At 49.4% G+C, this 57,671-nt stretch carries 55 protein-coding genes and 1 CRISPR repeat array (2 of these 56 cut by a window edge); of the genes, 18 read left to right on the top strand and 37 right to left on the bottom strand.

What is annotated here, in order from left to right:
• The 3 genes in view from JOD24_RS03975 to JOD24_RS03965 are tightly spaced (at most 59 nt apart) and all read right to left on the bottom strand, a layout consistent with a single transcriptional unit that may run on beyond the window.
• Positions 1-482 carry the 5' portion of a nitrilase-related carbon-nitrogen hydrolase gene (locus JOD24_RS03975; RefSeq protein ID WP_380163635.1) on the bottom strand. 355 nt of this gene lie to the left of the window's left edge, so the window shows 482 of its 837 coding nt (coding positions 1-482); it begins with the start codon at positions 480-482; its stop codon lies off the left edge, out of view.
• 59 nt (positions 483-541) lie between these two features.
• Positions 542-1,489: a phosphotransferase gene (locus tag JOD24_RS03970; RefSeq protein WP_380163633.1), complete on the bottom strand. Its 948-nt coding sequence runs from the start codon at positions 1,487-1,489 to the stop codon at positions 542-544.
• A 22-nt stretch (positions 1,490-1,511) separates the two neighbouring features.
• Positions 1,512-2,732 carry a LysM peptidoglycan-binding domain-containing protein gene (locus tag JOD24_RS03965; protein ID WP_429246380.1) on the bottom strand — a complete coding sequence of 407 codons (1,221 nt, stop codon included), beginning with the start codon at positions 2,730-2,732 and terminating at the stop codon, positions 1,512-1,514.
• 208 nt (positions 2,733-2,940) lie between these two features.
• On the opposite strand from JOD24_RS03965, the gene JOD24_RS03960 reads away from it, so the two are divergent.
• From JOD24_RS03960 to JOD24_RS03950, 3 genes are read left to right on the top strand one after another with little or no spacing between them, the layout of a single operon-like run.
• Positions 2,941-3,753 (top strand): GDSL-type esterase/lipase family protein, encoded by an 813-nt coding sequence (locus JOD24_RS03960; RefSeq protein WP_380163629.1) that lies wholly within the window; start codon positions 2,941-2,943, stop codon positions 3,751-3,753.
• The gene (locus JOD24_RS03955; RefSeq protein WP_429246379.1) at positions 3,743-4,672 is read left to right on the top strand and encodes an ABC transporter ATP-binding protein; all 930 of its coding nucleotides are present in this window, start codon (positions 3,743-3,745) and stop codon (positions 4,670-4,672) included. Before JOD24_RS03960 ends, JOD24_RS03955 begins: the two co-directional genes overlap by 11 nt.
• Before the next feature lies 1 nt (position 4,673).
• On the top strand, positions 4,674-5,657 hold the full coding sequence (locus JOD24_RS03950) for an ABC transporter permease (RefSeq protein ID WP_380163777.1): 984 nt from the start codon (positions 4,674-4,676) through the stop codon (positions 5,655-5,657).
• 92 nt (positions 5,658-5,749) lie between these two features.
• On the opposite strand, the gene JOD24_RS03945 is transcribed toward JOD24_RS03950, so the two are convergent.
• From JOD24_RS03945 to bcaP, 5 genes are all read right to left on the bottom strand, one after another.
• Positions 5,750-7,033 carry an MFS transporter gene (locus tag JOD24_RS03945; protein WP_380163625.1) on the bottom strand — a complete coding sequence of 428 codons (1,284 nt, stop codon included), beginning with the start codon at positions 7,031-7,033 and terminating at the stop codon, positions 5,750-5,752.
• 381 nt (positions 7,034-7,414) lie between these two features.
• Entirely contained in the window at positions 7,415-8,719 is a 1,305-nt protein-coding gene (locus tag JOD24_RS03940; RefSeq protein ID WP_429246398.1) for an amino acid permease, read from the bottom strand.
• Positions 8,720-9,553: 834 nt separating this feature from the next.
• Positions 9,554-10,156: an undecaprenyl phosphate transporter UptA gene (gene uptA, locus JOD24_RS03935; protein ID WP_380163621.1), complete on the bottom strand. Its 603-nt coding sequence runs from the start codon at positions 10,154-10,156 to the stop codon at positions 9,554-9,556.
• A gap of 288 nt (positions 10,157-10,444) precedes the next feature.
• Positions 10,445-10,690, bottom strand: a complete 246-nt coding sequence (locus JOD24_RS03930) for a hypothetical protein (protein WP_380163619.1) — start codon at positions 10,688-10,690, stop codon at positions 10,445-10,447.
• Between the two features lie 169 nt (positions 10,691-10,859).
• A complete protein-coding gene (gene bcaP / locus JOD24_RS03925; RefSeq protein WP_380163617.1) occupies positions 10,860-12,299 on the bottom strand; it encodes a branched-chain amino acid transporter BcaP in 1,440 nt (479 codons plus the stop codon).
• A gap of 770 nt (positions 12,300-13,069) precedes the next feature.
• On the opposite strand from bcaP, the gene JOD24_RS03920 reads away from it, so the two are divergent.
• The 7 genes from JOD24_RS03920 (at position 13,070) to map (ending at position 19,659) form a co-directional block, all read left to right on the top strand.
• The gene (locus JOD24_RS03920) at positions 13,070-13,858 is read left to right on the top strand and encodes an amino acid ABC transporter ATP-binding protein (protein ID WP_380163775.1); all 789 of its coding nucleotides are present in this window, start codon (positions 13,070-13,072) and stop codon (positions 13,856-13,858) included.
• A 14-nt stretch (positions 13,859-13,872) separates the two neighbouring features.
• Entirely contained in the window at positions 13,873-14,721 is an 849-nt protein-coding gene (locus JOD24_RS03915) for a transporter substrate-binding domain-containing protein (protein WP_429246378.1), read from the top strand.
• 87 nt (positions 14,722-14,808) lie between these two features.
• Entirely contained in the window at positions 14,809-15,465 is a 657-nt protein-coding gene (locus tag JOD24_RS03910) for an amino acid ABC transporter permease (protein ID WP_380163613.1), read from the top strand.
• An 18-nt stretch (positions 15,466-15,483) separates the two neighbouring features.
• Positions 15,484-16,137: an amino acid ABC transporter permease gene (locus tag JOD24_RS03905; protein ID WP_380163611.1), complete on the top strand. Its 654-nt coding sequence runs from the start codon at positions 15,484-15,486 to the stop codon at positions 16,135-16,137.
• 158 nt (positions 16,138-16,295) lie between these two features.
• Positions 16,296-18,368 carry a carbon starvation CstA family protein gene (locus JOD24_RS03900; RefSeq protein ID WP_380163609.1) on the top strand — a complete coding sequence of 691 codons (2,073 nt, stop codon included), beginning with the start codon at positions 16,296-16,298 and terminating at the stop codon, positions 18,366-18,368.
• Positions 18,365-18,574, top strand: coding sequence for a YbdD/YjiX family protein (locus JOD24_RS03895; RefSeq protein WP_380163607.1), 210 nt, complete (start codon positions 18,365-18,367; stop codon positions 18,572-18,574). Before JOD24_RS03900 ends, JOD24_RS03895 begins: the two co-directional genes overlap by 4 nt.
• Positions 18,575-18,909: 335 nt before the next feature.
• A complete protein-coding gene (map, locus tag JOD24_RS03890) occupies positions 18,910-19,659 on the top strand; it encodes a type I methionyl aminopeptidase (protein WP_380163605.1) in 750 nt (249 codons plus the stop codon).
• A gap of 110 nt (positions 19,660-19,769) precedes the next feature.
• Here map and ilvE read toward each other — a convergent pair whose 3' ends face one another.
• From ilvE to JOD24_RS03860, 6 genes are all read right to left on the bottom strand, one after another.
• Positions 19,770-20,678: a branched-chain-amino-acid transaminase gene (gene ilvE / locus JOD24_RS03885; RefSeq protein WP_429246377.1), complete on the bottom strand. Its 909-nt coding sequence runs from the start codon at positions 20,676-20,678 to the stop codon at positions 19,770-19,772.
• A 224-nt stretch (positions 20,679-20,902) separates the two neighbouring features.
• Positions 20,903-21,796: a prephenate dehydratase gene (gene pheA / locus JOD24_RS03880; protein WP_380163601.1), complete on the bottom strand. Its 894-nt coding sequence runs from the start codon at positions 21,794-21,796 to the stop codon at positions 20,903-20,905.
• Positions 21,797-21,830: 34 nt separating this feature from the next.
• On the bottom strand, positions 21,831-22,751 hold the full coding sequence (gene thrB / locus JOD24_RS03875) for a homoserine kinase (RefSeq protein ID WP_429246376.1): 921 nt from the start codon (positions 22,749-22,751) through the stop codon (positions 21,831-21,833).
• 2 nt (positions 22,752-22,753) lie between these two features.
• Positions 22,754-23,815: a threonine synthase gene (thrC, locus tag JOD24_RS03870; RefSeq protein WP_380163597.1), complete on the bottom strand. Its 1,062-nt coding sequence runs from the start codon at positions 23,813-23,815 to the stop codon at positions 22,754-22,756.
• A complete protein-coding gene (locus JOD24_RS03865; RefSeq protein ID WP_380163595.1) occupies positions 23,812-25,113 on the bottom strand; it encodes a homoserine dehydrogenase in 1,302 nt (433 codons plus the stop codon). Before JOD24_RS03865 ends, thrC begins: the two co-directional genes overlap by 4 nt.
• Before the next feature lie 19 nt (positions 25,114-25,132).
• The gene (locus JOD24_RS03860; RefSeq protein ID WP_380163593.1) at positions 25,133-25,582 is read right to left on the bottom strand and encodes an ACT domain-containing protein; all 450 of its coding nucleotides are present in this window, start codon (positions 25,580-25,582) and stop codon (positions 25,133-25,135) included.
• A gap of 298 nt (positions 25,583-25,880) precedes the next feature.
• Here JOD24_RS03860 and JOD24_RS03855 point away from each other — a divergent pair, with 298 nt between their 5' ends.
• Both JOD24_RS03855 and JOD24_RS03850 read left to right on the top strand, forming a co-directional pair.
• Positions 25,881-26,345, top strand: coding sequence for a low molecular weight protein-tyrosine-phosphatase (locus tag JOD24_RS03855; protein ID WP_380163591.1), 465 nt, complete (start codon positions 25,881-25,883; stop codon positions 26,343-26,345).
• Positions 26,345-27,244, top strand: coding sequence for a fructosamine kinase family protein (locus JOD24_RS03850; RefSeq protein ID WP_380163589.1), 900 nt, complete (start codon positions 26,345-26,347; stop codon positions 27,242-27,244). The genes JOD24_RS03855 and JOD24_RS03850 overlap by 1 nt, the downstream gene beginning before the upstream one ends.
• Before the next feature lie 55 nt (positions 27,245-27,299).
• Here JOD24_RS03850 and JOD24_RS03845 read toward each other — a convergent pair whose 3' ends face one another.
• The gene (locus JOD24_RS03845; RefSeq protein WP_380163587.1) at positions 27,300-28,922 is read right to left on the bottom strand and encodes a sigma-54 interaction domain-containing protein; all 1,623 of its coding nucleotides are present in this window, start codon (positions 28,920-28,922) and stop codon (positions 27,300-27,302) included.
• A 506-nt stretch (positions 28,923-29,428) separates the two neighbouring features.
• Here JOD24_RS03845 and JOD24_RS03840 point away from each other — a divergent pair.
• The 5 genes from JOD24_RS03840 to JOD24_RS03820 all read left to right on the top strand — a co-directional run bounded on the left by JOD24_RS03840 (position 29,429) and on the right by JOD24_RS03820 (position 35,260).
• Positions 29,429-30,343, top strand: coding sequence for a proline dehydrogenase family protein (locus tag JOD24_RS03840; protein ID WP_380163585.1), 915 nt, complete (start codon positions 29,429-29,431; stop codon positions 30,341-30,343).
• Between the two features lie 287 nt (positions 30,344-30,630).
• The gene (pruA, locus tag JOD24_RS03835; protein WP_380163583.1) at positions 30,631-32,178 is read left to right on the top strand and encodes an L-glutamate gamma-semialdehyde dehydrogenase; all 1,548 of its coding nucleotides are present in this window, start codon (positions 30,631-30,633) and stop codon (positions 32,176-32,178) included.
• A gap of 229 nt (positions 32,179-32,407) precedes the next feature.
• The gene (gene putP, locus JOD24_RS03830) at positions 32,408-33,874 is read left to right on the top strand and encodes a sodium/proline symporter PutP (RefSeq protein WP_429246375.1); all 1,467 of its coding nucleotides are present in this window, start codon (positions 32,408-32,410) and stop codon (positions 33,872-33,874) included.
• A gap of 200 nt (positions 33,875-34,074) precedes the next feature.
• Positions 34,075-34,281 (top strand): hypothetical protein, encoded by a 207-nt coding sequence (locus JOD24_RS03825; protein WP_380163579.1) that lies wholly within the window; start codon positions 34,075-34,077, stop codon positions 34,279-34,281.
• A gap of 490 nt (positions 34,282-34,771) precedes the next feature.
• The gene (locus tag JOD24_RS03820) at positions 34,772-35,260 is read left to right on the top strand and encodes a DUF2798 domain-containing protein (RefSeq protein WP_380163577.1); all 489 of its coding nucleotides are present in this window, start codon (positions 34,772-34,774) and stop codon (positions 35,258-35,260) included.
• Positions 35,261-35,341: 81 nt separating this feature from the next.
• On the opposite strand, the gene obgE is transcribed toward JOD24_RS03820, so the two are convergent.
• From obgE to JOD24_RS03785, 7 genes are all read right to left on the bottom strand, one after another.
• Entirely contained in the window at positions 35,342-36,619 is a 1,278-nt protein-coding gene (obgE, locus tag JOD24_RS03815) for a GTPase ObgE (protein WP_380163575.1), read from the bottom strand.
• 15 nt (positions 36,620-36,634) lie between these two features.
• Positions 36,635-37,237 carry a Spo0B domain-containing protein gene (locus JOD24_RS03810; RefSeq protein WP_429246374.1) on the bottom strand — a complete coding sequence of 201 codons (603 nt, stop codon included), beginning with the start codon at positions 37,235-37,237 and terminating at the stop codon, positions 36,635-36,637.
• A gap of 211 nt (positions 37,238-37,448) precedes the next feature.
• Positions 37,449-37,751, bottom strand: a complete 303-nt coding sequence (gene rpmA, locus JOD24_RS03805) for a 50S ribosomal protein L27 (protein ID WP_380163571.1) — start codon at positions 37,749-37,751, stop codon at positions 37,449-37,451.
• A gap of 26 nt (positions 37,752-37,777) precedes the next feature.
• Positions 37,778-38,116, bottom strand: a complete 339-nt coding sequence (locus JOD24_RS03800; RefSeq protein ID WP_380163569.1) for a ribosomal-processing cysteine protease Prp — start codon at positions 38,114-38,116, stop codon at positions 37,778-37,780.
• 10 nt (positions 38,117-38,126) lie between these two features.
• Positions 38,127-38,438, bottom strand: a complete 312-nt coding sequence (rplU, locus tag JOD24_RS03795; protein WP_429246373.1) for a 50S ribosomal protein L21 — start codon at positions 38,436-38,438, stop codon at positions 38,127-38,129.
• Between the two features lie 167 nt (positions 38,439-38,605).
• Positions 38,606-39,469, bottom strand: a complete 864-nt coding sequence (locus tag JOD24_RS03790; protein ID WP_380163565.1) for a M50 family metallopeptidase — start codon at positions 39,467-39,469, stop codon at positions 38,606-38,608.
• Positions 39,462-40,283 (bottom strand): peptidoglycan DD-metalloendopeptidase family protein, encoded by an 822-nt coding sequence (locus tag JOD24_RS03785; protein WP_380163563.1) that lies wholly within the window; start codon positions 40,281-40,283, stop codon positions 39,462-39,464. The genes JOD24_RS03790 and JOD24_RS03785 overlap by 8 nt, the downstream gene beginning before the upstream one ends.
• 291 nt (positions 40,284-40,574) lie before the next feature.
• Between JOD24_RS03785 and JOD24_RS03780 the strand changes: the two genes are divergently transcribed.
• On the top strand, positions 40,575-41,582 hold the full coding sequence (locus JOD24_RS03780) for a glycosyltransferase (RefSeq protein ID WP_429246372.1): 1,008 nt from the start codon (positions 40,575-40,577) through the stop codon (positions 41,580-41,582).
• 47 nt (positions 41,583-41,629) lie between these two features.
• Here the strand turns inward: JOD24_RS03780 and JOD24_RS03775 are convergent, their stop codons facing one another.
• The 15 genes from JOD24_RS03775 to JOD24_RS03705 all read right to left on the bottom strand — a co-directional run.
• The gene (locus JOD24_RS03775; protein WP_429246371.1) at positions 41,630-43,279 is read right to left on the bottom strand and encodes an FAD-binding dehydrogenase; all 1,650 of its coding nucleotides are present in this window, start codon (positions 43,277-43,279) and stop codon (positions 41,630-41,632) included.
• A gap of 269 nt (positions 43,280-43,548) precedes the next feature.
• Complete coding sequence (locus JOD24_RS03770; RefSeq protein ID WP_380163557.1) at positions 43,549-44,022, bottom strand: immunity protein YezG family protein; 474 nt, start codon at positions 44,020-44,022, stop codon at positions 43,549-43,551.
• Between the two features lie 274 nt (positions 44,023-44,296).
• Positions 44,297-44,743, bottom strand: coding sequence for an SMI1/KNR4 family protein (locus JOD24_RS03765; protein WP_380163555.1), 447 nt, complete (start codon positions 44,741-44,743; stop codon positions 44,297-44,299).
• A 187-nt stretch (positions 44,744-44,930) separates the two neighbouring features.
• Positions 44,931-45,895: direct repeats of the CRISPR family, unit length 29 nt; unit sequence CTTTATATCCCACTACGTTCATCTAAAAC.
• Positions 45,896-46,269: 374 nt separating this feature from the next.
• Entirely contained in the window at positions 46,270-47,169 is a 900-nt protein-coding gene (locus tag JOD24_RS03760; RefSeq protein ID WP_380163553.1) for an SMI1/KNR4 family protein, read from the bottom strand.
• Positions 47,170-47,633: 464 nt separating this feature from the next.
• On the bottom strand, positions 47,634-48,098 hold the full coding sequence (locus tag JOD24_RS03755; RefSeq protein ID WP_429246370.1) for an SMI1/KNR4 family protein: 465 nt from the start codon (positions 48,096-48,098) through the stop codon (positions 47,634-47,636).
• Positions 48,099-49,221: 1,123 nt separating this feature from the next.
• A complete protein-coding gene (locus JOD24_RS03750; protein ID WP_380163547.1) occupies positions 49,222-49,704 on the bottom strand; it encodes an immunity protein YezG family protein in 483 nt (160 codons plus the stop codon).
• Positions 49,705-50,581: 877 nt separating this feature from the next.
• A complete protein-coding gene (locus JOD24_RS03745) occupies positions 50,582-51,007 on the bottom strand; it encodes an SMI1/KNR4 family protein (protein ID WP_380163545.1) in 426 nt (141 codons plus the stop codon).
• A 15-nt stretch (positions 51,008-51,022) separates the two neighbouring features.
• Positions 51,023-51,493, bottom strand: a complete 471-nt coding sequence (locus JOD24_RS03740; protein WP_429246369.1) for an HNH endonuclease — start codon at positions 51,491-51,493, stop codon at positions 51,023-51,025.
• Positions 51,471-52,508, bottom strand: a complete 1,038-nt coding sequence (locus tag JOD24_RS03735; RefSeq protein WP_429246368.1) for a pre-toxin TG domain-containing protein — start codon at positions 52,506-52,508, stop codon at positions 51,471-51,473. Before JOD24_RS03735 ends, JOD24_RS03740 begins: the two co-directional genes overlap by 23 nt.
• A 12-nt stretch (positions 52,509-52,520) precedes the next feature.
• A complete protein-coding gene (locus tag JOD24_RS03730; protein WP_429246367.1) occupies positions 52,521-52,916 on the bottom strand; it encodes a YIP1 family protein in 396 nt (131 codons plus the stop codon).
• Positions 52,917-53,600: 684 nt separating this feature from the next.
• A complete protein-coding gene (minD, locus tag JOD24_RS03725) occupies positions 53,601-54,395 on the bottom strand; it encodes a septum site-determining protein MinD (RefSeq protein WP_429246366.1) in 795 nt (264 codons plus the stop codon).
• A 23-nt stretch (positions 54,396-54,418) separates the two neighbouring features.
• Positions 54,419-55,093, bottom strand: coding sequence for a septum site-determining protein MinC (locus JOD24_RS03720; RefSeq protein WP_380163773.1), 675 nt, complete (start codon positions 55,091-55,093; stop codon positions 54,419-54,421).
• A gap of 91 nt (positions 55,094-55,184) precedes the next feature.
• Entirely contained in the window at positions 55,185-55,709 is a 525-nt protein-coding gene (gene mreD / locus JOD24_RS03715; RefSeq protein WP_380163541.1) for a rod shape-determining protein MreD, read from the bottom strand.
• 3 nt (positions 55,710-55,712) lie between these two features.
• Complete coding sequence (gene mreC / locus JOD24_RS03710) at positions 55,713-56,567, bottom strand: rod shape-determining protein MreC (protein WP_380163539.1); 855 nt, start codon at positions 56,565-56,567, stop codon at positions 55,713-55,715.
• A 5-nt stretch (positions 56,568-56,572) separates the two neighbouring features.
• Positions 56,573-57,671, bottom strand: partial view of a rod shape-determining protein gene (locus JOD24_RS03705; protein WP_380163537.1) — the 3' portion only. It continues 2 nt past the right edge of the window; the window shows 1,099 of its 1,101 coding nt (coding positions 3-1,101); only part of the start codon is in view: it crosses the right edge, with 1 base visible at position 57,671; the stop codon is at positions 56,573-56,575.

The raw sequence follows: 57,671 nt of genomic DNA, 5'->3' as shown, positions 1-57,671 counted from the left end.
GCTCCCTCCTGGGCCAATAGATAAGGAACAGAAGGATGCCAGGCCTCTTCACAGATGACCACTCCCACCTGTCCAAAGCGTGTATCCACCCCCTGGATGCGACTTCCGCGCCCAAAATAACGTCCTTCCTGAAACATCCCATAAGTGGGCAGATATGTTTTTCGGTGAACCCATCGGATCTCGCCTTGGCTGAGATAGGCAGCAGAATTGTAGAAAACGTGGTCTGGGCTTTCCTCCACAAATCCGATCACAACATCTGTTTTCTCCGCCAGAGAAGCCAGTGCAAACAGATCATTGTCCGTCACCATCCGGGCCGCATCCGGCGTTCTCTCTCCCAAGGAATACCCTGTCAAACTCAACTCTGGAAAAACCAAAAGATCCACCTGCTCAGAATCGGCACGGCGGATCATCTCTTCATGGAGCTGTAGGTTTTTTTCCACGCCGCCCAACTCCGGGGCGAGCTGGGCCAGACCTACTTTCATCACAACGCCCCCCGCCAAGGTTTTCAGACTGTATTTTATCATAACACACATGTCTGAACCTACCAACCCGCCCAATCCCGGAGGAAATCCTGCCACTGAGGGAGTGCGTGGGCGATTTTTTTTAGGTAGGGCAGGGTCTTTTCTTCAGTGTAACCTCTCTTCATCTGAGTTAAGCCCAGGGCCTCTCGGAAAAATTCATTGGGAAATCCGAGCAAAACGGACAAGGTGATTCGTTCCACCGGCGCCAGCGGACGAGTTTCCTCATAGGTAGCGACAGTTTCCTTCAGCACCGCCGGATCCCAGTCCTGCTCCGAAAGACCACGTGACAACAGTTGCCACAGATCCCCGATCTGAGCGTCATACTCCGCCGTTTCAAAATCGATCAGCCAGCTTTTCCCCCTCCTATCGATCAGAATGTTGTGGCTCGCCAGATCCCGGTGCGCCAAGCACCGCCCCCCTCGCTCCCATCGGATCCACTCCTGTACAGGGAGGGTATGCAAACGTTCCTTGGCAGCTTTTCCGTACCTTTTGTAGACAGCCCCATATTCCCGCAATAAATCTCCCAGTTCTCCGTCCACCCGGTTTACACTTTTCATCAATTGAGAAAAGGAGCGGTATCGAACTTCGACCCGCTCCATCAAAGTCTGAGTACTGGAAGAAGCGAGAGGAGTGAGTAACCCCCGCCCTGCCCTGTGAAAGTGGGAAAGGAGACCGGCCGCCTGACGAATTTCCTCCGAGTTCCGATAGGTGGCGGGACGAGACTCCACTCGTGAGGTCAACACCCATTGCTGACCGTCAGTCACAAAAGCAGGCATCCGATCAAATCCCCGATGACGAAGCTCCCGATCCACCCATACCCACCATCGAAGGTGGGAAGGATGGCGGGATCTTTTCGCCACCCATTCGCCAGACTCTGTCTCCAATAAATGGTGTCCGCGAAAAGTTCCCACTCGGTAAACTCGTGTTCCCAAGGTGGATCCCCAATGGTGGATCACTGTCTCCTCCATCTCGTCCCCCCCTTCCCGCCTCTTATTTCTCTGTGGAACTTTCCGCCCAGGCGCTTTCCTCCTCGCGAAGGAGAGAAGATATATCCCAATCGACTGGTGGTGGATCGGTATTTCCATCCTCTTCCCTCGCCGACGCTCCCGTCAAAGAACTTGGATAGGGATGGAATCCCTGCGTCTGTGGGAATCCCGGCGTGGGGTATGGCATGGGCCAAGCGGACTGGATCTCTCCTTGTAGCGACTGTCCTCCATAGCCGGGATAAGGGAACATGGGCATCTGCGATTGCTCCTGGTCGGGTTGCCCAAAGCCGGGATAAGGGAACATGGGCATCTGCGATTGGCCCTGGTCGGGTTGCCCAAAACCGGGATAAGGGAACATGGGCATCTGCGATTGGCCCTGGTCGGGTTGCCCAAAACCGGGATAAGGGAACATGGGCATCTGCGATTGACCCTGGTCGGGTTGCCCAAAACCGGGATAAGGAAACATGGGCATCTGCGGTTGCTCCTGGTCGGGTTGCCCAAAACCGGGATAAGGAAACATGGGCATCTGCGATTGGTTTTGGTCGGGTTGCCCGAAGCCGGGATAAGAAAACATAGGGGGCTGGGGCTGTTGACTATATTCCGGCTGTCCTCCGCCAGGCGGTGGACTGAAAGTGGGTTGCCCGGTGCTCGGATCCGTCCAAACAGGCCATCCCTGTGAGTCCTCTACTTCGGGTTGCGGCATCGGATGAGCATATGGATCAGGAACCGTCTGGGAGAATGGCTGTCCGGTATAGGGAAAACTCACGGAAGGAAAGGGAGACGGAAGGGGTTGCGAAGTAAAATAGGGGGTCTTCTCCTCTTGTTCTGGTTGTTCTGGTGTTTCCTCCTCTTCCATTCTCCATTGGTACTCCGGTGCTTTGGGCATGGGTGGCATCATCCCGACTGGAGATGAGTCCGGTCTTTTGGGCAACGGTTGCTCTTTGGGAGATTCCGTCCCTTCTTGAATCGTTTCGGAGTGTCCGGTAGATCCGGAAGATTCCGGTTTCCGATGGGGGGATTGCGGCTTCTCCCCCGTCAGCGTCGCTTTTCCCTTCCTCTGCCTAGCTACTGGAACCTTCCCTCTGGGAATTTTGACTTTCTCCCCAGGTTCCGGATGTTCCGGATCCAATGAAGGATTGAGCTCCAGCAAACGTTGCACAGGAATGTCAAAACGCCGAGCGATCTTCCGAAGGGTATCCCCCGGCCGAACGATATGCAATTTCAACGAGATATCCCTCCTTTAAAAAACCGTGCGTTCTATATATATGCGCCCATGAGCTGTTTGCACCCATTTGTCCCTGGAAAAGATATATGAAAGATGGAGGAGCTAAAATCTCTCCTGTGGTAAGATAGATTTTGTCGGACTTTCTGCGGCCGTCTTCCTTTACCACTTTGTCATCTATCTTCGATCATATGACTTAAAGGAGCGGACTATGAGGATCAAAGGAAACCCTGTATGGATCGCATTCAGTCTGTTTTTATTGTTCTCTTTGCTCTTTCTGATTGCCGGTTTTGGATGGGCTGTCACAGATATACTCGATTCTCCGTCAGAAGGGTTTTCTGACAAGGAACCCCAGCAAGCGAAAGGTAACGACTCCGAAACAGCACTTCTACTCACCCTGGGGGATTCCCTCACTCGAGGAACCGGTGATCCGGATGGACAAGGATACGCTGGTCGGGTCAAAGAACATCTCCGCAAGGAACACAGCCAGATCAGTGCAGTCAATCTGGCTGTGAAGGGGCAGACCTCAGACCAATTGAAAGATCAAATCCAGCAATCCCGGGTTCGCCATCTGTTGGGAGAAGCCCGTTGGATTACCTTGACCATCGGCGGAAATGATCTATTCCAAAACAGTGGACAAACGGAGACCATCGATTGGAAGCAATCGGAAAAGGCGCGAAAAAGGTATCAAAAAAACCTTGAATCCACTCTGTCCACCATCCGCCGGAAAAATCCAAAGACCCCAGTGTTCCTGTTTGGGCTCTACAATCCCTTCGGTGATCTGGGTCAAAAAGAAACCAGCAATCGAATCGTAGGCGAATGGAACCGAACCCTCACAGAAACTGCAGAAAAATTTGACCAGGTCGTGGTGATCCCTGTTTTCGATCTCTTTCAACTGAACCCACGGGCCTACCTATACAGTGATCACTTCCATCCCAATCAAAAAGGCTATGCAAGAATGACCGATCGTCTGTTGCAAGCGATGGAAGAAGAGGAGAAAGAGGTGTCAACCGATGCCCGCTGATGAGGAAAAAATCTTGCTTGTGGAGAATGTAAGCAAACGAATCGGTGGACAGGAGATCGTCACAGACCTCACCTTCGATGTGAGACCTGGTGAAATCTACGGTTTCCTCGGACCGAACGGGGCCGGAAAAACCACTACCATCCGGATGCTGGTCGGATTGATTCGCCCCACTCGAGGAACAGTACAAATCGGCGGCTACGACCTGCGAAAAGAGCCCTTACAAGCCCTCCGACATGTCGGTTGCATCGTGGAAAACCCGGAGATGTATCCTTATTTGACCGGACGGGAAAACCTGGAGATCTTCGGTCGAATGAATGACGAGATCATACCGGAACGGATCGGAGAAGTGGCCCGGCTGGTGGAGCTGGAGCAACGGATCGACGACAAAGTGAACACTTATTCCCTGGGCATGCGGCAACGACTCGGCATTGCCCAAGCCCTTCTGGGAAAACCCAAACTACTGATCCTGGATGAACCTACTAATGGACTGGACCCCTCCGGCATCCGCGAAATGCGCCGTTTCATCAGACAACTGGCCCGCGAAGAAGGGATTAGCATCCTGATCTCCAGCCATATTCTGCACGAAGTGCAACTGCTGTGTGACCGCGTGGCTATCATCAACAAAGGACGAATCATCCAATCCGGCCCCGTCGACCAGCTCTTGGAAGGAGATCCTCCGGTGGAATGGGAGCTTTCCCCTCTGGATCAGGGGGTTCAAGTGTTGGAATCCCTCCCGGGTGTCACGGTCCTCGAAAGTCGGGAGGAGGGTCACGTCTTCACCCGCATGCCGGAGGATCAGATCCATGATGCCAACCAGAAACTATTGCACGCGGGAGTGAGGGTGCTGACTATCCACCGCAAACATCCCACACTGGAGGATATCTTCCTTCAGATGACAGAGGGGGATTCCATTGCGTAACTTGATCGGCCTGATCTATAACGAGCTATTGAAAACCGTGAAGAAAAAACGGGTGCTGGTCGTCCTGTTGCTTATTGCAGTGTTAATCCCCATCTTTACCTTCGCCCAGTACCGTACTATTCAAACTACGGTTCAACAGATGGGGACCTCAGATTGGCGCTCCATTCTGCAACAACAGATCGTCGACAACCAAAATCGCCTTTCCTCCAGTCGCATGCCTGAGGAATGGAAGAAACTCGTCCGCCTCAACATCCAGCAACAACAATACTATCTGGACCGCGACATTAACCCGATGTCCCCTGGAGCACCTACCTTCGTACGAAAATTCATCGAGGAATCCATCTCTTTGTTCCTCCCCTTGTTGGTTGTCGTCATGGCGGCGGACATCGTCAGCTCCGAATATTCAGCCGGCACGATCAAGTTGCTTTTGACTCGGCCGATCCAGCGATGGCGTATCCTATTATCCAAGTATCTAGCGCTTCTCCTGCTGGTATCTTTGATCGTGGTCGCCACAGCGGTCCTCGGCACTCTCCTGTCGGGAATCGTCTTCGGATACGGAGGATGGGAATTACCTGTCTTCACCGGATTCCAAGAGGTAAATGGCGAAATGGTCACAGATCAGGTTCATTTGGTACCACAATGGCAGTACATCCTGATGGGGTGTGGACTCGCTTGGTTCACTTGTACAGCAGTGGCCACCCTCTCCTTCATGGTGTCTGTCCTCGTACGAAGTACCGCCACTGGGATGGGTATCATGTTAGCCTCTCTCATCTCCGGAAATCTACTTACCCAGGCGGCACCCAGTTGGACCGCCCTGAAATATCTGGCCTTCACCAATCTTCGCCTGACAGACTATCTATCCGGTACGCCCACCATGATCGAAGGAATGACTCTCCCCTTCTCCCTGGCGGTCCTTGGCATCTGGTCCCTGACCGCCCTGGTAGTGGCTTTCACTGTGTTTGTAAAACGGGATGTACTGGCATGAACAAGAAACCACCCCCATCTGCAGGGGTGGTTTTTCCTTTGTGATAAAGATTGCTCAGGTCCAGACGGAAGATATTTCACCCCTTGCCGCTTTCAACCCGCCGCTTCAGGGGTCTGTTCTTTTTTTCGTTTGTCGGCGGAAAGCACCCGCGATACCAGGATGGCTTGCCCCACCCCTGCCAGCAAGAGCAAGGCACCCAACCCGCCAAACAGAATTTTTCCACCATATTGTACCAAGACCACACTTCCCAAGACCGGCGCCGTCATTTTGCCCACACTGAGACTAATATCAAAGAGTGAGAAATATCGGGCACGTACCTGGGAATTCGCCATGATAGAGACAATCTGTTTCAACCGGGGCAACAGTAACATATCCGTCATCGTCCAGCAGAATTCGGCAACCACCAGTAGCCAGAAATAGGGCATGAACCCGTAGAAGAAACTGTATGCGATCAAGAGGAAATAACTAATCATCACCACCCGTTCTCCCCGCCACCGTTGGCTCCACAAAGTAACCGGCATCTGAAGCACTGCGGTCAGGATACCTGTCACCGTGCGCAGAGTTCCATAAACCAATAAGTATTCGACAAATTGGGTTTTCAGGTACAACGGCATAGTCGAATTCATCTGCATTTCTACCATATAGACGGGAACGGCAAATAAAATCAATAGATACAAGGGAAAATGGGCTCCGATCCCCAGCAAAACTTTCCTCTGGGTTGGTCCAGTTGAATCCTGCTCCGCTTGGGGCAACGTCTCGGGAATTTTAAAATAAACCACCGTCGCCGTCACCAACGCAATCCCAGCCTCGGCACAGAAGATCAACGAGGGATTCAAGTGGTAGGCGGCAATCCCCAGCAGAGGACCCAAAGTCGCTCCAATATTAATCGCGACATTGTTCAAAGCATAAGCTTCCGTTCTCTGTTTTTCGGAAACTATATCCGCCATCTGCGCATCCTTCGCAGGAAGGTATAGGTTTGAGCTCAAACCGTTCAGTGTTAATAGCACATAAAAGTGCCACACCTCATTGGCAAAAATCATTCCGATTAACACAATGAATTGGAACATGGGAGCCATGAACAGAACCGGCCGCCGTCCAAACCGATCAGAGATGTTGCCTGCCCACAGTTTGAAAAATATAGCGATAAACGACGGAAAGCTGATCGCTCCTGCCGCCGCTACAGCAGAAGCTCCCAACTGCTCGGTCATATAGACGACCAAATAAGGATACAGCATAAACCCCGTGATACAACTGGACATCGTAAGCCAAAAGTGAATCCAGACGATCGAATGGTATCTGTCACGCACCTTCGCCGCCTTACTCCGAATCCAACCACCCACGTTCCTTCGGTATGGAGGTTTCGACTTTTCAGTCACTACACTTTCCCCTTTACAGACATATTCAAATTTTCAAATCCACCTATTTTGCAAATTGTAACACCAAAATCAAGAGATGGAAAGTGGTGGATTCGAAAAAATTTCCTGGATTCAATATTCTTTAAGCAGACAGCATCTGTAAAAAGAATGAAATTACTTTATTTGCCTAGCTTTACTTGTAACCCTCTACAAAAAAACACGGCCCAAAATTATTAGATTAACCGAAAACGGATAAGGATCTGTTACGACGGTGAAACCTGGAGCGAAGGGAACACGGCGAGGCAGGTATTCTCCATCCATCTGAGATTCTCAGATACCCCTCAAAAAAAACAGCGCGGCCTTTTGGCCGCGCGGAATCCGACATGATTTGCAACGATAGGTTTATCTTGTATTCTCTTTTTCAGAACCAATTTTGGCATGCTTGTAACCATAAACCAAATAAATAACCAAGCCGATCAATAACCAAATGAAGAATCGTAGAATAGTAAACAGCGGGAGGCTAAAGATCAATGCCAGACATCCTCCGATCCCTACGATCCCAACAAGCCATAACGCGGGCACTTTAAATGCTCGGGGTTCATCCGGTTTGGTATAGCGAAGAACGATGACACTGACGGTTGTCAAAGCAAAAGCGGTTAAGCCCCCAATATTAGCAAATTCCGCTAGCTCTCCAATTGACAAGAATCCCGACAAAAGAATACCTGTCACCGTCACAATCACAATCGATAAGATCGGAACACCTGTTTTTTTATTCGTCAGGGCAATCCGCTCTGGAAGAAGTCCATCCCGACTCATAGCAAATAAAACACGAGTTGCACTGGTTGTATTCGCTATCATCGTAGCCAGCAATCCGAAGATCACCGCCACTGCAATGATCGCGCCGCCCCATTGAATCCCGACAGATTGAAGTGCAAATACAGTGGGATCCGGAACATCCAATTTAGAGTAAGGTAAGATCCCTGTCAACATGAATGCGACAAGTGCATAGAGAAGTGTGAGTACACTCAACCCACCAATTAAAGCGATCGGTATGGTTTTTTGTGGATTTTTTACTTCTTCTAACACAGTTGTCACACCATCAAATCCTGTAAATGCAAAAAATACCAATGCAGCCCCTGCCATAACTCCTGTCCATCCAAAAGGTGTAAAGGGTGTCCAATTTACAGGATCCACGTGAAAAGCACCGATGAGCAAAAATAGTATGATGGCTGCAACCTTAGCGATCGTAAATAATGTGTTGGATCGACCCACATTTTTAATTCCACTCATTGCAATCCAAGCGACAATCAGCCAACCCGCAACTGCCGGCAAATTTACAATTCCGCCATGAGCCATATCTTTCGTTAAAACCTCCGGCAAATGAATGCCGACGGATTGCAGAAAGGAGTCTACATAGCCACTCCATCCAACTGCGACAGTACTTGAAATCACCGTGAATTCCAAAAGTAGATCCCAGCCGATGATCCAAGCAATAAATTCTCCCAGCGCAATATATGAGTAGGTATAAGCGCTTCCAGCAACAGGAACCATAGAGGCAAATTCTACATAAGCCAGTCCGACGGCAATAGTCACAATTCCACCAATCAGGAATGAAACGATCACTCCTGGTCCTGCATGCAACGCAGCAGTCGTGCCCGGTAAAACAAAAATTCCTGCCCCAATCGTGGCTCCCAGTACATACAGCATCAATTGCCAAGGTCCAAGTTCCCGCTTAAGTTTGAAACGATCCACTTCAGTGATCCGATTGGCTTGCTCAATAGTGCTCAATAGATTTAGTTCTTAAAAAATTCGCCATAAACTCACCCCAATTCTTAGTCACAAGCTAACTTTCATACGTAGGGGGAAATCGCAGAAAGATTTGGGTAGCTTGCTTTTAAAAAAACTAGAATCGCGTTGTGATTTACCTTATATCTCTTAGACGGTCGGGATGATTGGTTCACTATCGTTTTCCGTTGTTCTGATCCCAAGTCACTCCATGGGAAACCCTAACCTTCCTGTGAACGGTTTTTCACGACATTTCTAGGGGGTATCCTCTTAAACCGACCTGCCATTCTAAGTAAAAAAGTATAAAGCCTTCCTTCCGTCGCCGCACATTGCCCCTAAGGAAAAAATGGCTACTAAAAGAGTATCACAATTCCCACCACCTGAACAGTCTAAAATTTTATTAATTCCTACAATTTCTACCAGGAATCATTTAAATTCTGATTATCAATATAAAAAAACACACCCAGTTTTGGGCGTGTTTGGTTTTTTTAGTGTTTAAGGAAGACGTTGTTGTGAATGATCCCCATCCCCGACCCCAACTGCGAATGGATCAGAACTACCTCAGAAGTTGGTCTTCAGGAAGGGTTGGTAACGTCTTTAGATCGCAAGAACTTTGGCGTCGGAATGGCGCTCCCATCCCGATCTCCCCTCCTCAACGAAGAGGACGAGGATTTGCTTCCCCCTTGCGCTCTGCAAGAAAGATGGAGCGCCTCCAACCTTCTGCTCCGCCTGGCTGAAAAACTAGATCAGTGATCACTAGTTGTTAACCGCTTTTCTCTTTTTCACCCAAAGGATCATGATATAGCCGCCAATGAGAAGAGCAAAGCTCCAGCCCAAGGGTTGAAGGTAAGGGGAAGCGACTTCTTTTATATCTTCATAGTTCTCCCCAAGTTGAATTCCCAAATAGATAAAAAAAATAGACCAGGGAATGATAGCTAAAGTGGTATAAAATAAAAACTTTCTAATGGACATCTTGGCGATTCCTGCGGGAATGGAGATCGCATGACGGACAACAGGGATAAAGCGGGCCCCGAAAATCACACCGGTTCCGTAACGCTGGAACCATCGCTCGGCAACATCCAAGTGACTTTTCTTGATGAGCAAGAACTTGCCGTATTTCTCTAAAACAGGACGCCCTCCGTAATAGCCCATCAGGTAAAGAAAAAGTTGCGCCAGTGTACCACCAATCGTACCTGCAATCACTGCACCAACCATATTAATTTTCCCCAGGCTTACAAGGTACCCACCATAAGCCAAAACAATTTCACTGGGGATCACTTCGATCATCAAACCTAACGCGACTCCAAAATAGCCCAAGTCCTCTAGCGACTCCAAAATTACTCGCACAAATTCTTGCATCTCCAGACTCCAACCTCCTGATCGGCCTGTTATATGTCCCAGCATACTTTATTTCTTCCATCACCTCCATAATGCAATAGAATTAATTTCTCATTTTGTTTAGTTCCCTTATTCCCCTCTTTCTCTCGCAAACCGGAAACAGTACACGCTTCAGCTCACGCCGAGATTTACCGAGGATACGACCTGATCCTCCGAATTTAGACCAACTCAGATGAGCCGGTATCAAACCGTTTTTTTCATTCCATCTCTCTTTTCTATTCTACCATCGATACCCAAAACCAAATGGGACTATTTTTTGTCCACTTCTTGCTTGGAATCGGAGTCATTCAGCCTCTGAATTTGAAGCAATACCACTTCCAAAAGAGAAAGTTCCCGAAAATAGCCTTCCACACCACGCCCTTTGCGGTCCCCTTCCCTCACCTTCATCCTCAGCTCATCGACCCGTCGTTTTAGACAATCCACCGCTGCTTGCCATTCTTTTGTCGATACATCCAATTTCAATCGCAAAGTTTTTTTCCGCCCCCTAGCTTTCATCTGCTCCATCCTATGGTGGATCGAGGGGAATCGTTTCTCAAACCCTTACCAGACATGTCTGCCCACCCATTGCCGCGGGTTAGGCAGTGTGAACAGACACACTCTATACGCGAAAGTAACCATAAAAAAACAACCCTCCCGTGACGGGAAGGTCGGCATTGGAAACTGATTACTCGCTCTGATTCATGTTGGAATTCCTTCTCGCATAGGCAAAGTAAAGGACGAAACCGACAATCAACCAGATCAGGAAACGAAGCCATGTTTGTCCGGGGAGTTGGAACATCAGATAACCACAGAAGAGAACGGCCAAGGCGGGGACAAAGGGAACCCCTGGACAGCGGAATTTCCGTTCCAGATCCGGGCGGGTTTTCCTCAACACGACGACAGCGATGGAAATCATGATAAAAGCGGCAAGTGTACCCATATTCACCAATTCCGCCAACTCATCGAGAGGTACCAAAGCTCCCACCAAACCAGCCACCAAACCGATCAGCCAGGTAGAAGCAAAAGGTGTCCGAAATTTTTCATGAACACGGGAGAAAAATTTGGGCATCAATCCATCACGGGACATCGCAAATATCACCCGCGACTGACCGTAGAGCATCACCAGCATCACCGTCGTCATCCCGAGGATAGCGCCCACATTGATGACCCCTACCACCCAATTGTGACCGGTCATACTCATGGCATAGGCGACGGGGCTGTCTTCATGGCCCTTGAAATCTCCGAAGGGGAGAACTCCCGTGAGGACAAGGGAAACCCCGAGATACAAGAGAGCGCAAATTCCTAGAGATAACAAAATCCCTTTAGGCAAATCCTTACTGGGATTGCGGGTCTCTTCCGCAGCCGATGCCACAGCATCAAATCCTATGAAAGCAAAGAACAGCAGTGCCGCTGCCTGTGAAACCCCGACAGCCCCGAAGGGGAGGAAGGGACTCCAGTTGGCCGGTTTTACATAAAAGGCTCCCACCAAAATGATAAGTAGCACAACGGCCACTTTGATAATCACCATAATGTTGTTAACTCTTTTGGACTCCTTCACCCCCAAGGCAAGCAATCCGGTGAGAATCATGACAATTAAGAAAGCAGGCAGATTGAAATAGGTCGTAACCCCTGAAACAGCCCCAGGTGCCGCCGTCAAGGACACGGGTAGGTCTATTCCGAAACCGCTCAGAAAAGATTTAAAATAGCCAGACCATCCTGCGGATACCGAGCTAACAGCCAATAAATATTCCAATATCAGATCCCAGCCGATAATCCAGGCAAAAAATTCACCCAAGGTGGCGTAACTGTAAGTATAAACCGATCCTGAGACCGGAACGGAAGAGGCAAATTCTGCATAGGAGAAAGCTGCGAAGGCGCAGGCCAAGCCCGCCAATAAGAAGGACAACGAGACTCCCGGGCCAGCTTTTAAAGCACCGAGCCCTGTCAGGACAAAAATCCCCGTCCCAATAATAGCCCCGATCCCCAACATGGCCAGGTCCCAACTGCCCAGTTCTTTATTCAACGCCCTCCCTTTCTTCGTACTGTTGATCAAATCAGCGATACTCTTCTTGCGTAACAGTCCTGTATTGGCCTTTCCAGGCATTTGTTGCACAGGTTCCGCCATCAACATCCCTCCGCAAAAATCTGACTTTTTTGACTATTGGGTAATTAAATCCCGCTTAATTCTCAGACGATTGTAACCAAATAAGCCTATGGAGTCAATCCCTAAATCATTTGAATATATTTCCTCTCAGGGCTGTTGATTAACCAGAAAATGGGCAGCGGAAGGGAGTCGTGTGCTGCCAAAGCGACCTTTGTACCATGGGCACTACAATCCAAAGGAGCTGAAGCTCTAGATGAAGGTAGCCATCCTACCCAGTGGAGAATCTGGAGGGAGGGCGTTTAGGGGCAACCTCTTCCCTGTGTTGCTTCCGTAAGGCTTTGCCCCTGCCCGATCGGAAGATTTGGAGCGGCCAGTTTTCACTTCCTTGCCGGATGGCAACGGTCGCGTGGGTGAACATGATCTCCCCACCCAAAATATGGCTAATCAACACGCCTGATTTCCTCTAATCCAAGTTAATTTATTCTCGTCTCCAGGGTTGTTGAGAACCATAAAATGGATGATGGGAACGAAACGACCCTTTCGCTCTTCCCATTGCCCCCCATCATAGGTTGAGGGGACGGGGAGGGTGGGACGGCTACGATCTCTTGCAACGCAAGGGCTCTCTTCACCGTCCCACCATCTCAACCTTATTCCCTAAAATATGGCTAATCAACACACCTGTCTCGTCTCCTATATTCACTCAATACCATCTTGACAGAATTCAAAAGCTATTACATATTGACACAATTGAATGAGAGCGGTTATATTGTTTTTGTCGAATAGTATAATCTATTCAGTATAAAATTAGTGTTTTGTATTTACTTTATAATGGGACTGAGGGGGGATCTGATATCATACAATTTACTCAAGTCAACAAGTTTTTTGGGGACTTTCAGGTATTGAAAGAGATTAATTTGGAAATCGCTTCCGGTGAAGTGGTGGTCATTCTGGGACCCAGCGGTTCGGGAAAAAGTACCCTGCTCCGTTGCATTAACAAACTGGAGTCGATCACTGATGGCGAATTGGTAGTGGATGGCACCACAGTCTCAGATGCTAAAGCCGATGTCAACAAGCTTCGCCAGGAAATCGGGATGGTATTCCAACATTTCAATCTTTATCCCCACAAAACTGCATTGGAAAATATTACACTCGCGCCCCTGAAAGTACGCAAGATGAACCCGGATGAAGCAGATCAACTGGCTCGCCGCTATCTGGAGAAAGTGGGAATCCCCGAGAAAGCAAATGCTTATCCCTCCCAACTCTCCGGCGGTCAGCAACAGCGGGTCGCCATCGCACGCGGGCTCGCCATGAAGCCGAAGATTATGTTGTTTGACGAACCCACCTCCGCACTGGATCCCGAGATGATCGGCGAAGTGCTCGACGTGATGCGGGACCTGGCCCAAGAAGGCATGACCATGGTTGTGGTCACCCACGAGATGGGATTCGCCCGGGAAGTGGCGGATCGAGTCATCTTCATGGATGAGGGGAAGATTCTGGAACAATCCCCTCCCGACGAATTCTTCAACCAACCGAAGGAGGAACGTACACAGAGGTTTCTCAGTCGCGTACTGAAACATTGACAAGGAAAAGAGGGATGTTCATGAATATGAAAAGGTGGCTCTCGCTTGCAATCGTTCCTATAATGGCATTCAGTTTGACTGCCTGTAATACCAACGATGCCGCCGAGACCAGTTCCGTAGATGCTATCAAAAAGCGGGACAAATTGGTGGCTGGGGTTAAATACGATACCAATCTATTTGGATTTAAGGATCCGGCAGACGGCCAAGTCAAAGGCTTTGACATCGATCTGATGAAAGAACTGGCCAAACGGATGTTGGGCGATGAGAAGAAACTGGAATTGAAAGAAGTCACCTCCAAAACCCGTATTCCCCTACTGAATAACGGAGACGTGGATATTCTGGCCGCCACCATGACCATCTCAGAGAAGCGGAAGAAGGAAATCGACTTCTCCCACGTTTATTTCATGGCAGGCCAATCCTTATTGGTGAAATCCGACAGTGGTATCAAAGGGGTAGAGGACCTCAAAGGAAAAGTGGTGATGGGCGCGAAGGGGTCCACCAGCGTGCAAAACATAAAGAACTTGGAACCCGGTATTAAAATGAAAGAATATGAAAACTATGCCGACGCTTTCACCGCCCTTAAAAGCGGCAAGGGAGATGTCGTGACGACTGATGACAGTATTCTGATGGGCATGGAACAGCAAGCACCGGACCAAGTCAAAATAGTGGGTGGCCATTTCACCCAAGAACCCTACGGTTTTGGATTGGCAAAGGGCAATAAAGAAATGACCGACTATGTGAACAAATTCTTGGATGACATCCAGAAAGATGGCACTTACGATAAGCTCTACAAAAAATGGTTCAAAAAAGATCCTCCCAAAAACATCCCCAAAGAAGCAGAGAATAAAGTGCTGAAAAAATAAGGAACTGGGAACGGGGAGATGGATGCCATGCCGCCATCTCCCCGCTCCATTCTCCGTGCCTAACGTCACAGGAAAAGAGGTGTACCTATGAGCTTTGATATTTCCTCTTTGGCAACGTACAAGCAAGACTTCATCGATGGTTTTCTCACCACTTTGTCCGCCAGCCTCCTCGCCCTGGCTCTGAGCTTGGTCATCGGCACTGTGATCGCTATCATTCGTTTGTCGAGGGTCCGGCTGCTGGAATGGATCGGAACAGTCTATGTGGAATTTTTCCGCAACACCCCACTGGTCATCCAGGTCTTCTTCTTTGCTATGGGGCTTCCTTCCATCGGAATCAACATCTCGGAATTCACCGCAGGAGCCATTGGATTGTCCATCTACACCGGGGCCTTCATCGCTGAGGCGATCCGGGCGGGAATTCAATCTGTCCCAGCTGGCCAGATGGAAGCCTCCCGTTCTTCGGGCATGACTTATTTTCAGGCTATGCGATTCGTGATCCTCCCCCAGGCTTTTAAACTGGTCATTCCGCCCTTGGGAAATCAGTTCGTCAATCTCGTAAAAAATTCTTCCGTGCTGGCGATCATTGCAGGGGGTGACCTGATGTATGCAGCGGACATTATCAGCTCCCAGACATTCCAGATCAACCTGACCTATATTTTTGTAGCCCTACTCTATCTGGTGATCACCTTGCCTCTCAGTTACGGAGTCAACTGGCTTGAGCAACGTATGGCACAAACCGCTTAATCGAAGGGAGGGAATATCATGGATTTAGAGAATACTTTTTCTTCTACCAGCCTTTCCTTTTTGCTGGAGGGTTTCCTGGTGACTCTCCAAGTGGCCCTGGTCGCCATTCTGTTCAGTTTCATCTTCGGAATTTTGCTCGGCGTCTGCCGATACACACGTGTTCCGGTGTTATCCCACCTGGCAACGGCATACATTGAGATCGTCCGAAATCTTCCTTTGCTGTTGATCATCTTTTTCGGATACTTCGGGTTAAGAGAGTGGGGATTGAAACTACCTGTCACTTTTTCAGTCATCGTCAGCATGACTCTGTTCACCTCCGCACTGCTGGCCGAGATCGTCCGCAGTGGCCTAAATTCAGTGGACAAAGGGCTGGTGGAGGCATCCCGTTCCCAAGGTTTCACATATATGCAAACCCTTCGCCACATCGTGCTCCCCTTGGGTCTGAAACGGACAATTCCTCCCTTGGTCAGCCAATTTATCAGTTTGATCAAGGATACCTCCCTGGCGGTGGTGATCAGTTTACCCGAGATGACACACAATGCGCAGATCATATACAACAAACACTACAATGCCACGATTCCCATCTTGATCCTGGTCGCTCTTCTGTACTTCATTGTCAATTACAGTTTATCCCGGGCGAGCCGCCGTTTGGAGAAAAAACTGGTCGGTTGATTTTTTCTCCCACACCTTCACATAAACGAGATGATTGCTGCTGACTTTTCCTCGTCAGCAGCTTTTAGAATACAAGTTGTGATTGTACAGTCTAATCAGATATAATCGAAATCACAAAATAATATATTATTTGATCGATGGATTGGAGGGACTGATCGTTGAAAAAGTGGATCTCCTATCTCGTCTGGGCCGCCGTATCCGCCGCAGGGGCCGCCGCCTTCGGCATCCTCGCCCTTTCCCGCGGCGAGTCGATCAACGCCGTCTGGCTTCTGGTGGCAGCGATCTGTACTTATGCAGTCGCCTATCGTTTTTACAGTCGGTTCTTAGCTCGGAAGGTATTTGAATTGGATGACCAGCGAAAAACACCTGCAGAAGTAAATAACGACGGTAAAGATTACGTTCCCACCAACAAGTGGGTTCTGTTTGGTCACCATTTTGCCGCCATCGCCGGTGCAGGCCCCCTAGTCGGACCGATTTTAGCCGCTCAGATGGGGTATCTGCCGGGCACCCTGTGGATTATTGTCGGGGTGGTGCTGGGGGGTGCGGTACAGGACTTCATCATCCTGTTCGGTTCCATGCGCAGAAACGGCAAATCCCTCGGAGAGATCACCAGAGAAGAGATCGGCCCCGTCGGTGGCTTCGTCGCCCTCTTCGCCATTCTGGGAATCATGATCATTCTGCTGGCAGTATTGGCCTTGGTCGTGGTTCAAGCCCTTGCCAACAGTCCCTGGGGGATGTTCACACTGGCGATGACCATCCCGATCGCCCTGTTTATGGGGATCTACATGCGCTTCATCCGCCCAGGCCGGGTGCTGGAAACCTCCCTCATCGGTTTCGTATTGCTGATGCTCTCCCTGTGGGCCGGTCAGTATGTGGCAGAGCATCCCTCCCTGTCCACCCTGTTTACTTTTGAAGGGACCACCATCGCCTGGATGATGATCATTTACGGCTTCATCGCCTCTGTCATCCCAGTCTGGCTCTTGCTCGCACCCCGGGATTATCTGAGCACCTTTCTCAAAATCGGGGTCATATTCGGCCTTGCCCTGGGGATTCTGCTTGTGATGCCTGAACTGAAAATGCCCTCCATAACCCGGTTTATCGATGGAACGGGTCCGGTCTTCACCGGAAATCTGTTTCCCTTTGTCTTTATCACTATCGCTTGCGGTTCCATCTCCGGATTTCATGCCCTGGTCTCCTCAGGAACCACTCCCAAAATGATCTCCAGGGAGAGCCAAGCTCGTTTTATTGGATATGGGGGCATGCTGACAGAATCCTTCGTCGCGATCATGGCCTTGATCGCCGCCTGCGTGCTGACTCCGGGCGTTTATTTTGCCATGAACAGTCCTGCTGCCGCCATCGGTGCAGATGTTTCCGCTGCCGCCCAAACCATCTCCTCCTGGGGGTTCGTCGTCTCACCGGAACAATTGTCGGGCCTGGCCAAGGACATCGGAGAGCAGAGTATCCTCTCTCGCACCGGCGGGGCCCCAACTCTCGCCGTGGGCATGGCGCAAATTTTCTCCAACATCTTCGGCGGCAAAGCCCTGATGGCCTTCTGGTATCACTTCGCCATCCTGTTTGAAGCCGTCTTCATCTTGACCACGATTGACGCGGGTACTCGGGTGGGACGCTTCATGCTACAAGATCTCCTCGGTCAATTCTCCAAAAAATGGGGAGATACCGAATGGTATCCGGCCAATGTCATCACCAGTGCTGTTGTGGTTGCCGGGTGGGGGTATTTCCTCTATCAGGGAGTGATCGATCCCCTAGGCGGAATCAACACGTTATGGCCTTTGTTCGGGATTGCCAACCAAATGCTGGCGGTCATCGCCTTGGTCGTCGGAACCACGATTCTGATCAAAATGGGCAAGGCCATTTATGCATGGGTCACCCTGATTCCCACTACCTGGTTGACCATTGTCACCATGACCGCTGGTTGGCAGAAACTGTTCCATTCTGATCCCCAGATCGGCTTTCTCGCCGCTGCCAACAAATATCAAGCAGCGGCGGCTAGCGGCGAGGTGCTTCACCCTGCCCAATCCTTGGAAGAGATGAGTCGGATCGTATTTAACAACCAGCTCGATGCGGCCCTTACCGGTATCTTCATGGTGATGGTGATCGTGATCATCCTAGATGCCGGCCGGATCTGGTACAAAAAGCTGGTGAAGCGAGAGTCCCTTCCGCTGTCCGAATCCCCCTACATCCCCTGGGAAGGAGGGAGTATCAAAGGATGAGCCACAGGATTCTGCAAACCTGTACCAAATCCTTCAAAGCGGTGGCCAACTATCTGAATGCCATTGCCGGAGTTCCTGACTATGCACGTTACCTGGAGTACTTCCACCGCAATCACCCCGGCGAAACTCCACTGACGGAAAAGGAATTCCACAAGCAAGCTACTGATGAAAAATACGGTGGAGGAACGATCCGCCGCTGTTGTTGAATTCTTACCCAACAGGTTGGCTGTCTTCGGACGGCCAACCTTTCTTTAGGTCATCAATTGACAATCCCTTCCGATCTGCATAGGATCACATTAAGTCAGCGTGGTTGAGAAACTTAACAAATGGATTCTGTAAGCCAAAGGAAACCCTCGCTTCCTTTCTATCGCATATAGGGTTTACGGGAACGAAGTCAGACGAAGTAGCAGCGATCCCTTGGCCTTCTACATCAAAACCAGCTCATCCACACCTGACATCAAGTACTTTCCGGCGGTGCTTGCGGTGGATCGCACCCCAACCACTCTGCGCCGACGGCAATCTTTATCAGGTGGTGTCCAGCATGATCCGTACAAAATCTTCGGATGAACTGAAAATCATGCGCAAAGCCGGCTCCATCGTTGCTGAATGTCACGCCTTGCTGAACCAAGCGATCCGCCCCGGAGTGAACACTCAAGAGCTGGATAGCTTGGTAGAGCAACATATCCGAAAAAGCGGGGCCACCCCCAGTTTCAAGGGACATCATGGCTTTCCCGCTTCAATCTGTGTCGCTCTCAATGATGAGATTTGCCACGGTTTTCCCCGCTCCCAGCCTCTGAAGGAAGGAGATGTGGTCACCATCGACATCGGCGCCCACTATCAAGGTTATCATGGAGACTCTGCCTGGACCTATGCTGTGGGTAACGTCGCCCCAGACATCCGCCAACTGATGGAGGATGGCGAGAAATCACTCTTCCTCGGCATTGAACAGGCCCGGTCTGGCCAAAAAGTCGGAGAGATTGGCCACGCCATCCAGTCCTTTGCAGAACCCCTGGGCTACGGTGTCGTTCGGGAGTTTTGCGGGCATGGTGTCGGTCGCGAGCTCTGGGAAGAACCCCAGGTCCCCCATTTCGGCCTACCTGGTATGGGTCCTCAGATGAAAGCGGGCATGGTTCTTGCCATCGAACCGATGCTCACTCTGGGCAACTGGCGCGCACAGGTGGACTCAGACGGCTGGACGGCCCGTACCGTCGACGGCTCCATCTGCGTTCAATATGAACATACCGTAGCCATCACCGACGAGGGTCCGGTCATTTTGACGAAACTCCTATAAATACCACAACATCCCCCTTTGGGGAATCTTACAGCACCCAACATGAAAAGCCCATGGAACCAGCTAGATTCCATGGGCTTTTCAATGACTCCACCTTTATCTACTTTACCTTAACTGGTTGTCGCTTTCTCAGTAGATTCCGGATAGACTTTGGACCCTTCGACCGTGACCAACTTGCGGAACTCTGCCAGCAGATGTTGGGTAATCGGTCCCGGCTTCCCTTCCCCGATCGGGCGGCCGTCCACCTGGACGACAGCGATCACTTCGGCGGCGGTCCCCGTGAGGAATACCTCATCTGCTACATAAACATCATGTCGGGTGAAGGGTTGCTCCTTCACCACATATCCGAGACGATCACACAGGTCCATAATGGCGCGGCGGGTGATTCCGTCCAGAGCCCCCACATATCCCGGGGGCGTGTAGAGGATACCCCGCTTGACGATAAAGATATTGTCTCCGGACCCTTCCGCCACATAACCGTCGCTGTTCAGCATCATGGCCTCTCCCACACCAGCCTGGTTGGCTTCAATTTTCACCAGGATGTTATTTAGATAATTGAGAGATTTGACCTTCGGATTCAGTGCATCTGGCACATTGCGCCGGGTCGGGACGGTGATGATCTTCACCCCATGATCATACTGTTCCTGAGGAAATAATTTGACTTGATCGGCAATGATGATGACCTGGGGATCAGAACACTTGTCAGGATCGAGAGAGAGTTCCCCTTTTCCCCGAGAGACCACTAACCGAATATACGCATCGGTCAGCCCGTTTTTTCTCACGGTATCCAGTACCGCTTTCTCCATCTGCTCTATTCCATCAGGGATGTCGAGCAGGATAGAACGGGCCGATTCGTACAGGCGCTCCAGATGCTCCCCTAGCCGAAACACATTTCCCTTGTAGACCCGGATCCCCTCAAATACCCCATCACCGTAGAGAAACCCATGGTCGAAAATGGAGACCTTAGCCTCCTCTTTTTTTACAAAATCGCCATTCATATACACCCAACGCTCTTCCATGGATGCCACCCCCGAAAATAAAATATTAGATACAACAAAAACCCCTCACGACAGGTTGAATTGAGATCAGAACCTGCCGCAAGGGGCTTTTCTCCCCACGGTGTACACCGAAGTCAGGTGTTGATACCGCTTGGACCAGGCCTTCACAACGCCAGCGAAGCGGAACCCTAGGTATCCTTCTGATATGATGCCAAAAACTGAATTTAACGATGATTATAGGCTCATCACCGACCGTTGTCAACTGGAAGGGGATCACCAATTTTATCGAAAGTGTAGCAAGGGTAGGAGCCCAGTTGACGCACCTGACAGCCCCAATGCTCCACATCTGCGATAGCCTTCGCTATTCCCGGATGGTCCAATCCTGCCTCCGCATCGATGAAAAAATAATAGGTTCCTAGTTTTTTCTTGGTAGGGCGGGACTCAATCCGGGATAGGTTAATCTCACAATCGGAAAAAGAGGTCAACACTCGATGAAGAGCACCGGGAAAGTCCGAGGGCAAGGTAATCAGAAGCGTCGTTTTCCATCCGACAATGGCCCGGGTCCGATGTGTCCAAGGCCGACCCACGGAGATAAACCGGGTAAAATTGTTGGGATAATCCTGAATGCCCGATTCCAAAATCGTCAAGCCATACAAGAGGCCAGAGCTTTGTGGACCGATAGCCACCCAGGCCTCCTCGGGATGGCCTGCCACCTGGCGGGAAGCCTCAGCGGTGCTATCCACATAGCTGATAGTAGCTCCAGGCAAAAGTTCCCGCAGATGGGAACGGCACTGTGCCACCGCTTGGGGATGGGACAATACCCGCGTAAAGCGGGACAAAGGCCATTGGGCATGATCCGGATGGGTCATCAGATTCTGATTGATCGGATGGATCAATTCAGCGGTCAGAGTCACGTCCACATGATGCACCAGCCAATCCAGTGTCAGATTAACCGATCCCTCAATGGCGTTCTCCATAGGTACCACCCCGTGGGCAAACTCCCCCCGGTCGACAGCGAGCAAAACATCCGGGATGGAGTCGCAAGGTGTATGTTGGTAGTCCGTCTCTGGAAATAACCTCCGAACCGCTTCATGGGTGAAAGTCCCTCGCGGTCCGAGATAGGCCACCGGATGTTTCATAAAGCTCTCTCCTTTAATGTTTCCCAACACTCTACTATGATCTCATCCCCTCTGTCAACCGGATGACAGCCCCTTCAGCCTGGGGGGACAGGGTCAATACCTGAACCGGAATCCCCTCCTCCTGGAAGACCTTCTCCACAAACTGACGGACCGACTTCGGATCAAAGGTGAACACAGCCATCGTGGGACCCGCCCCGCTCAAAGCCGCACCCAGGGCACCATGGAGGACGGATTCTTGCAATACCCGATTCAATCCCGGAACCAGGGCACTCCGAAAAGGTTGATGAAACCGGTCCCTCAAACCGATCCCGAAGGCATCCCAATCCCCGGAAAATAAAGCCGCCGTCAGCAAATTGGCCCGGCTGCTCCCCAGAACCGCTTCATCAAAGCGCAGTTGAGCAGGCAAAGCTTTTCGGGAACGGGAGGTGGCCAGGGGCAATTCCGGAATGACTGCAATCACGGAGAAGGGGGGAAGCGGCGCCGGGACAGCATGAACTTTCTCTCCATCCCAGGAGGCGACCACCACTCCGCCGAACAACGACGGACCCACGTTGTCAGGGTGCCCTTCCCGGTGAACCGCCCGCCGAAACAACTCCTGAACACTGAATGGATCACCCAATAGATGATTTGCCGCCATCAATCCACCTACTATGGCAGCAGCACTGCTTCCCAATCCCCGCATCAAGGGAATCTCGGATTCTACTTCCAACCGAAAAGGAGGCAACTGCTGATCCACTGCTTGAAACACCTCTTTCATCACCTCAAGGATCAGGTTATCCCCTTTTTGCATCACCTCTCGGAATGACTCGTCTTCAGCGGTGACAGTCCACTCTTCCGCCGGAGAAAAACGGAGGTGGAGAAAACGATTCACCGCCATCCCGATAGAATCAAAACCGGAACCCAGGTTGGCACTGCTACCGGGAACCGTCACTTCAAAGGATAGAAATGGATCCATCTTTAGCCCTCCCTTCCTGTCACCTCTTCCACCACCGCTTTCCGGTCACAGGGAAGCACTCGGGGTTTCACTGCAACTGCCTCCATAGCCGTTGTCGGATCTTTGAGACCATTCCCCGTGAGAATGCAAGCTACTCGGTCCCCCTCAGAAATCACCCCGGCCTGGCGCAGTTTTTTCACCCCTGCCAAGGACGCCGCCGAGGCGGGTTCGGCAAAAACCCCTTCCTTTTGCGCCAACTCCCGGTAAGCCTCCAGGATCTCCCCATCGGTGACACTATCGATTTGGCCGCCAGACTGTTCAGCCGCCATCACCGCAGTCTGCCAGCTGGCTGGATTGCCAATCCGGATCGCAGTGGCCACCGTCTCCGGCTGTTCCACCCGTTCTCCCCGCACAATAGCTGCTGCTCCTGCCGCTTCAAACCCACACATCCGCGGCAGTTTTCCACTGCGGCCCGCCACCCGGTACTCCCGAAATCCTTTCCAGTAAGCGCTGATATTGCCAGCGTTGCCCACAGGAATCGCCAATATATCCGGAGCCTCTCCCCATTGGTCACAAATCTCAAAAGCTCCTGTCTTCTGCCCCTCAATCCGGTTTGGATTGACGGAATTGACCAGGGTGACAGGATGGTGATCAGCAATCTCCCGGACAATCTCCAGCGCCTGATCAAAGTTACCCTGCACCGCCAACACTTCCGCCCCGTACATCACTGCCTGGGACAGTTTCCCCAGCGCGACGTAACCGTCAGGGATGACCACAATGCACCGAAGACCCATGCGGGCGGCATAGGCTGCCGCCGAAGCCGATGTGTTCCCGGTGGAGGCACAGATGACTGCTTGGCTCCCGGCTTCCGCTGCCTTGGCGATGGCGACTACCATTCCCCGATCCTTGAAGGAACCGGTGGGATTGAAACCCTCCACTTTAAAGCGGAGATCGATCCCCCACTCCTCCGACAAGCAACGGGCTGGTATTAAAGGGGTGTTCCCCTCATAGAGGGTCAAAGAAGGAGTTTCATCAGTGATCGGCAAAAAGCGGCGATATCGTTGGATCAAACCCGGGTTCATCATCCATTTCCTCCTTCCACGCGATAGTGGCTCATCAGCTGGCGCACTGCCGGCATCTCATCCAATCGGCGAAGGATCGTCTCCAACTGATGCTGACTAGCTGTGTGCGTGATTAGAACGATCTCTGCTTCTCCACCCTGGCTGATCGGCACCTGTAGCACCTTTTCCAAGCTGACCGCCGCCTCGGCAAAAACACTTGTCAGTCCAGCCATTACGCCTGCCTCATCTGCCAAACGAAGGCGGAGAAAATGTTTGGAGAAAATCTCTCGGGGACTTTTCCAACGTTTTTCACAATAAGGGGCCACCATTCCCCGGCCGTTGACCCCCAGTTCCATATGTTTCACCACCGTCACCAGGTCAGAGACCACGGCGGTGGCAGTGGGCATTTCCCCGGCTCCCGGACCGTAAAACATCGTCTCTCCCACCGCTTCACCATGGATGTAGACCGCATTGAACACCCCATCCACGGATGCCAAAGGGTGTTCTCCAGACAACAGTGCCGGTTGCACACTCACCTCCATCTTCCCCTCATTCCGCTTGGCGATCCCGATCAACTTGAGCACATAACCTAACTGATCAGCAAACTGAATATCCTCTGTAGTCACATCTCGGATCCCCTGTACCGGTATTTCATCTAAGGCAAGGTGGGTATGAAAGCCCAGATAAGCCAGAATCGCCATCTTTCGTGCCGCATCCAACCCTTCCACATCAGCAGTGGGATCGGATTCAGCGTAACCTTGATCCTGAGCCTTGGCGAGAGCATCGGCAAAGGGCGTGCCTTTCCGGGCCATCTCCGTCAGGATATAGTTGGTGGTCCCGTTGACGATCCCCATGATCGTCGAAATCCGATCCGCAGAGAGCCCTTCTGTCAAAGCCCGCAGAACGGGAATTCCTCCAGCCACACTGGCTTCGTAAAAGAGGTCGCACCCCTTGTCCCCAGCAATGGACAACAGCTCCGCTCCATGCAGGGCCATCAGATCCTTGTTGGCGGTAACCACGTGTTTTCCCTCTTCCAAAGCCTCCCGGATACAGGTGTACGCAGGTTCGATTCCCCCCATCACCTCCACTACCAGATCGATCCCTTTGTCTTGGAGAATCTCCTCCGGCCGTTCCGTCAGCAAGCCCGAATCCACCTGAACGGATCGCTCCTTTCCCTTGTCTCTCACCAGAATCCTCTCGATGGATATCCCGCGACCCGTCTGTTGCCACAGATCCTCCTGATGATTTTTCACTAGGCGAACCACCCCGGAGCCCACGGTGCCAAGACCCATCAGACCTACGCGTATCGGTTCTTGCTCCATCTTCTCCACTCCCTCTGATCTATTCTCCTCGACCTACGAGTTCTGCTCGAACCACACCGTCCATCTCTTTCATCCCGTTGATTAAATCTGTCAAATGAATTTGTACTTGAGCCGTGTCGAGAGATAGGGTTACCCCTGCGATTCCCTGCAGGGGAATCGTCTGGTGAATCGTCAACACATTTGCTCTGTTCGTGGCCAGATAGGCCAAAATGCCGGACAACATCCCCGCACGGTGCTCCAATGTCAGAGAGACCGTGACGATTTTCTCTTTCATCAAAGCATTGAAGGGGTACACCCCATCCTTGTATTTGTAAAAAGAACTGCGGCTCATTCCCACTCCATCCACTGCATCCTGTACCGTCTGTACCTCTCCCGAGGCGAGCATCGCTTTGGCTTTCACTGTCTTCTGAATCGCCTCTGGCAACATGTCGGAACGGATCAGATAGTAAGTCTCATCCTTTGGATTCATTTCCGTCCTCCTATAGGAGACAATTGTTTTTATATAACGGACATTATAGAAGGGGGCTTCCTGTTTTTCAACCTTTATTTTGTTAATATTTTTGAAGCGCTTTCATGATCGGGTGGATCGGGATGGGGAAACTCATGGTGGCACCCCAGTTCGGAGGAGACCAAATAGGCTTCATGGGAAAGCCCACCGTCCTTCCACCAACCTTTTCACCCTGCTTCCAAATGTAATCACAATACCCAGCGGCTGTGTTAAGATAGGGTTGATGTTAGATTCCGGATGAAAAAGGAGTGCTCTCACTTTGGTATCCGTTCTGTTCGTCTGCTTGGGCAACATCTGTCGCTCTCCGATGGCTGAAGCGGTGCTGCGTCACCAACTTCGTGAGCAAGGACTGGACAAGAAGGTACAGGTGGATTCAGCTGGCACCGGCAATTGGCACGCCGGCAAACCTCCCCATCAGGGAACCCGCTCCCTCCTTGCGGACCGCGGGATCTCCGACAAGGGTATCAAAGCCCGACAGATTGTGGAGAAAGACCTCATCGACTTTGACTACGTGATCACCATGGACAACAGCAACTATCAGGATGTAAAGAATATGGTAGACAGGGAAGTGGACATCCATCGGTTTGTCGACTTTATCCCCGGCACAGCATACAAAGAAATCCCCGATCCCTATTTCACCGGAAATTTCGAAGAAACCTATCGCTTGGTGGAAGCGGGTTGCCGAGAGATCATCCAGACCCTCCGAGAGAAAGAAGAGCTCTGATGCTTACTTCCCCCCTGCAATCCGCGGTGGAAGCTGCACTACACACCTACGGGGATCCCGGTCCTCTGCAGCGATCTCTTCCTGTCTCCGGCGGAGAGATCAATCAGTCCTTCCAGCTGGCAACCCCGGCGGGTCGTTATTTTTTTAAACTCCACACCAAAGCTCCCGCCGGTTTCTTCACCGCCGAGCGGGATGGATTGGAAACCCTGGCCCGAAACAGTCAGTCCCTGGGAATCCCGAAAGTCATCGCACACAAAGGGCCGGAGAAACCAGGGACGGGTTGGATCTTGATGGAATGGATTGAGCCAGGTCCATCTCGGTCTGATCATAGAATCGCGGAAGCCCTAGGTCAGGGCATGGCAGAGCTCCACCAACAATCCTCCACCGCCTTCGGCCTGGAACAGGATAACTTCATCGGTCGCCTGCCCCAGTCCAATCAGCGGCGAGAAAAGTGGGTCCACTTCTACCGGGACTGCCGCCTACTTCCCCAAATCGAGATCGCCAGCAGAGACGGGCGACTTCCTTCCCGTCGGAACCGCCTGTGCACCCGGTTGCTGGATCGACTGGACCACTGGCTGGAGGACTCTCACATCTCGCCCTCCCTTCTCCACGGCGACCTGTGGGGAGGCAATTGGATGGTTGGCCCTGGTGGAACTCCTTGTCTAATCGACCCGGCGATCTATTATGGGCATCGGGAAGTGGACTTGGCCTTTACCGAACTTTTCGGCGGCTTTTCGGACCGCTTTTATCAGTCCTACAGGGAAGCCTATCCTTTGGAAAGCGAATATCGAGACCGAAAACCTCTCTACCAACTCTACTACCTCCTCGTCCACCTCAACCTTTTTGGGGAAGCCTATGGCTCTGCAGTGGACCGAATTCTCGAAGAGTATGTAGGATAAAACCCACACCGTCTCCCTGTTACCGGGGGCGGTGTGGGTTTGGTTTTTTAGCGATTCACAAATGGTACTTTCGTAATTTATTATATAATGTGGCTCTGGAGATCCCGAGCAGTTGGGCGGCGGCGGTTTTATTCCCGTAGGTAGTGGTCAAAGCATTTCGAATCCGCATCTCTTCACTGTCACCAGCCACAGAGCGAGGGGACGGGGAGCTTGTGGTACTACTCTCTTTCACCTTTGTAAAGTTGCTCGGCAAATGATGAGGCTGAATCGCCTCTCCATCCATCAAGATCATGATCCGTTCCATCAGGTTGCGCAACTGCCTCACATTCCCTGGCCAGTCATGATTCACCAAGCGATACATCACCTCAGGGTCGAGCTCAGGAACCGGCTTGGAATATTTAATGGAAAACTCGTTCAGACAAAGCTGGATCAACTCCGGGATATCCTCCATTCGTTCACGTAAAGGAGGAATGCGGATGGAGACCACATGGAGCCGATAGTACAGGTCTTCTCTGAATCGCCCCGCCTCAATCATCTTCTCCAGATCCCGATGGGTAGCGGCGATAATCCGAACATCCAAGGAAATCGGCTCCGTGCCGCCCACCCGATAATATTGCTTCTCCTGCAAAACTCGCAACAACTTCACTTGCAGATCCAAGGGCATCTCCCCAATTTCATCCAAGAACAGGGATCCCCCCTTGGCGGCATCCAACTTTCCCTTTTTCCCCTCCCGGTTCGCTCCGGTAAATGCCCCCCGCTCATAACCGAATAGTTCACTTTCAAAGAGGGGGGCGGGAATAGCACCACAGTTGATATCGATAAAAGGCCCCTCTCTCCGAGAACCTGCCTTATGGATCGCACTTGCAAACAATTCCTTGCCCACACCGCTTTCCCCGGTGATCAAGACCGAAGCCTCCGTTGATGCCACTTTTCTCGCCAGCTGAATGGCGTGACGAATCGCTTCACCCCTCCCTTTAATTTTGTGAAAAGGATCCTCCGCCTTCTGCTCGTCGAACTGTTTCTCCAGATCTCGAATATATGCTGTTGTCGTGGACAATTCATCATTCAGCCGGACCACATCCGTGATATCTCTTTCCACGGAAATCCCACCGATCACTCGGTGATTCATCACCACCGGCATAGCATTGATCAGCGAATATACGTGGGGACTGGGGTGATGGTATTTGCGGAAGACCCCTTTCCCCCCTTTTCCCCCAGTCAACACCGACATCACCTCCAGAGCCTCCTGCTCAAAAAAATCAGTGATTGGCCTGCCCAGGATTTGTTCCCGGGAATAGCCAAAAATCGCCTCTGATCGATGATTCCAGGAAACGATATTTCCTTTTCCATCCACAACAGTAATCGCATCATCGGCGGTTTCCAGCAGGGTTTCATAGTAGGTGCGACAGGTATTCCACTGTTTCCATAAAACCTGTGTGATCTTCTGCGCGGGAATCCATCCGACAAACCCACCCTCTCGATCCTGCAGTGCCAGATCCTTGCCTAAAGCCGATTCATCCAGGTCGGCCAGTGTAGAATCCTCAGGAATTCTCTTCATACCAGCCGGGTCAAATATTTTCTTCCAAGGTGACGCCAAGGGAAGCAGAGAAACGGGTTGCAATTTCATCCCTTCTTCCTGTTTACACTTTTGTATATCATAATACACTTTTGTATTCATCTAAACATCCTTGGGCTTCTACTCCAGCCCCCCCCTTGGCCCTGTTGTGTAAAATAAAATAGATTAGGACTGTCGATAACCAGAAAATAGGCGTTGAAAGAAAGTCGTGTACTGTCCATGCGACGTTATTCCGTATCCCGCGTAGAATCTTAGAGAGAGGCCATCTAGAAACAGGATGAAAAGATCATCACAGGGAGGTTTCACATGAAGCGATTTTAGATCGCCAGAACTACGACGCCGAAATTGAAACCCCATCCCGACCCTCCAATCGATGGGTTTCACAAGGTTTCTAAGGATGGAGGAAACGCCGCACCCGCCGTTAGGGGTCTTTCGATTTGGAGGAGGAAGAGGGTGATGCAGTAAAGCGCCTAGCCCTTTTACAAGAGATCCGTAGTTGCAGGGAACAGATAGAGGTCCGAAAGAAAGTCTGAATTGGCATGAACATTGCATGATAATTACCCTTGAAAAGGGAAGAACTGATCTATTACAGTTGAGGGGGAAAGACCATGATAGAATCCATCTCAAAAAATTTCTTTCTATTCGCCTCTCAAAATAAAGCCCTCAATCGAGCCGCCCGAAAATGGGGCCTGAAATTCGGAGCTGCCCAAGTCGTGGCTGGGGAAAGTATCGAAAGTGCCATGAAGACAGTCCGGTCCCTGAATGAAAAGGGACTCGTATGCACCATAGACCACTTGGGAGAGTTTGTTTCCAGCCGAGAGGAAGCCGCCGAATCCACCCAGTACTGCATCGATACCCTGGAGGCGATCGCCCAGTTTGGGGTCCGCTCCAACCTCTCTCTGAAATTGACTCAACTGGGTTTGGACATCGATGATCAATTCTGTCTCGACAATATGCGTAAAATCCTGGATACCGCCCAAAAACACAACAATTTTGTGCGGATTGACATGGAGGATTACGCCCATTGCCAAATCACCTTGGACTTGCTCAAAGAGCTTCGCAAGGATTACGATCAAGTAGGAACGGTGATTCAGGCTTATCTGCACCGTTCTATGCAAGATGTGCAGGATCTGCAAGGAGTTCCCCTACGCCTGGTAAAAGGGGCTTACAAGGAATCTCCCGAGGTGGCGTATCAAGACAAGACCAAGGTAGACGAAAACTATCTAAAGATCATCCAGGAGCACCTCACCAGTGGTAGCTATACTGCAATCGCTTCCCATGACCATCAAATCATCGCTCAGGTGAAAGCGTTTGCAGAGAAGAAACAAATTCCCCGGGATCAATTTGAATTTCAGATGTTATACGGTTTCCGGAATGAATTGCAGCTCCAATTGGCGAAAGAAGGATACACCATGCGAGTCTATGTGCCTTACGGAAATGACTGGTTCGGTTATTTCATGCGTCGGTTGGCCGAACGACCGCAAAATGTCTCCTTCGCCCTGAAAGGTCTCTTTTCCAAGTAAGGAATGTGGAATCATTCATTCTACAATATTGTTAATATCCGCGAATACCCTTGACATTTTTGTAAAACCACCTGTCCACCGCACTCCGACAGCGTCACGGCGAGAGATTGTTCCAGACGAAGAACGACGTCCTATCTGACCCAGGAGAGACCGGTACGTGTCCGATGGCTAAAAGGAACTCAGGCGGCCACACCCATCTCTCCTTCTTTACATCTACCTATCAGGCTTATGGCATATTTCTTGCTTCTAATTAGTATTGAGATTCAGATGAGGAGAGGAGATACATTATGGCTACTACTTATAAGCATGAACCCTTCACCGACTTTTCCAAAGAGGAGAACCGTCGGACCATGGAAGCAGCATTAAGCCAGGCTGAAGCCACCTTGGGTCTGGACTACCCACTCATCATCGGTGGCGAACGGATCACCACTGAAGAGAAGCTAGTCTCTGTCAACCCGGCAAATAAGGAAGAAATCATCGGCAACGTCTCCAAAGCCAACCAAGCGCTGGCTGACCAAGCCATGGACGCCGCCTTGGAAGCCTTTGAAAGCTGGAGGAAATGGGACCCCGCCGCCCGTGTGGAGATTCTCTTCCGTGCCGCCGCCATCCTTCGCCGTCGCAAACATGAGTTTTCCGCTCTGTTGGTGAAAGAAGCCGGGAAACCCTGGAAAGAAGCCGATGCCGATACGGCTGAAGCGATCGATTTTATGGAATACTATGCCCGCCAAATGCTGGAGCTGAAAGACGGGAAGCCGGTCAACAGTCGGGAAGGGGAACTGAACAGCTACATCTACACCCCGACGGGTGTCAGCGTGGTAATCCCCCCGTGGAACTTCGCTTGTGCAATCATGGTGGGAACCACAGTCGCTCCCCTGGTTACCGGAAACACCGTGTTGCTGAAACCGGCAGAATCGACTCCGGTAATCGCCGCCAAATTTGTCGAAGTACTGGAAGAAGCCGGAATTCCTAAGGGCGTAGTCAACTTTGTTCCCGGAGACCCAGTGGAGGTCGGCGAATATCTGGTGGACCATCCAAAAACCGCACTGATCACCTTCACCGGTTCCCGAGCCGTGGGAACCCGCATTTACCAACGGGGATCCGTCGTCCATGAAGGTCAGACCCATCTGAAGCGCATCATCATCGAAATGGGCGGGAAAGATACCGTGGTTGTAGACCGGGAGGCGGACCTTGACATTGCAGCTGAAGCGATCACCACTTCCGCCTTCGGCTTCTCCGGACAGAAATGTTCCGCCGGCTCCCGTGCGGTCGTGCATGAGGATGTTTACGATGAGGTGTTGGAAAAGGTGGCCCAGCGGGTGAAGGAGTTGACCGTCGGCGACCCCCGCTCCCACCAGAATTATATGGGACCTGTCATCAATCAGAAGGCTTATGACAAAATCACCGGTTACATTGCTATCGGCAAAAAGGAAGGGCGACTGGTGACCGGCGGGGAAGCGGATGATTCCAAAGGTTATTTCATTCAGCCCACGATCTTTGCTGACGTGGACCCTCAAGCCCGCATCATGCAGGAAGAGATTTTCGGTCCAGTGGTCGCCTTCTGCAAAGCCAAGGACTTTGATGAAGCGATTGAAATCGCCAACAACACCGAATACGGCTTGACCGGAGCAGTCATCTCCCGCAACGCGGAGCACATCGAGCGTGCCAAGCGTGACTTCCAAGTGGGGAACCTGTACTTCAATCGCAACTGCACCGGTGCGATTGTAGGATACCAACCCTTTGGCGGATTCAAAATGTCAGGAACCGATTCAAAAGCTGGCGGGCCGGACTACTTGATTCTCCATATGCAAGCTAAAACCATCAGTCAAATGTTGTAAAAATAGCGGACGGTAGTCTCTGCTCAGGAGATTGCCGTCCGTAAAATAGATACAAGCAGGGCTGTTGATGAACCCTAAAATGGATGATAGGAATGAAACGACCCTTTCGCTCTTCCCATTGCCCCCACCGTAAAATATGGATAATCAACACTCCCGTGATACAGGCTGCATCCGCTTGATGATTGTTGTAAAATGGCGTTATATTCTGAATAATTTAGGAGGGGACCTCATGGAGTCTGCTGTTTTTATTTCCATCGGCATCTATTTGATAGTCATGTTATCCATTGGTTACTACGCGTACAGAAGGACTTCAGACTTATCTGATTACATGCTGGGAGGACGAAACCTGGGACCCGCTGTGACCGCATTGAGCGCCGGGGCATCGGATATGAGCGGATGGTTGCTGATGGGCCTTCCAGGTGCGATGTACGCCTCCGGGTTGAGCAGTGGCTGGATCGCAGTCGGATTGACCATCGGTGCCTGGCTCAACTGGCTCTTTGTTGCTCCACGTCTGCGGACCTACACGGAGATCGCCAACAACGCGATTACCATCCCGGACTATTTGGAAAATCGTTTCAAAGATCACACCCGACTGCTGCGGATTGTATCAGCACTGGTAATCTTCATCTTTTTTACATTCTACACCTCCTCGGGAATGGTTGCCGGTGGCGAATTGTTCAAAAGTGCCTTCGGCATGGATTATCTGTGGGGGATCTGGCTCACTGCAGGAGTTGTCATCCTGTACACCCTATTTGGCGGTTTTCTCGCTGTCAGCTGGACCGACTTTGTCCAGGGAACCATCATGTTTCTCGCCTTGGTCCTGGTCCCGATCGTAGTACTCACCCAAACCGGTGGAATGAGTGCCACCTTCAGCGAAATTCGCTCCATCGATCCCGCCTTGATGGATGCTTTCAAAGGTACGAGCGCAATCGGCATCTTCTCTCTGTTAGCTTGGGGATTGGGTTACTTTGGTCAGCCTCATATTATCGTTCGTTTTATGGCGATCACCTCCGTCAAAGAGATGTCAAAAGCCCGCCGCATCGGCATGGGCTGGATGATCTTCTCCGTCGGGGGAGCGATGTTCACCGGTCTCATCGGCATCGCTTACTTCCATCAAGAACACATAACTTTGGAAAATCCGGAGACTGTCTTCATCATGCTTGCTAAGATCCTGTTCCACCCCTTGATCACGGGCTTCCTGCTGGCAGCAATCATGGCGGCGATCATGAGCACCATCTCCTCCCAATTGCTAGTGACGGCTAGTGCATTGACTCAGGACTTCTACCGTGCCTTTCTTCGCCGCTCCGCCTCGGACAGAGAGCTAGTTCTGGTCGGTCGTCTCTCTTTGCTAGGAGTGGCCCTGATCGCTCTCTACCTGGCTTTCAATCCCAATGAAACGATCTTAAATCTGGTGGGTTACGCTTGGGCCGGATTCGGCTCCGCCTTTGGACCGATGGTATTGCTGAGCCTTTATTGGAAGCGCATGAACAAATGGGGCGCACTGGCAGGCATGATCGTCGGCGCGACCACGGTGATCATCTGGTCCAATATCGATGCCGTCAAAGAGATCTACGAGATGATTCCCGGATTTATCGCCTCCACCATCGCCATCATCCTCGTCAGTCTGCTAACGAAAAAACCAGCTACGGAGATGAATGCGGAGTTTGAGCAAGCGATTCAACAGGTGAAGTCTTAAGCTTGGGTTCGTGATCATGATGGGACTGCTGCAGGAGGTATCCCTCCATGACAAGGTAAAATTCAAAAATCCCCTCTGAGTGAAAAAAAAGGACTTTACTGTCGATAATGAATAATTGTAAACTAAACATAGCTTAATGCACTTTTGGCAGAGTTGGTTTGTTCTGCTAATTCACTAAATGACAGTAAGGAGATTGCAACATGGAAGAAAGAATCGAAACCTATGCCGAAGAAGTTCCCGCAGAGATTAAAAAATGGAACTGGGGCGCTTTTTTCCTCAGCTGGATCTGGGGAATCGGAAACCAAGTCTGGATCTCACTGTTAGGCCTGATCCCCATCGTCAATATCGTTATGATTTTTGTCCTAGGAGCCAAGGGCAATGAGTGGGCCTGGAAAGCCAAAAATTAGGAAAGTGTGGATCACTTTAAACGAGTGCAACGTCTGTGGACCCTTTGGGGAGCCGGGCTCTTTTTTATCGGAATTGTGTTGGTGGTCCTGTTAGTATTGTTTTCCTTCATTCTTGCCGCCAGCATGTAATGAACCTCTCCCACCTGTCAAGGTGGGAGTTTCTTTCTATTAGAGTAAGACTAAAATGAATGAATCACTCAATAATCAACGTTCACAAAAGGTTCACTTACGAGGATATTTTTACTCTCCTATCAGGGCTGTTGATTAACCAGGAAATGGGTGGCGGAAACGAAATTGACCTTTCGCTCTTCCTATTACCCCCATAGTAAAATATCGCTTGAGGGGACGGGGATGGTGGGACGGCTACGATCTCTTGCAAAGAGCGCAAAGGCTCTCCACCGTCCCACCATCCCGACCTGATTTCCTACCTAAAATATGGCTAATCAACACGCCTGCTCTCCTATAATGAAAAACAGTCCAAGAAGGGATGATGATCTTGCCAACAACGAAGAAAGAGAGCTTCCAATTTGGTTTCATGATGTGTTTTGGAATGGTATTGGTGATAACGATTTATAACTTTTACCTCAATGAGGCGATGGGGGAACTGTCCTTCACAGAAATAACATCAGATTTTTTCATTGGATTTATTATTGCGTTTATACTTGATCTGCTTATAGTTGGGCCAATCGCTAAAAAAATAGCGTTGAAGTTCACTGCTCATACAACAAATCAATTATATACCATCCTGGCCATCTCCACATGCATGGTGATTGGAATGGCATTTTTTATGTCGATGTACGGTGTAATTACAACGAACTTTCACACTGGATCTCCTTCCCATTCAATCATGACTGATTATAACTCGATTTTTGGTAAAAACCTGGTGCTGGCATGGCCTTTGCAAATCTTGATTATGGGACCCCTCGTCCGTTTTGTATTTACTAAGCTTATCCAATCTAAACCCAGTGTGGAAAGTTAGAAAGCAGCCCCCTCCATAACCTGGACCACAATGATAAATGCGCCAAAAAGCCACCCGGCGAAAATTCGCCCGGTGGCTTTCTTAATCCTGAAAATCGAACTCCATCTCTCCGATCCGGATGGTGTCTCCTTCCTTGGCCCCTTTTTTCCGGAGCGCATCATCAACTCCCATCCGCTTCAAGGTGTGTGCGAAGCGGCGGATCGATTCATCGTACTGGAAATTGGTCATTTTGACCAACTTTTCGACCCTGGCTCCCTCCACGACAAAGAGTTCATTCTCTCTGCGAACTTGGAAGGCTTCCTCAGCGGCGGGACTCCGGTAAATTTTCCGTTCTTCCAGCTCCTCTTCTTCCTGGGGCTCATCGGGGAGTTCATCCAAACGATCCGCCACCGCAAATAGAAGCTCCCGCAAGCCCTCACGGGTGGCAGAGGAGACTGGAAAGATAGGAACTTTCCCGGCGGTAGCATTTTTAAACCGCTGCAGATGCTCCTCTGCTTCAGGCAGATCCATCTTGTTGGCGACGACGATTTGCGGTCGATCCGCCAGCTCTTTTCGATACAGTGTCAGCTCTTCATTGATTTGCAACCAGTCTTCGTAGGGATCTCTCCCCTCGGAACCCGCCATATCCACTACATGGATCAACAACCGGGTTCGTTCCACATGACGCAAGAACTGGTGACCCAAGCCCACTCCTGTATGGGCGCCTTCGATCAGACCCGGCAGGTCCGCCATAACAAAACTGCGGCCATCCTCCGTTTCCACTACACCTAGGTTGGGGTGGATCGTGGTAAAATGATAATCACCGATCTTGGGTCGGGCTGCAGACACCGCCGACAGCAAAGTGGATTTCCCCACACTGGGATAGCCCACCAACCCTGCATCGGCCAAGAGTTTCAACTCCAGTTCAACCCATCGCTCCACACCAGGTTCTCCATTTTCCGCTACATGGGGGGCTGGATTTTTAGAGGTGGAAAACCGGATATTTCCCCGTCCCCCCCGTCCGCCTGAGGCGATCACCGCTGTCTGGCCCTGGCGGGTCAAGTCAGCGATCCTCTCGCCGCGATCCGCATCAATGACGACCGTTCCTGGGGGAACCTTCACCACCAAGGATTCTGCCCCTTTTCCATGCTGACTTTTGGAACGTCCATGTTCTCCCCGATCGGCTTTAAATTGTTTTCGATAACGGAAATCCATCAGTGTCCGTAGGCCTTCATCCACTTGGAACACCACATCTCCGCCCCGACCACCATCCCCACCGGCGGGACCGCCGCAAGGCTCGTACTTTTCCCGTCGAAAGGCGACCATGCCATTCCCACCATCGCCCCCTTTGACAAACACTTTCACCTTGTCTACAAACATGCTCCCCACCGCCTGTTATGTATTTCTGCCACTGGGTACCTGGATGTCGAAAAACCTTCCGGAATCCCCAAGCATCGCTTCTCCCCCGTATGCTTTTATCTTTTCCCGAAGCTGCTGCCATTCACCCGTGGGATATTTCTCTTCTCCCTCTGGTCGGAATCGCAACAGCCATCCTTCCGGATTCTGGGAGAGCTGAAGATATAATTCCCTCACTTCACCCTGCTCTTCTGCAAATGGTTTCAGCCAAACCGCCGTCGCTTCCAGAATCCATCCGATTTGATCTGCGGCCTTCTCCTTCAGCGGCCCCAGTCCTTCTTCCACCTCCAGCACCCACTGCCACTCAGGATGATCCCGCCTCAACAAGGCAAGCCTTAAAGCCAACTGGGGAGGTTCCACCTGGGAGGTGACGCGTTCGATTTCCAATCGGTGGACCAGTTCTTGCAGATAAGAGGACATTCGCTCCGGTTTATTCAAGCTGGTAAATCCCATCAAGACCTGGAGGTGATTCAGCCAATCATGACGTTGCCAGCTTAACAGTTTCAACTGTTCCCGGACCGACCGCTCCCGATCCTGCTTTTCCAACCGGCGCATCCAAGTTCTCATCCAACCAGCCGCCACAAGGAGCCATCCCACTCCTAACGCCAAACCTACTCGCCAATCCCCAGAATACACGGATAAAAGGAGGACCCCCATCGCCAGGAAAGCTATCTGCAATCCAAAAGAGAACCCTTTCGGCACAAAACCCTCTCCCGTCTTTTCTGTCTATGGTAATCGATTTTTGCCCATGAAAAAACCCCGGCGATTCAGCCAGGGATTCTCGACACACACATCAGGCTTCGACCTGAGCCAATTCTGCTTGCGGGTAAACGCTGACCCGCTTGCGATCACGACCCATCCGTTCAAATTTCACAACGCCTTCCACTTTGGCGAAGAGGGTGTCATCGCCGCCACGGCCCACACCGATTCCAGGATAGATCTTGGTTCCCCGTTGCCGGACCAGGATGCTACCGGCACTCACCAATTGACCGTCACCGCGCTTCACGCCCAGGCGTTTGGCAATGCTGTCCCGGCCGTTTTTGGTGGAACCGACCCCTTTTTTCTGGGCGAAAAACTGCAAGTTCATTTTCAGCATGGATGTCCACCTCCTTCAAATGAGATTTAACGTTCTTGAATTTGAATATAAGCGGGATATTCATCCGCCACCGATTGGAGAGCAGCTGTCATCGCTTCCAGAAGGAAACTGACTCTCTGCCGTGTTTCAGGCATCAGACCGCCCGGGATCCGGCACTCCAGGTAGCCCCCCTCCTCTTGGTTGACATCATCCGAATGGATTTGCACCCCGAGGAGGGTTTCCGAAGCGTTGGTCAGACCGACTGCGATCCCGGACACCGCTGCACAAACCAGATCCTCTCCAGCTTCCCCGAAACCGGCGTGCCCTTGAAGGATGACTCGCTCCAAGTCACCTATCTCGTCACGATACAAGGAAATCCGTATCATGTGGTGAGAATCAGGCCTCGATCTTCTCGATGACCACTTTGGTAAAGGGTTGGCGATGTCCCTGTTTCCGCTTATAGTTCTTTTTTGGTTTGAATTTGAACACGGTCACCTTTTTTCCCTTACCGTGTTTTTCCACTTTACCGGTCACTTTGGCTCCATCCACTACGGGAGTGCCGACTACAGTCCCCTCTTCCTTGTTGACGAGAAGTACTTTGTCAAAAGTGACGGTTTCACCTTCAGCGGCGGTCAGCTTTTCAATGTAAATCGCTTGTCCTTCTTGGACGCGATATTGTTTGCCACCGGTCTCGATCAATGCATACATCCCGGAACCTCCTTCTCCTGTGAAGACTCGCCGGATTTGGGTGGGGAAAAATCCCCTTCCTGCCGATACCCATCCCGTGCGGTACAGCTACTCCGGGGGAGTAAGTACCTATGCGCATATTGCACAAAGGAAATCGTAACATAGCCCCTCTGGATTGTCAATGTAGCCTATGCAATCAGGTCTCCCATGCGACAGTCCGGTTTCTTCTCATGAAAGAAGCTGCGAAACAGCACCTCTTCTGGAAGAGGAGACCACCCCCCTTGGGAATCCCGCACCATTACCACATGGTAGGCCTCCTTTTGCAATCGTTTCAGCACCGATACCAAGGTTTCATCATGGTTGACCTGTAAGCGGACGATCCGAGCCTGGGCAGAGACCGTGGATTCACTCCGTTTCATCAAAAAGCGCATATATTGATAATCCCGCTGTTTAAACGCGATTCCACTGGAGTATAACAAAAACAGCGCGATCACGCAGAGATTGAGATTCCAACTCCCGCCCCACACACTCCACAGCAGGATCAGACAAGCCCCTGTCAGACTACAAGTCAGACTCAGGGTCAGTGTCCGCCGGTAAGAGAAGCGATAACTGAGCAAAGCCTGTAAGATTCTGCCCCCGTCCAAGGGATAGATCGGCAACAGGTTAAAACCTGCCATCAAGGTGTTTCCCTGCACAAAATATTGCATCCACTCCTCTGACCACCAGCCCATCTGAAAAAAGACGTATCCAAAAAGAACCATCATGACATTATGAAAAGGACCCGCCAAGGCGACCGCTACCTCTTCCCGGGCCGGTACCGTTCCCCATTCTTCTGTATGGGCCACACCTCCGAAGGGAAGCAACTGAATCCCGGACATCCGCCAACCATAGGAATGAGCCACAGTCACATGTCCCAGTTCATGGATCAGCACCAAGACAAAGAGGGTGATCACCTCCAGAAATTGGCCTGTCACCACTGAAGTGAAGATCACCAACCAGAACAGACTATGGATCCGGATCCGAAGTCCTTGCAGAAAGAGAAACCTACTCAAAGGCGACCACCCCCGTGGGGTTGACAAAATCGCCTCCCTGTCTGAGAGCGAAAAAGAGTAGAGGATCCCCCCCTCGCCCTCCCACTTCCCCCACCAGCTGACGCGGTTGTACCCAATCTTTTTTCTTCACCTGAATCTCTTTTAGCCATCCATACCAAGTCTCTTTGCCATCGGCATGGCGAAGGATCACGGTTTTCCCCAGCCCTTCCCGCTCTCCAGTCTCCACCACCCACCCTTGTGCCGCAGCAACCACCGGTGCCCCGGTTTCGGTGCGGATCACCACTCCCCGCTCTCCTTTTTTAAAGGGCTGGACGAGGCTGCCCTTCACCGGAGCCACCCAAGATAAAGGTTTTTTCTCTTTCTTCCCCGCATCTTCCCGAAAGGCAGGCAGAATCGCCGGGGCTCCGCCGATGTTCTCCTCATACCAACGAGCCACGCTCTGAAAGTTATAATCCCGGTTCATCACCTCAGAAATGAAGACTTGAGCCTGTCTGGCTGAGGGGGTATCCGATTGAAAGATCAACCAAGCCCCTGTCATCAGAAAAAATGCAAAAAAGGTCTGAATCAACAATCGGCTGTCTTTCCTCTTCTTTCTCTCCTCTTTCTCCCACACCCCAGGACGGTTCCAGGGAAGCTCGTCCCATTTGCCCTCCGGGTCTTTTTTGGAGAGCATCGGTTGACTCCGGTAACGTGAACCACTCCCGCCTCTGGGAAGCTCTTTTCCTTCCCTGATCGCCCGGATCCGGTCCTGTCGCCTTTTGCTGATGCCCCGGGACCATTCCATCATGGGATTCACCGCCCCTCTTTTCCACATCGGTTTTGGTACATCCTATGACTTGTCTCACCAGGTTATGCAAAAGGAAAAACCCTGACGAATCAGGGTCTTGTCTCCAAAGAAGTCTTACGAGCGCTCGTTAAGGATGTGACAGATCCGAAGAGGGTGACAAATCGAGTCACTGAAGCCTGTCCTCACTTCTGCACCGAAGCGAAATAGAACACAAACTCGCAGAGATCCTCCACGCCCTATTTCTATCGATATCCACACCGGGGCGAAAAGCAGAACATAAGATGTACTGAATATGTTAAATAGGATAGGAGATTGCTTATGCGTATTTTAATAGCTCCAGTAGACATCGCCGGGCAAGGAAATCTGCTGGCTCGTGAATTGAATCGTCGAGGTTACCACACGGAACAGCTGATTTATAACCAAAGCAAATTTAAATATCCGTTGCAGGGTTATCTTCGCCTTGAAAAAATGCCCCAGTGGTTCCGACAAAACTGGGGCCGCTTTGACATCTTTCATTATTACTGGGGAAAAACCATGTTTAAGGACCTCAGTGATCTAAATATCCTCGCTCAAAACAAGAAAAAAGTATTGATGCGACACTGCGGAAACGATGTACGTCTGTTATCTCTCGCCAAACAGAAAAACCCATGGATTCAAATCATCCATCCGCACCATCAAACGGAAACGGAAATGGTGAAACACCTCCAACGGATTTCAGCGGCCATTGAGGATGCAATCGTTCCAGATTATGAACTTTATGAACACGCCAAAAGATTTTACAAAAAGGTACACGTCATCCCTCGCATGATCGAGACAAAAAAGTATCGGCCCCTATATCCCGATCCGCACAAACGGGTTCCCCTCGTGGTCCACGCACCTTCCATCCCTTCCTTGAAAGGTACCTCCTATATCGAAAAAGCGGTCCACGAGTTAAAGAAAAAACACCATTTCACTTTTCGCATGGTCCAAAATATGCCCCACACACAAGCGCTTCAAATTTACCGACAAGCGGATATCATTGTGGACCAGTTGTTGATTGGGACACATGGAATTCTGGCGATGGAAGCGATGGCTCTGGGTAAACCGGTGATCAGTTATATCCGCGAAGATCTCCAAAGCACCTTTCCCCGCGATTTTCCGATTCTGTCGGCAAACCCGGACACGATCATAGAAAAGCTAGACTGGCTATTATCTCATCCCAATGAACGGCGTCGCTTAGGTAAAATCGGACGAGTATATACGGTAAGAGTACATGATGTCAGTCAAGTGGTTCCACAGATGATTCGCGTATACAACCAGTGCTCCCCTGCTCACCCACTCTCATAGCCCTTGACGCAAGGAAGTGACTCTTCAGCCATTTATAGGATCATGCTCTAGCCCAGTTCTTCCGAGATGGCACGGCCTGCCACTCTTCCTGTAAAGAGACATCCACCCAGGAATGTCCCTTCGAGAGAGCGATACCCATGAACGCCTCCCCCGCCAAAACCCGAGACTTCGCCGGCTGCATAAAGTCCCGGAACGGGCTTCCCTTGAACATCCAACACCCTCCCGGACAAATCCGTCTGCAATCCTCCCAGGGTTTTTCGACTGAGGATATTTAAGCGAACAGCGATCAGAGGGCCGTTTTTTGGATCCAGCATTTGATGGGGAGCGGCCACGCGAACCCATTTATCCCCCAGATAATGACGTGCTCCACGGAGGGCCGTGATTTGAAGATCCTTGGTAAATTTATTGTCCATTTCGCGGTCCCGTGCCTGTATTTGTCTTTCTATCTCCTCCAGATCCAATAAATCCTCACCTGTGAGCCGATTCATCCCCGAGACCAATTCAGCCAAGGTATCAGCAATGACAAAATCCTCCCCCTCCTCCATAAAAGCTTTAACCGGCCCAGGGGCTCCCGGCAAAACTCGACCTAACACTTGTTTTATACTTTTACCGGTTAAATCCGGATTCTGCTCTGAACCGGAGAGAGCAAACTCCTTTTCAATCACCTTTTGCGTCAATATAAACCACGAATAGTCGTAGCCCGTCTCTCGGATTGCTTTCAAAGTGCTCAAGGTGTCAAATCCAGGGAAATTAGGTGCCGAAAAACGCCTTCCCCGTGCATCCAACCAAAAGGAAGAAGGTCCTGGGAGAATCCGTATCCCATGATTTTCCCAGATGGGGTTCCAGTTTTTCAGTCCCTCCGTGTAATGCCACATGCGATCCCGGTTTACAATCCGCCCACCGGCGGCTTCGGTGATAGCAAGCATCCGTCCATCGACATGTGCTGGTACACCGGAAACCATTTGCTTTGGAGGTTTTCCCAACCACTTCGGCCAATGCTCACGGACTAGATCGTGGTTGCCACCGATTCCCCCACTGGAAACCAGCACCGCTTCTCCCCTGTATTCAAAGGAAGCAATCTCTTCATCGGAGCTTTTTTCGCCTCGTGCCGCTGAACTCGGCACCAAGACGGAGCCGCTCACTCCCACCACCGCACCATTATTTTTAATCAACTGCTTCACACGATGGCGAGGCCGATAATCCACCTGACCCTTTTTGATATGTTCCCGCACACGCTCTTCAAATGGAGCCACAATGCCGGGACCTGTCCCCCACACGATGTGAAAGCGGGGCACCGAGTTTCCATGTCCGTCAGCCAAGGGCCCACCCCGTTCCGCCCAACCCACCACCGGAAAAAAGCGAATTCCCATGCTACGTAGCCAGGCGCGCTTCTCTCCAGCGGCAAAGTCCACATAGGCTTCCGCCCATTTTCTGCCCCAGACATCTTCATCCTCTTCCCGATCAAACCCCGCTGTCCCCAACCAATCCTGCCACGCCAATTCCCTGGAATCCCTGATCCCCATCCGCCGTTGCTCTGGAGAATCCACCAGAAACAGACCGCCAAAGGACCACCAGGCCTGACCTCCGAGGGAGCTTTCCGGTTCTTGATCCAAAAGCAGTACTTTCTTCCCTGCATCCGCCAATTCCGCCGTAGCGACCAGACCCGCAATTCCCGCTCCCACCACAATCACATCCACATGATCACCTTCTCGATAAGAAGAATATGTTTGTTAATTGCGAAAAATCATTCCGCTATGCAGTTCTGAATAACGAAATTGTACTCCTGATTACCCATTGGCAGGACCTCATCTTTACTGTAACATAACCAAACACAACAAAAGCAGTAAACCTCCCGCTCCAATATGAAGGGAAGCGGGAGGTTTAAAGTGATGATGGTAAATGACAGTTCTAATTCTGCTATTCACTTGTGGCTTTTCTCTTTTAGGGAAAGCCACTTTCATCGCTCCTATTTACTCTCATTCTTCTTCAAATACTCGTCCAATACCTTTTTGGCATAACTATCTTTTGGAACAAGTCCAAGATAGTTATACTCCCATGCTAAGCTTCTTTCATAATAATCGGTTTCAGGTGCAGACAAGTCCTCATAACCAAACTCAATCTTAAACTTGTCCCGCTCCATCATCATAGTGAGAGTAGACCACAACTCTTCTCCGCTTCGTTTATACTCGTTCCACAAAGTTTCAAGATGTTCATACAGTTGATCCTTTAATTGGTCAAACTCTTCTTCATCCACCTCGTACAACTCTGGAATATCCAAGCTATACACAGGCTCTTTACTTGATACAGGGTAGTAGAAAAAGAAAGAACCCTGTCTTTCTTCCTCCACTTTCCCATAAACATACACCTTGTCCCATTCCTCAAGTATCATATCAATCACCGTTTGCAATTTGTTAATACATATGACCCACTTTTTCATCATTCAGCATTTGATTATCCTCCCGGGAATTCCTCGTCTGTTCATCTGTTCTTGTATCTTATTTCAAACTTGCTTGGGCGCTGAGAATCCTCGATATATTAGGTTCCGGGACCCGGGTTTTCATACGGATACCAAAAGTTGACCGTTCTTCTGCAAAGAGGGTTTGGTGATCAATCACAAGAAAGTCTATCGTTTGTGCAGGCTTTGGGAATCCTTCGGCCCCAACACTATGGAAAAGAAGCAAACACCCGCACGAATCGCCCAAAAGAATAAAAGCCTAAATCAAATTTTCAATCGCATTTTCAAATTGATCAATTAAGAAATAATAAAAATTGTCTATTTCCTTATAACCCTCTCCCCGAATATCCCAATCGACTACAGGACATTCTCCATCCTTCATCTTGCTGGTATCCAGACAATAAATCCATTCATCCACATCGTTAATTACTACATAAGAATTTGGTAAACCATTCCTTCTGCAATCAAGAGTATACTCAATAACAGAAGGGGGATGACCCAAATCTATACCATAGATCTCAACACCCGTTACTCCACCATAACCATAATCCCTCAAAAACCACTTATAACTTTCTGGAAAAGATACATCTAATGCCTTTTCCGCTTGTAAGATCTTATTTACATCCACTCCTCCCGTGAAATGAGCATCGGGATCTCTTTCCATCAATTTAACAATTGCCTCTTTTAACTTGCCTTCATCATCCATCTTGATTCCTCCTGTAATCCTACCTTGAAAACGCAACACACATACCACTTACCTACCTAAAACTCCCATCCCAAAAAGATTTTTAGAACAAGGGCATAAGTTCACGAGTCAGTGCCGCCTGTCAGATCCGGGTCGACGCATTCAAAAAGGCCTTTATATTGACCCTTCGGGATGCAGCGGAAACTTTCTTTATATCCCACTACGTTCATCTAAAACCTTCAATCAGGGAACAATCAGTATTCAGCGCATCCTCCCTTTATATCCCACTACGTTCATCTAAAACGATCGCAAACGGGACGGCAACCATACAAATTTTTCGTTCTTTATATCCCACTACGTTCATCTAAAACGCTTCAAGAATGGCTGACCATCGCGGTCAATCGTCAGGCTTTATATCCCACTACGTTCATCTAAAACACACCCTCGTTTTCTCCTCCCACCCATCCTTCATCCTTTCTTTATATCCCACTACGTTCATCTAAAACGATATCGGGTTTCGGATGTTTTCCTTAACCCTTCTTCCTTTATATCCCACTACGTTCATCTAAAACGACGATATCCTGAAGAGTACGGAGGCACAACAGGCTCCTTTATATCCCACTACGTTCATCTAAAACGCGGTAACACCGCCAGCTTTCGCTTTACTTTCTTCTTCTTTATATCCCACTACGTTCATCTAAAACGGAGGACCCCCTTCTTGCGTAGGGCCCGCTGCCAGCTTTATATCCCACTACGTTCATCTAAAACCCACTACGATTCCCGCTGTATTTGCGATGATTGCGGGCCTTTATATCCCACTACGTTCATCTAAAACTATAAGTGCGCCCTCGTATCCATTTTGAAATGGATCCTCCTTTATATCCCACTACGTTCATCTAAAACAATTGACAAGGCACGATCCAGATCGGACGTTTCTCCAAACTTTATATCCCACTACGTTCATCTAAAACGAAAAACAAAAGAGTGTTGTTGTTGAAGTACAATCTGCTCTTTATATCCCACTACGTTCATCTAAAACAAATGTCTTCATCGGAATTGTGGTGTCGATCCTTGCACCTTTATATCCCACTACGTTCATCTAAAACTCTTTCTCTGTCGCCCTCCATTTTCCATAGTATTTCTCCTTTATATCCCACTACGTTCATCTAAAACCCCTTAAATCAGAAAACAACAATCCCAGTCCTAACGGGCATTTTCGTGGACTCAATCCTATCTTATCTTTCATGATTTGCAGTAAAGTGGAAGTCCTTTTTTTGAAAGCTTACGAAAATATGCTGTGGGCCCTTATTTGATGCAGACTTTGGCGATTTTCGCTTTGTCAGAGGCTTACTGCAGTTTCCCTTTAAAGTAGCAGATCGTTAAACCCCTTCTCTCCACCGAATACTACCTTTTTTGATTAATCCAACTCGTGCATGCACTAAGTTCATCTTCCTTCCCCCATCACTCCTGCAAACACAGAGTTCTGAGTTCATATTAAATATTCCCTCAGTTATTTACAAACTATAGATTCCGCAAAATCATGGGTATCATACATCTTCTTCAGCGAAATCACAAAGATACGATTGCCAGCGATGGGGTTTGTAAATTCGAATACCGTCACATCCAAAAGTGTGCCTCACTCGCTGATTCAAGTTATCGATCACCGATTCTGACACCCGATCTTCCACTTCCAATTCAGCGACCAAAGAGCACTCTATTTCAGGGTAGTTGGTAGGTTTATTGGAGTGGAACATAATTTTAGCCTGTTCATTTTCGTATCCCCGGATTCCTTTTAACTGGACAATAACCCAGTCCATCACGCCGTCTGCTGCCTCGTATCGTTTATGAGTGACATCTCCCAGGCCTTTTACCGCCTGCTGAATACGTTTTGCATCATAGGAAACCGGATAGCCTACCACATACCTAGTTTCACTTGCTACCAGTTGATCCACAAAGGACTGAAAATCCGGGGCCAATAGGGTAACCTCTCCTTCTTCTTCGCCGGCTTCCATATCAACGAATACGACGGGTGGTTCTTCTCCATCTGGAAGATCACGATAATCCAAAAGCACAGCGGTATGCCCATCGATACAGGAAATACAAACGCTAGGGTGAGGATAACCCCATTCCTGTATGTAATATTGCCCATCATTCTCAATACCGCCCTCATATCCAATCCCCATCAGGTCAATTAATTGGACATGGTCTTCTGCCCAACTGGTGGGTTCCTCTGTTGGACAAGAATTTCGGCGCAGCTTACCCCCATTACAAAATTTTAACGTATCAACATAGGGTGCAGGCAGTTTCACCCCCAGAATTTTCTCGGCTTGACGAACCTTATCATCCGTCAATTGAGGTCCATAGGCTTCATTAGGATTGTGAAATAGCGGCATAGTCCGATATGTTACGGGAATCCCCCCTGCTTTCCTATTTTTACATGGGTCCATAAGCAGCTACCCTGCTGACATAAATAACGGTGAAAAAATTTGTTTTTGTATCAACCTCTCTTGTCAATATACCAAAAGACCTTGGCCAAAAATGACCCAGGTTAACCGCCACTAACAGTTTCGAATCTATGACAATACCTGTCACTATTGTACTCTGCAATAAAACCAAGCCCGAAAGATCGGGTAACACATCTATGAAGGAGATGTTGAACATGACATTTCAAATGACTCCCTTTATCATGCTCGATGGACAAGCGAACAAGGCTATGCAATTTAAAGTGATGATAGTATATGACAGTTCCAATTCTGCTACCCACTTGTGGCTTTCTCTTTTAGGGAAAGCCACTTTCATCGCTCCTGTTTACTCTCTTTCTTCTTCAAATACTCGTCCAATACCTTTTTGGCATAACTATCTTTTGGAACAAGTCCAAGATAGTTTTACTCCCATGCTAAGCTTCTTTCACTTAGATGTCTTCTCCTATATAAAGCTTCTCCAACAATTCCTGAAATGTTTTACTTATATATCGATTTTCATCTAAAGCCTCGTTAAAGCTATCATCTGTATTCCTAAAAAAGATTCCTGCGGGTTCTTCTAGATTGTCTTTTTTGTAAAAAAAGAAGTACTGACTAATAACTGAATCAAATGCAAAGGGAACAACGATCCCATCTATATCTTTCAAATCTTCATCTTGGGTGTAAATGTAATTGACCTCTTCTGCAACCATTTTCAAGGTATAAAATCCAGATAGCTCGTTAGTATCACCGTTTACATCATCTATAAGAACGTACTCCAGTGGTGCATCATATCGTTCGCAAAATGAGATGAAATTCGATGGGAACTTAACACCAAGTTGCCTCTCTATTTGAGCTAACTCTTCGTCAGAAACTTTATCGATCTCCGCATTTTCAATCCAATTTATTTCGACCATGTTTTTCTCTCCTTTAAATGAGTGAGTGGACTCAGATGGTATTTACCTGCACTAGAACCCTGCCACCCTATTTATTTCGTAAGGTCCAAATTCGAATAGGGGCTTAAGAGAAACCTTTCCGGGATCTGTCCCTCATACAATGTGAAAGCGGGGAACCGAGTTGCCATGTCCGTCAGCCAAGGGGCCTCCCCGTTCCGCCCAACTCACCATCGAAAAAAAGCGAACCCCCATGCCGCGTAACCCCTGTTTATAGCGGGACATGGCGGAGCAAGAGTGCAGCCTTTGGAGGTGACGTGAATTGGGAGTGATTATAATCGAAATAGTGGCAGTATCTCTACGAAAGTCCGGAACTAACGTTGAAGATGTGTTAGCGAATCATTTTCAAACTGGACGAAAAACGCATACCTGTGCTATTCTTCGTTCCGGGCTGCTTTCACACACCCGATGGATGAAAAAAGAAAGGGAGGTATACAAATTTGATCTATGTTATAAAACCGGTGCAATATTTTTTGTTTTTTATTTTAGTCATCTATTTTCCACACACTGCCGAATTGTTTCTTCAAAAAGATTTCGGTGTTGCATTTATCTTATCAGCGGTACATATCTATTTTGTATATCTTCTTTTAAAATGGATGAGTAAATACGACATTTCTTCTCCGGGAACATACTTTATCAATGATATGCTCAGTATACTTTCCATCGTGTTGATCATCCTGTTATTAATAACGGTAACCGGAAAAACAACTTTTTCAGAAATATCGGGAACCATCTTCATGCTTTTTTGTTCAATAATTCCGCCATTTTTTTGGTTCAACTTTGATGTAATCGGCAAGTTGAGGGAAAAGATATTAAAAGAGGAGAAATTGAAAAGGAAGAAATTGAGGGGAAAGAACAAATCATAGTCTCGGGGGTGATCAAAAGGTATGGGAATTGGAATTGGAATTGGATCACCTCTGTTCGATCATAACAAAATGCGATGGAAACGGTGTAAAGAAGAAGAAACATCCAAACAAACCTCCCGACCCAGTCGGGAGGTTTGTGACGGGAAATGTTCCAATTCTGCTACCTGCTTGAGGCTCTCCTCACTGTTACCCAATCCATCGTTTGGAGAAAGAATCTTTCATCACTCCTGTTCACTTTCGTTCTTCTTCAAATACTCGTCTAATACTTTTCGGGAATAACTCCCCTTTGGAACCAGGCCAAGCCGATGATATCTCCAAGCTAATCTTCTTTCGAAAGAACTCACTTCCGACAAATCTTCATAACCAAACTCAATCTTAAACTTACCTTGATTGATGATCATTGTGAGAGTTGACCACAACTCTTGTCCGCTTTCTTTATACTGGTTCCACAAGTCCCTTAGGCAAGGAAACAGTTGGCGATTTAATTGTTTAAACTCTGCCTCATCTACTTCAAACAATTCCGAAATGGCAAGCTTGTGTACGGGTTCCCTCCCTGTCTTCGGGTAGTAATAAAAGTCGATACACCCACCATCTTCTTCCATCTCCCCATAAACATACACCTTTTCCCATTCCTCTGGAATCATGTCAATCACCGTTTGAGCAAACTGTTGATATATCGCACCCACTTTGGTGTCATCCAACATTAGATTACCCCCCTGGAGCATTTAAAAGCATATCATCTTCCCCAGGGCTGTTGATTAACCACAAAAATGGATGATGGGAACGAAATGATCCTTTCGCTCTCCCATTGTCCCCATCGTAAAATATCGCTTGAGGGGACAGGGATGGTGGGACGGCTACGATCTCTTGCAAAGAGCGCAAAGGCGAATCAAAGTCCCACCATCCCGACCCTATTTGCAACCCAAAATATGGCTAATCAACACGCCTGCACCTTCCCACCCTTGATCATCTATATTATACCTTACCCAAAATCGGTTTGGACGCTGTGACTCCCCTAGACTGCTGAGGATTTCACTGTATTTCAGGACATCGTAGCCCTCTTCAAGGTGCTTCCCGTCCGTTTCTTTTCACGATAACCATTGTTCTTGCCACCAAAGTCACTTCATGTAAAACCCAACCCTCCCTCGTATGTTTTCACCACGCTTCCTGGCTTGGCTTGCTTTAAGGTACCGGGGGGTATCATCTTTCCTTCAGCATTTGAATTGACCTGTCACGCCCAAAAAACATTAAATCAGATTTTCAATCGCATTTTCAAATTGATCGGGAATTAAGTCTTCCAAAATAGATATATTGAAACATAGACTGTTGCCGAATTTGTTTTCCGAGCATCTGCATCTCCTCCGTCCCTTTTTGAAATCTCCTTTGATAACATTAACAAGCAAATTCCGCTAAAAATGAATGACTTTTTCAGAACGCTTCTAGCCCGGTCACGAAAGGAAAAAACGTAAAAGTTCGATGGTAGCGATCGGGCTTTATAGCACCCCATTTTAAAATAAAACCGACCCTAGAACACTCGGCTCCTAAGGTCGGTATATTTCTTTCAGAACCAATTCTTAATGCTTAATAAAATTTGGCCTGAAGTTCAGTGAAGTTGTTACATACATACTCCCATTCCGGCTCTTCATGGTCGAAAAAGATGATGGAGGGGTTCTGCTCATTTTGAGTGAAATCAAAACAGAATAAATTTCCTGCTGGGTCATCAGCAAAAGGAACAAAACCTTGTGGTATCCCGTCATCATCATCATATATCGTATGATAGGCTTTGACTAAGTTCCATTTTTCGTTCAAATCTAGATTTAGGAGTGTACCAAACACTCTTTTCTTATAGTTCCCGAAATCAAGGAAGTATTTTGTTGGACGTGCCCCGTTATATTGCAATACATGGCTAGAAAAATCCGACGGAAATACATACCCAATTTTATTTTGAACTTGTATAATTTCTTCTTCTGTGAGCCTCTTTTTAGCGTTTTCCCACTTTACAGACATGACATAAGTAACCTCCTAACGGTACTTGCCTCCACCACCCCAGATAGCCCTGCCACCAGTGTGTTTTGTTGGACCATGTATATCACTTGGTACTAATTGCATTTTACCAGGTTCTTGATGATGATGCCAAGTTAAACCTTCAATCTGGTCACGGTGATTTCTAATATCCTCCAATTGTTTCTTAGTAAAATTTTTTCCTTCTTCGGGATGTTTTTTCAAATGGGCATCTAACGCTTCTGTAGCCGTTTTAAACTGATTGTAATCATTATCTAAGTACATCTTCTGATCCAGATGAAACTCGAATTTGCTCCACTCATCAAAAACAGGGAACCCATCTTTATTATAAAGAACTCCTGTATCAGGGTGTCGCTTACCCGCCAATTCACTTTTGGTGATTTTTCTCTTCTTTCCATCCGCATAAGTTATATACTTTACTGTTCTTCCTTTGGAGTCAATTCCATCTTCAATACTTACATCCAACTTCAATACTTACATCCAATTTATATTTTTCCACTCTCTCCTGCAATTCAGCACGAGATAGTTTTTTTCCAGATTTCTTGGGTGGGTCTTTAACCTCTCCACCAAGGGTATTTACTACAGTGTCTTTACATTTATCTGTAGCTGACCCTTTGTTCAGGTAAATAATAGTAGCATAAGGTGATGATATGGGTTCATAACCGAACCAACCACAGTAAACATCTGCTGCCTTTTTTCTGGCTGGATCAATGAATTTCTTGGCGGATTTAGAAGCGTGTTTGGTAAATTGATCTCCGAGCTCGCCGATGAGTCCCTTGAGCGGCTTTTTAGCAATATTTAAACCGCCCTTTACAATATTTCCGCCTTCCGGTATTAAACCGAAGATATTTAATCCACGATCAAACCAACTCAACTTTTCTTCGGTTACTCTGTTTTTACCTGTGAAAATTTCCTTTACGGACTTGAGCGGGTTAAAATCGAAAATAAAATCTGCTACTTCTCGCTTTGTTATGTCATGACCAAAAATACTGAACGCTTTCTCGTCTTTATCCCATTGTTTCGAGAATATTGTACCTGTGTTATCAATTAGATTGAAGAAAAAGGTGGCCGGACCAACATCGTAGGAGATCTCCATGGCATTTTCCCAAGGAGTCGCATCCTTATCAATGCCAAACACCTCTCCTAATAAATCCAACCAATCTTTACCCTTTTTACCTTTGGAACCGGTGGAAGTGGTATCCGCTTTGTTAGGCTGTTGAGGTTGTTTTTCAGGACGTTTTTCAAGTTGTTGAGGTGGTTGTGGAGATGACTCGACATGATTTTGAGAGAGGGTCAACTCGCCCCGGATCGCTTGCTCTATTTTTTTCTTGATTAATCCTTCCTGATCCGCCAATGCAGTATACAAAACACTTGCGAGAATTGCACCTGCAACCAAAATAACGACGTATTCCAGCGTGGAAGCACCTTTTCGGGACCTGATGGTTCCACTTAACTTTTGGATCCAACTATGTATCTGTTTCCTCAAGGCAATCCCTCCTCAGGAGATTGCCCCAAGGATTGTAAACAAAATCAGCAGTGGGAATACAAATACAAGCTTGGATACAAGATAGACGGCAAACCCTTTCCAGCTTGATTCAAATCCATGTGCCTCTGCCAGCATTTTTGAAGTAATCACTACGTAGTAAATAAATACTGCAATCCACAAAGGATAAAAAGTCAAACTAAAAATAGCTTGGAGAGTGCTTTGAGGCATTTCAGTTTGAAACAGGCTTCTCCCATATACCAAAATCATGGGAAACCAGAATGTAAAAAGGGTCAAGAGTAACGGAACTTTAGACCAAGCAGCGGTTACCGATGATTCACGCCAATCACCCATCCCCCCAAACAGCCGTCCCAGACCCCAAAACAAGAGAGAATCGAATGCCCAAGACAATGGCCCAATCAGGGCTGTTGATTAGCCAGAAAATGGGCGGCGGAAGGGAGTCGTGTGCTGCCAAAGCGACCTTTGCCATCCTACCCAGCGGAGAATCTGGAGAGAGGGCGTTTAGGGGCAACATTCTTCCCTGTGTTGCTTCCGTAAGGCTTTGCCCCTGCCCGATGGTCAGATTTGGAGCGGCCAGTTTTCACTTCCTTGCCGGATGGCAACCGAAGCGTGGTAGAACACGATCTCCCCATCCAAAATATGGCTAATCGACACGCCTGTGGACCAATAATAACTGCAAAAATAAACGAAAGGATGATGATACTTGGAAGAGTGACTGTATCCCCTGTGTTATTACGTAGTGACAAACTAAACATGTCGTAAATTCCTATCAGATAAACTATAGGGATCAACCACACAAATGAAGACCAGCGTGAGTCCAAAATTTCTTGAAGTGTCTCCCGAGGATACCTCCAAATAGTGAGCAAAGGATTTCTCATCATATATAACTCCTTTCAAAAGTATATTTCAAACATACTGGAAATTATTATAAACACAAAGAAAAAGATATAGGAATAGGAAAAAGGGTTTAATTTTGCAATCCTTAAGATCCTGAAACTTCTTATTCTCGTTATTCTATCCGATCAGATTTCACACCCACCAACCAAAAAAGCACCCGTCTCCAGGTGCTTTTGTCTATGCGAAGCCCAGCCAGCGCTTCATGCGGTGGAAGAGTTTTCGGTCTGGGTCGAGGGGGAGGAGGGGGACTATTTCACCCTGGATCCGACGGGCGATGTTGCGATAAGCTTTGGCTGCGAGATTTCGGTGATGTAAGACGATGGGCTCTCCCTGATGGCCGGCCCGGATCACTTCCTCGTCATCGGGAACCACCCCCAGCAGATCGATGGACAAGACGGAGAGAACTTCCTCCACATCCATCATCCCACCCTCTTTCACCATCTGGGGGCGAAACCGATTGACCACCAGTTTGGGTTGTGGAACCTGCTCCTTTTCCAAAATTCCGATCACCCGATCCACATCCCGGATCGCCGTATTTTCCGGAGTGGTGACCACAATCGCCCGGTCCGCTCCGGTGACGGCGTTCTTAAAACCCATCTCGATCCCCGCCGGACAATCGATGATCACATAGTCAAAGCGTTCCTTCAACTCAGCGATCAGCCAGCGAAGTTGTTTGGCATCCACTGCGGACTTGTCCTTCGTCTGGGCCGCAGGCAACAGATAAAGAGTGTCGCAACGTTTATGTTTGATCCATGCTTGTTCGATGTTGCACTTTTGTTGTGTCACATCCACCAGATCGTAGATGATGCGGTTTTCCAGCCCCAGCAACACATCCAGATTTCGCAACCCGATATCCGTGTCCAGCAAGCACACCTTTTTGCTCGACAAGGCCAGGGCTGTTCCGATATTGGCGGATGTGGTCGATTTGCCTACACCGCCTTTCCCGGAAGTGACGACGATGGCTTCCCCCACTCTTTACCCTCCTCCCGGCCATTCTAGGATTTGAACTGATTCTCTTTCCACTCGATTTCCGGACGGATCCGAGTCAAATGGTGCATTTTATCCACGGCGATCTGCCCATTGACTAGGTAGGCAAAATTCATCCCTGTCACGGCTGAATCCCCCCACTCATCTGGGGGACGGGATACGACACCGGCAATCCGGAGTTGAGTCGGGTACAGACTGGAGGCGGCGATGATCGCCTCTTCATCCCCTTCGCCCCCTGCGTGAGCCAAGCCTCGCAGAGCCCCCAACACATAGATGCTCCCTGTGGAACGCACGGTCCCTCCGGGGTTCACATCTCCCAAGAGAAGCAGGTCCCCCCGATGTTCCAGGACCTGACCGGAGCGGACGGTCCCTGTCAATATTTGAATTCCCCGATCATCTACCAGATAGGGTCGCCCATTGGATGTTTCGATGGAATGGATAATCAGGTTTTTGTGGGAGGAGAACAAGCTCCTCATTTCCTTTTCTTCCTCCCGTGTGATCTGTCTTTTTCCCAACTTGATCAGGACACGGGTGTCGGGGCCCTCCCACAGATTGGATCCATTTTCCAGCTTGAATTTCAGTTCGTTCAAAACGGCGGAAAAGGGACGTGATTCATCCAGCAGAAAGAGAAGCCCCCCCTTGGTTCCCTTGATATTCACACCCGGTTTCATCACTTTACCCATGATCCAGTTCACCCCGTTCTCTCTATGTTTTCGGCACACACCCTAAAAATCCTCCCCCTTGGATGGGACCGGATACATAGGCAAACTTCATTTATTCAAACAACTGTACCGATCGAGGATGAAAGCGACGGACAATCCACCGAATCCCCCGATAAACTGGATAAGCGACTACAGTGTTGATCAAAACCGAGGGGAGGATATGGTAGATCATTGACTCACTCCAAGGCATCTGCGTCACGTTAAAGAGACGGTACCAACCAAATACCATCAACAAATGGACCGCCTGACATATCCCCGTCGCAAACAAAGCAACAATGGGACCCGACACCATTTGACGGGAGATCTGTCCCGCCACATAACCGATCGCAGCCGTACTGAAGGCGTAGACCCCGATCACTTGTCCAAACACCAGATCGTGGATTAAACCGAAACAGAATCCATAAATCAGTCCCGCTTTTCTGCCTTGTATCAGAGATAAAATAATAATTCCGCTGGTTACCGGTTGCGGAATCCAGATAAAAGGACTCCCCCAAGCCTGGGGAGTCACATCCTGTAACACCGTTCCCTCCAATAAAAAAAGAAAGGAGAGGAAACCGGTTAGTATCCAGGCCGCCATGGCTTAATCCCCTCCCTTTCCTCCATCTGGATTCTCCAATTGATGCCGGTGCTTGTTCAGTTGAATCTTGGCTGGATCGCGAACCACCATCACATATTGAAGCCCTTCAAACCTAGCGGCGGGTTTCACATAAACCATCTGATCCACTCCAAAATCCCCCGTGGTCACCTGATCCACGGTTCCGATCAAAAGATTGCCCGGGAAAATCTCCGACATGCCCGAGGTGACTACCAATTGCCCTTTTTTCAATTTCACCCCGGAAGGAATCTTCTTCATCAACAGGCGCTTACTTTTTTCGTCATACCCTTCGATCAGACCAAATATTTCTTTCCCGGTCTGAACGTGGGCGGCGATCCCCGGCGAACTGCCCGAGTCCGTCAGAAGTTGAATATCCGCCATCTGATCGGTCACCGCCGATACGCGTCCGATCAAACCCTCATGGGTGACGACGGGCATATTCTTCTGGATACCATCCTTTTTTCCTCTGTCGATGACCAGCCGATCATTCCAGCGGTCTGGACTACGGGCCACAGTTTGAGCCGTGATATAACTTTCTTTGTTTTTATTAATATAATCGGCGGCCTCTTTCAGTTGACGGTTTTCCTGCTTCAACTGGCTCACTTCCGCTTTGAGTTGAAGGACTCCCTCGCCTTTCTCATCTTCCCCCTCCGCCAGTAGACGGGAGGGGGCAGGGATCCAACTGCTCAGCCAGGCGACTGTATTCTTCACCCCAGCTTCCACCCAGGTCACTTTTTCCCGTTCTCCCCGGGTGATTCCGACAGAGACCGTCAACAAGATCACCGCTAGCAACAAGACAAACAGACGACGGTTGGCAAACAGGCGTAAAAACAAATTCATCACCCTTAGGACCGGCGACGGTCACGGGGAGAAGAGATCCCGATGCCGGATGTGAACAGATGGATATTTTCAAGGGATTGCCCCGTCCCGATCGCCACACAATCCAAAGCATTTTCCGCGATCATCACCGGCATTCTCGTCTCCTCTGCCAGTCTTTGATCCAGTTTTCGCAACAAAGCCCCACCACCGGTCAACACGATCCCCTGCTCCATGACATCCGCTGCCAGTTCTGGCGGGGTCTGTTCCAGAGTCAGTTTGACCGAGTCAATGATGGCACTTACGGTATCATCCAACGCTTCCGCCACTTCTGTAGAAGTGACTTCGATGGTCTTGGGCAAGCCAGAGATCAGATCCCGACCACGAATTTCCCGGGTGTCTTCCGGATCTGTCACCAGCGCCGATCCGATCTCCAGTTTCAGTGTTTCGGCGCTCCGTTCCCCGATCATCAAGTTATACATACGTTTGATATATTGGATGATCGCCTCATCCATCCCATCTCCTGCCACACGCAGGGATTTGGAAGTGACGATTCCACCCAAGGAGATTACGGCCACCTCCGTCGTCCCGCCTCCGATATCCACCACCATACTCCCCGTCGGTTCCCAGACGGGCAAGCCGGCACCGATGGCGGCAGCAAAGGGCTCCTCGATGGTATGAGCCTCCTTGGCCCCCGCCGCGCGAGTCGCCTCTTCCACAGCACGTTTCTCCACCGGAGTGACTCCCGTAGGGACACAAACCATCACATTGGGACGCCGGGGAATATAAACCCGTCGATTTTGTGCCTGTTTAATAAAATATTCCAACATGGTGGCTGTGGTATTGTAATCGGCGATCACTCCATCTTTCATCGGACGAATCGCCACAATGTTGCTCGGAGTTCTGCCGATCATCCGTTTGGCCTCATCCCCTACGGCCTTAATTTCCTGGGATGCTGTTTCCAATGCCACCACAGATGGCTCTCTCACCACAATCCCCTGGCCTTTCAGATAGACCAAGGTGTTAGCGGTTCCCAGATCGACCCCCATGTCTCTCGTGAATCCTCCGAATTTCTGGAACAACGTCTCATTTCCTCCGTCTTTTCCTTTGCTCCCAAACCAGAATCCC

This window comes from Kroppenstedtia sanguinis (genome assembly GCF_050433445.1).
GTDB lineage: Bacteria > Bacillota > Bacilli > Thermoactinomycetales > DSM-45169 > Kroppenstedtia > Kroppenstedtia sanguinis.
This window is presented reverse-complemented; position numbering and strand designations above follow the sequence as displayed.

What these genes read in the sequence shown, in the direction of transcription:
- JOD24_RS03970 (WP_380163633.1), bottom strand. Translation starts at nt 1,489, where the DNA reads ATGGAGGAGACAGTGATCCACCATTGGGGATCCACCTTGGGAACACGA.
- JOD24_RS03960 (WP_380163629.1), top strand. Translation starts at nt 2,941, where the DNA reads ATGAGGATCAAAGGAAACCCTGTATGGATCGCATTCAGTCTGTTTTTA.
- JOD24_RS03955 (WP_429246379.1), top strand. Translation starts at nt 3,743, where the DNA reads ATGCCCGCTGATGAGGAAAAAATCTTGCTTGTGGAGAATGTAAGCAAA.
- JOD24_RS03940 (WP_429246398.1), bottom strand. Translation starts at nt 8,719, where the DNA reads ATGCTGTATGTACTGGGAGCCACGATTGGGGCAGGAATTTTTGTTTTA.
- uptA (WP_380163621.1), bottom strand. Translation starts at nt 10,156, where the DNA reads ATGCAAGAATTTGTGCGAGTAATTTTGGAGTCGCTAGAGGACTTGGGC.
- JOD24_RS03930 (WP_380163619.1), bottom strand. Translation starts at nt 10,690, where the DNA reads ATGAAAGCTAGGGGGCGGAAAAAAACTTTGCGATTGAAATTGGATGTA.
- bcaP (WP_380163617.1), bottom strand. Translation starts at nt 12,299, where the DNA reads ATGGCGGAACCTGTGCAACAAATGCCTGGAAAGGCCAATACAGGACTG.
- JOD24_RS03915 (WP_429246378.1), top strand. Translation starts at nt 13,873, where the DNA reads ATGTTCATGAATATGAAAAGGTGGCTCTCGCTTGCAATCGTTCCTATA.
- JOD24_RS03910 (WP_380163613.1), top strand. Translation starts at nt 14,809, where the DNA reads ATGAGCTTTGATATTTCCTCTTTGGCAACGTACAAGCAAGACTTCATC.
- JOD24_RS03905 (WP_380163611.1), top strand. Translation starts at nt 15,484, where the DNA reads ATGGATTTAGAGAATACTTTTTCTTCTACCAGCCTTTCCTTTTTGCTG.
- JOD24_RS03895 (WP_380163607.1), top strand. Translation starts at nt 18,365, where the DNA reads ATGAGCCACAGGATTCTGCAAACCTGTACCAAATCCTTCAAAGCGGTG.
- map (WP_380163605.1), top strand. Translation starts at nt 18,910, where the DNA reads ATGATCCGTACAAAATCTTCGGATGAACTGAAAATCATGCGCAAAGCC.
- ilvE (WP_429246377.1), bottom strand. Translation starts at nt 20,678, where the DNA reads ATGGAAGAGCGTTGGGTGTATATGAATGGCGATTTTGTAAAAAAAGAG.
- pheA (WP_380163601.1), bottom strand. Translation starts at nt 21,796, where the DNA reads ATGAAACATCCGGTGGCCTATCTCGGACCGCGAGGGACTTTCACCCAT.
- thrB (WP_429246376.1), bottom strand. Translation starts at nt 22,751, where the DNA reads ATGGATCCATTTCTATCCTTTGAAGTGACGGTTCCCGGTAGCAGTGCC.
- thrC (WP_380163597.1), bottom strand. Translation starts at nt 23,815, where the DNA reads ATGATGAACCCGGGTTTGATCCAACGATATCGCCGCTTTTTGCCGATC.
- JOD24_RS03865 (WP_380163595.1), bottom strand. Translation starts at nt 25,113, where the DNA reads ATGGAGCAAGAACCGATACGCGTAGGTCTGATGGGTCTTGGCACCGTG.
- JOD24_RS03860 (WP_380163593.1), bottom strand. Translation starts at nt 25,582, where the DNA reads ATGAATCCAAAGGATGAGACTTACTATCTGATCCGTTCCGACATGTTG.
- JOD24_RS03850 (WP_380163589.1), top strand. Translation starts at nt 26,345, where the DNA reads ATGCTTACTTCCCCCCTGCAATCCGCGGTGGAAGCTGCACTACACACC.
- JOD24_RS03845 (WP_380163587.1), bottom strand. Translation starts at nt 28,922, where the DNA reads ATGAATACAAAAGTGTATTATGATATACAAAAGTGTAAACAGGAAGAA.
- JOD24_RS03840 (WP_380163585.1), top strand. Translation starts at nt 29,429, where the DNA reads ATGATAGAATCCATCTCAAAAAATTTCTTTCTATTCGCCTCTCAAAAT.
- pruA (WP_380163583.1), top strand. Translation starts at nt 30,631, where the DNA reads ATGGCTACTACTTATAAGCATGAACCCTTCACCGACTTTTCCAAAGAG.
- putP (WP_429246375.1), top strand. Translation starts at nt 32,408, where the DNA reads ATGGAGTCTGCTGTTTTTATTTCCATCGGCATCTATTTGATAGTCATG.
- JOD24_RS03825 (WP_380163579.1), top strand. Translation starts at nt 34,075, where the DNA reads ATGGAAGAAAGAATCGAAACCTATGCCGAAGAAGTTCCCGCAGAGATT.
- JOD24_RS03820 (WP_380163577.1), top strand. Translation starts at nt 34,772, where the DNA reads ATGATCTTGCCAACAACGAAGAAAGAGAGCTTCCAATTTGGTTTCATG.
- obgE (WP_380163575.1), bottom strand. Translation starts at nt 36,619, where the DNA reads ATGTTTGTAGACAAGGTGAAAGTGTTTGTCAAAGGGGGCGATGGTGGG.
- rpmA (WP_380163571.1), bottom strand. Translation starts at nt 37,751, where the DNA reads ATGCTGAAAATGAACTTGCAGTTTTTCGCCCAGAAAAAAGGGGTCGGT.
- JOD24_RS03800 (WP_380163569.1), bottom strand. Translation starts at nt 38,116, where the DNA reads ATGATACGGATTTCCTTGTATCGTGACGAGATAGGTGACTTGGAGCGA.
- rplU (WP_429246373.1), bottom strand. Translation starts at nt 38,438, where the DNA reads ATGTATGCATTGATCGAGACCGGTGGCAAACAATATCGCGTCCAAGAA.
- JOD24_RS03785 (WP_380163563.1), bottom strand. Translation starts at nt 40,283, where the DNA reads ATGTGGAAAAGAGGGGCGGTGAATCCCATGATGGAATGGTCCCGGGGC.
- JOD24_RS03780 (WP_429246372.1), top strand. Translation starts at nt 40,575, where the DNA reads ATGCGTATTTTAATAGCTCCAGTAGACATCGCCGGGCAAGGAAATCTG.
- JOD24_RS03770 (WP_380163557.1), bottom strand. Translation starts at nt 44,022, where the DNA reads ATGATGAAAAAGTGGGTCATATGTATTAACAAATTGCAAACGGTGATT.
- JOD24_RS03765 (WP_380163555.1), bottom strand. Translation starts at nt 44,743, where the DNA reads ATGGATGATGAAGGCAAGTTAAAAGAGGCAATTGTTAAATTGATGGAA.
- JOD24_RS03760 (WP_380163553.1), bottom strand. Translation starts at nt 47,169, where the DNA reads ATGGACCCATGTAAAAATAGGAAAGCAGGGGGGATTCCCGTAACATAT.
- JOD24_RS03755 (WP_429246370.1), bottom strand. Translation starts at nt 48,098, where the DNA reads ATGGTCGAAATAAATTGGATTGAAAATGCGGAGATCGATAAAGTTTCT.
- JOD24_RS03750 (WP_380163547.1), bottom strand. Translation starts at nt 49,704, where the DNA reads ATGTTGGATGACACCAAAGTGGGTGCGATATATCAACAGTTTGCTCAA.
- JOD24_RS03745 (WP_380163545.1), bottom strand. Translation starts at nt 51,007, where the DNA reads ATGTCTGTAAAGTGGGAAAACGCTAAAAAGAGGCTCACAGAAGAAGAA.
- JOD24_RS03720 (WP_380163773.1), bottom strand. Translation starts at nt 55,093, where the DNA reads ATGGGTAAAGTGATGAAACCGGGTGTGAATATCAAGGGAACCAAGGGG.
- mreD (WP_380163541.1), bottom strand. Translation starts at nt 55,709, where the DNA reads ATGGCGGCCTGGATACTAACCGGTTTCCTCTCCTTTCTTTTTTTATTG.
- mreC (WP_380163539.1), bottom strand. Translation starts at nt 56,567, where the DNA reads ATGAATTTGTTTTTACGCCTGTTTGCCAACCGTCGTCTGTTTGTCTTG.